This window comes from Marivirga sp. (assembly GCF_035704835.1).
Classification (GTDB): Bacteria; Bacteroidota; Bacteroidia; order Cytophagales; family Cyclobacteriaceae; genus Marivirga.
On sequence record NZ_DASSWQ010000006.1, the window covers coordinates 1 to 57,671 of the forward strand.

Consider the following 57,671-nt stretch of genomic DNA (forward strand, 5'->3'; position numbering starts at 1 on the left):
CTTCAAAAGGATGATGAACATATGGAAATCATCTCTTTGGCTCTATTTACAAAAGATGTATCAAAGCTGTTTCATCTGTTATCAAAATTTTTTACCATTAAAAGGGATATATTATGGGGTTTTTAAGGGCTGACTAATTAATATTAATCGAATATCGGAATGAAGAGAGGGATTGATAAAAACAAGGCTAATCCTTTAATAGGACAAACATTTTCAACATTACTGAGCTGTCAGCAGAAATTGTCCTATAATATCTCTAAGGAGATGAAGGTTTTTGGCATCACTCGCCAGCAATATGAGGTATTGGCAATTCTAAATGACAATTCCGATAAGGCAATGAACCTCAATAAAGTAAAAAGTCATTTAAGGGAAAATGTCCCCGATATTTCTCGTATCGTTCAAAGGCTGGTTGAAAAAAGACTGATTAATAGAACTCGACAAGCTAACGATAAGAGAAATTCCGCTATTTCCATTAATGATAAAGGGATAAGCTTAATAAAACAGATAGAGCCAGTTATAAAAGAAAAAATGAATGAATTTTTTGGAGTATTAACTTCAGAAGAGCTAGGTGAACTTTCCAGAATTATTGCGAAAGTCAACCAAAACAAAGACTAATTGATTGAGTTAGTCCTTAAATGGATTCACTTCTTAAATTTACTGACAAAGGAATATACTGCCCAGAAGGAAAATTTTATATTGACCCTTGGAGACCAGTTAAAAAAGCATTGATTACCCATGGTCATGCAGACCATTCCCGTCCAGGTCATCAGCATTATTTAGCCCATCATTATTCTGAATCGATTATGCGACAAAGATTGGGCGATGATATTCAAATTGAAACCATAGATTATAGCAAAAACATTAATATTAATGGAGTAAAAGTGAGCTTTCATCCAGCAGGCCATATCCCGGGTTCAGCCCAAATTCGCATGGAATATCAAGGCAAAATAGCGGTAGTTTCAGGTGATTATAAATTGGAAGACGATGGCTTATCCACTCCTTTTGAGTCTGTGAAATGTCATGAATTTGTAACGGAAACCACTTTTGGCTTGCCCATTTACCAATGGAAACCTCAAAATGAAACTTTTGATGAAATCAATCAATGGTGGAAACAAAATAAAGAAAATAGAAAAACATCTGTGATTTTTGCTTATGCCTTAGGTAAAGCCCAAAGAATCATGAAAAACGTAGATACAGGAATTGGAAAGATTTATACCCACGGAGCCGTTGAAAATGCAACGGAGGCATTAAGAAAAACCGGATTGCAATTACCAGAAACTATTAAAATCACCAACGACATTCCAAATAAAGATTATCAAGGAAATTTGGTCATTGCCACTCCCGCATCCATTGGCACTCCATGGATGAAAAAATTAGCGCCTTACAGTACTGGAATTGCCTCCGGCTGGATGATGCTGAGAGGAACCAGAAGAAGAAAAGCAGCTGACCGTGGTTTTGTACTTTCTGACCATGCGGATTGGAATGCTCTTTTAGAAGCCGTTAAATTATCTGAAGCGGAAACGGTTTATTCCACTCATGGTTATTCCACTGTGTTTACTAAATATCTTCAAGAACAGGGTTTAAATGCCATCAGTTTAGATACCCAATTTGAAGGAGAAAGTTTGGATAGTGAATTGTAAAATATGCCATAATTTAACTTACCACATAATTTGAGAATTATTCTAAGTTTAGAAGACTAATTCTATCAGAAATGACACTCGTTTTCATTTCCGCTTCGAGTAATTCAAAATTTCCTTTATTATAGTTTGGACTTGTCTGACCATCTTTCAGCCAAGATATTTCATCGCAAATATCCGTAAGACTTGAGAAAATATGCGATGAGATAATGACGATCTTTCCAAGTTCTTTTAGCTTCTTTAATAGTTCTGAAATGATCATATTACTTTGAATATCAACCCCATTAAATGGCTCGTCTAAAATAAAGAAATCATTTTTTTGCAAAAGAATTGCGAATAATGCCAGCTTCTTTTTCATTCCAGTTGAATATTGAGAAGCATATCTATCTAAAGGAAGTTCGAAAATATTTTGCCTATCAATTTCATCAGAGCTTACGTCTCTAGCATTGCACATTAAAATAACGTATTCTCTAGCGGTCATTTTCGCAATAAAATAAGGCTCTGCCAATAACAAGCCTGTATGATTTTTTAAGGAATCATAATCTGAAACTATACCACCTCTGAATTCTTCTAGGCCTGCTATACATTTAAAGAGTGTGGTTTTCCCACTTCCATTTTTGCCTACAAAACCATAAATCCTTCCTTTTTGCAATTCAAGATTGATATCATCTAAAATCAAAAAACTGCCAAATGATTTAGAAAGATTATGAACTTTTATCATTTTAAAACTTTGTTTAAACTCTTAATGGAATGATAATAAAAATATGGAAACGTTATGATTATTATAGGTGGAAAATACACTGGATATAGACATTACTATGCTTTCTTTTAATCCAATTCTATGAGGAAAAGCTGCGTATTTCATAAAAATAACTGCTATCATAAAAAAAACTCCTATCGCGTATAAAATCAAAATATGAACCATATTTTCAGGAAAGGAAAATAAAAGCATAACCATCAAAAGGAAATAAAGAATACTATTCATCATTACCCCAATCAATATTTTTTTCCATAAAAAACCATTTGGTTTATCTTTATGAGACCACACATAAAATTCATTTTCCATAAATGAATAGTAACTTATAGAGGTCAAAAAACTTAAAAGCAAGGTAAATAAACCCAGATTAAAATTATCGACTCTTATCGCTATAAATGATATGACGTAAATTAAAATTATAAGTAAAAAAGACCTTCGAAAACCTACAGTAAACTCAAATGGCCTCTTTTGAAACGGTGTAGGAATAATAATTTGTGATACGGATTTCCATCTAAATAAGGTAAGCAATGGTATAAATACTAATAAGAAAATAGAAATCAAATATTTTTGATGAATTAACAAAATGAGTAAGAAAGGAATTGAAATTATTAAATTCTCCAAAAATCTTATTAGATAAAACCTTCGATCCCCATAGCAGATTTTTAAAAATTCATTCCTTTTAATATCAGTAAGCCTCAATGAGAGGAATGTCGGAATTACAAGATAAATGTATTCTGTATATTCATATTTAGAAAACAGTACAATCGAAAGACCAATGAAACTAATTAACGCTAAAATCCAAGCCAAAATCATATTCAAACCAGCATCTTTTATATGTCGATTAATGATATTCCATTGAATCCGAAAATATATTTTCACCCTTGATAAATAATTATATAGTAAGCGTTCAAGTAACCTTTAAATAAAAAAAGCAACAAACCTCTCGATTTGTTGCTTCAAAATAAGCTTTATTAAATAATTAAGCAGTCTGACCGATTAATTTCAAATGTCGTGTATGAGAACCCATAGCTGCAAGCATAGAAGGAAACTCATTATATGCAACATTAAATTGTGCACATGTTTCCTTCACTAACTGATTGATTGCTGGATAATGAACGTGACTTATTCTTGGGAATAAATGGTGCTCGACTTGAAAATTTAATCCTCCAGTATACCAGTTTAAAATTTTGCTTTTTGTTCCAAAATTTGCAGTTGTTCTAATTTGGTGAATAGCCCATTCTGTTGGTATAATTTTCTCACCTTCAACTGGTGCATCATGAAAGTCGGTTGACTCTACAACATGCGCTAACTGGAAGACAACTCCAATTGTCCAACCTGTTACTACTGCCACAACCAAGTAGCCAACGACTGTAGCCACAACACCTTTCATTAATATAGGTAGCACAAAGAATGTAGCTACATAACCTAATTTTGTAGCCCAAAAAATGATATGTTCTTTTACACTCATTTTTGCTAGCTCAGTATTTGCTACTTTCCTAGTGAAATATTTTTTAAAGTCTTGAAAGAAAACCCAGAAAGTATATGATGTTGCATATAAAGGATATGCATAAACATGTTGAAATTTATGATACCATCGTTTTTTCTGGTGAGTAGAAACTCTTATAAATGGACCAATATTAATATCATCATCCATCCCTTCAATATTTGTAAATGAATGATGGTTTTTGTTATGCTTATTTTTCCAAATAAAAACTACTCCTCCCATAAGGTTTAAGGTTAGTCCCATCATGTAATTCACATGCTTATTATTTGAAAAGCTTCCGTGAGCTCCATCGTGCATTACATTAAAACCAATAGCGGCTAAGTTCAATCCGAAGATACCACATAAGGTTAGAGAAAGCCATGTTGGCATACTCGCAAATACAATTAAAGTGTAAAGGATAGCAAAAGAAACCAACAAAATAGTTGCTTTTGTATATAGTTTGCTGTTCCCCCAAGTTTTCAAATCATTTTGTTTGAAATAGGCGTCAACTTTTTTCTTCAATGTTGGAAAAAAGTTATTGTCATTGATTTTTGTTGCTGATACTTCTTGCATAATTTAATTAACTGTTATTTTGCTAAACGGGCAAAACCATTGTTTCGTTCATAAAATTAAAAGTAATTCACAAGCACTCATAAAATTTTTAAAATAATTCGATGAATGTGGAAAAATAAATCACTTTGTTAAGTATTTTATTCTGAATCCTCCACAATAATTAAACAAACACAAAACATTCGTAAATAAATTTACCATACACCCCAATAGAATCCACATCTTTTGTAATTTAAAATTGACATTTGTCTCTATCAAAATAAAATATTTTTAATTATCAGATTTTCAACTTGATAACTAAAAGCAACCATCAAAACATTTGTACATACTTCAGGTTTTCACAAATAACTTTTTAAAATTGAAATCCAATATTGCGGAAAAAGTCGTTAGTTTGAAAATCCAATTCTAACTGTAGGATCATCATTGTTAAAAATTGAAAAAGCAATTCAATATAGCGCTCATATTTTTTAGTCGTACTAAAGCTGACGAAGCCACTACAAAACAGTGGTTTTCAGGACATTCTAAAAATAAAGAATTTGCCCAGCTTTTAATTGAACGAGCTAATCAAGAGATTTCATACTCTGGCCTGCCTGTTTATCATTTCGATGAAAGAAACCAGAAAGGTGACTCTTTCGGTGAGCGTCTTGCTAATGCCTATCAAGAGGTTTTTAATCTCGGATATGATCAGGTAATTTCTGTTGGGAATGATTGTCCCGATTTGAAAAACATAAATTGGGAACGTATAACTCAGGAATTGGCTTCAGGCAAAAGCGTTTTAGGCCCAGACTTAAGAGGAGGAGCTTATTTGATAGGAATTCAGAAATCCTCTTTTGATAAAACAAAATTTGAAAACCTAAGCTGGCAACATAATAAATTATTTAGCGAGCTAACTCAATTCTGTTTAAAAACCTCTCTAATATCAAAGCTCCAAAAATATAGAGATATTAATTCGCTATATGACATCCGTATTTTAGCAACTGTTAAAAATTCAGGAGATAATTTTTTCAAAATACTTTCAAGATTTTTAAAGCCTGCAAAACCATTTATCATTGCTTTTCGGTCGGCTTATCACGATTTCAATATATTTAAGGACTCCCCTCTTAGAGCACCCCCTTTCTAAAAACAATTCATAATATCCAATCAACTTCATTGAAATACTGAATTAGGTCTCTTCCCTTAATTGCATTTCATTGAAGAGTTTCTTAATAACATTAATTCTAAATCTTAATCATTTAAGAATTTTCTATGTACAAACATTTATTCTTTTTGCTATCTATTTTGATATTAACGCTCATGAGTTGCGATAAACAAGAAGATACTAGAAATTGGAAAGAAGCCTCTTGGGACGAAATTGAAAAGCAAGCCAGTGGAACTACTGTAAATTTTATGATGTGGCAAGGTAGTCCTGTCATTAATGATTACATCAACAATTATGTTATCCCTACTTTAAAAGAAAAATATAATATCACCCTGAATATCAGTAGTGGTCAGGGCCCAGAAATTGTTCAGTTAATGATGGGAGAAAAACAAGCTGGTTCAGACAATGGACAAGTAGATATGGTTTGGATAAATGGGGAAACCTTTTTTCAATTACGGAAAATTGAAGCACTTTGGGGACCATTCACCGAAAAGCTCCCAAATTCTCAATTTATTAATTTTAAAGACCCTTTTATCAACATCGATTTTCAGCAAGAAATAAATGGAATGGAATGTCCATGGGGAATAAGCCAGTTTGCTTTAGTATATGATACAGCCAAAACGCAAAACCCACCTAAAAACCTTCAGGAATTAGAATATTTTATAAAAAAATATCCCGGGACTTTTACCATTTCCAATGACTTCTCCGGCATGACTTTATTGAAATGCTTTATGGCTGAATTAAGTGGTAGCCCTGATGGATTAGATGGTGAATTCAATCAGGAAAAATACGATACCCTTTCCACTCAATTATGGGATTATATCAATCGTAACAAAAAATATTTCTGGAAGGAAGGAAGAACATTTCCTAAAGAGCACAGCAAAATGGATCAAATGTTTTCTAGCGGTGAAATTTTGCTTTCAAACGGATTTAGTGAAGGCGGAATTGAAGATAAAGTACTTCAAGGATTATTTCCAAAAAGCACAAGAGGTTATGCTTGGGAAAACGGCACCATTCTGAATTCTAATTACCTAGGTATCACTTATAATGCACGAAACATAGCAGGTGCTATGCAGGTCATAAATTTCTTGATTTCACCAGAAGCTCAATTAAAAAAAGCTGATCCTTCTGGGATGAATGCCAATACCGTTTTGGATGTCTCAAAGCTTCCAAAGGACTATAAAAACCAGTTTAAAAAAATCACAGCAAGGAAATATGGCCCTTCACTTAACGAATTATCTAATAATGCGATTAGAGAGCCTGCACCGGAATACATGCTAAATATTTATGAGGATTTTAGAACATACGTAATTGAAGAATAAAGAAAAAAATATAGGATTTATACTTTTTGTAGTATTTGCAGTGCTGCCATTTACACTTGCATTTGGGTATGCCCTATTATATTCTTTTGGCATCATTGGAGTGGTTAATGAAGGCTTTACTTTAGAATTTTGGAAACAAATATTGACCTCCCCAACTTTAGGAGTTTCATTTTTATACAGTAGCATTATTGCTTCAATTGGAGTTTTGCTTTCAGTGAGTCTGGCACTTTGGGTGGTATTAAATTTCAAAGAAAGCTTCAATAATAAATACATATCATTCATTATATATATGCCTTTAGCAGTTCCAGGAATTGTATCTGCTTTTTTTACGTATCAACTTTTTGCAAAATCAGGTTTCTTTTCCAGAATAAGCTACAAATTTGGTTGGATAGATTCAATAAATCAATTTCCCAATTTAGTCAATGATAACTTGGCAATAGGAATCATCATCACCTTCGTAAGCCTTCTAACTCCTTTTTTCGTTTTGCTTTACCTTAATATTTATAAAGACGAAAGAATAGAGGAACTCAGTCAGTTATCCAAATCATTAGGTGCCAATAAAAATCAGATTGCTTTGAAGGTAAGCCTGCCTATTATGCTAAAGAAATCTTGGATACTCATTGTATTGTACTTCATCTTTCTTCTCGGAGCATACGAAGTGCCTTTAATTTTAGGACAGGAATCACCTCAAATGTTGTCCGTATTGATTTTAAGGGAATTAAAACAGTTCGATTTAACGAAAATTTCTGAAGGCTATGCAATGGCTGTGGTTTATACGGTGATTATCATGTTGGTCACAATTTTTATTTTCTCACGCAAAAAATTAAGAAGCAATGCCTATTAGCCTAAGACCTTTTTTCCTGTCGGCAATGGTATTGCTGATTCTATTTCCTTTCATTTACTTGATTTGGTTATCCCTATCGGCTGACTGGTCTTTTCCAAGTGTCTTACCAAATTATTTCGGATTAAAGAACTGGAAAGCTTTACTGATTTCAGAAACAGGTCTATTGTGGAGCTTCTTCCAATCAGTCATTATCTCCATTTCGGTTGGCTTAACTTCTACCTTAATAGGATTTGTGATCAGTAGAAATATAGCTTACCATCCAAGAAAAAATACGCTTACATTATTAAGTTATTTTCCATACATCATTTCACCTGTTGTTTTTGGAGCTTGTCTGAGTTATTTCTTTTTGAAAATGGGAATCTTCGGACAAATGACAGGAGTCATCATTGCGCAATTTATGATTAGCTTCCCCTATGCGCTGATATTTTTCAACAGTTTCTGGGGAGAAAAAACTAAGAATATGGAGGCTCTGGTTTCTACTTTAGGAGGAAACCGATTCTATAGCTTTACAAAAGTTTTATTGCCATTAGCAAAAGGAATGCTGCTGGTTTGTTTCTTTCAAACCTTTCTAATTTCCTGGTTTGAATATGGTTTAACTTCCGTAATCGGAGTTGGAAAAGTGCAAACTTTAACCATAAAGGTTTTCTTATTTATTCGAGAATCGAATTACTTCTATGGTGCTTTAAGCTGCTGTTTACTGATTTTACCGCCATTAGTGCTGATGTACATCAACAAAAAATATGTATTTAATAAACTGACTTAATGTTTTTAGAAATTCAAAATATTAACAAAAGCTTTGGAAATGAGAAAATAGTGAAAGATTTGAATTTTTCATTAGCTCCCCAAAAAACGCTTAGTGTCTTAGGAAAATCTGGCTGTGGCAAAACAAGTATGCTGAAAATCATTGGTGGACTTTTAAAAGCAGATAGCGGAAAAATTATGCTTGATGGCATTGACATTAGCTTTTTACAAGCAGAAAAACGAAATATTGTCTATCTCTATCAAGAAGATTTACTATTCCCTCATTTGAATGTGTTCGAGAATATCGCATTTGGTCTACGCATCAAAAAGCAAAAAGAAGAACATATTCAAAGCAAAGTAAAAGAAATGCTCGAACTTTTGGAGCTGGGAAATCAAGGGGAGAAAATGCCTCATCAGCTGTCTGGGGGACAAAGGCAACGCGTTTCTTTTGGTAGAGCTATCATTATAAACCCCTCACTCCTACTTTTGGATGAGCCTTTTGGAAGCCTGGATACAGGCACCCGACAAAGAATGCAACAACTCTTTAAAGACATTGCACACAAATTTAAAATCACCTCACTCTTCGTAACCCATGATTTGAAAGAAGCCATTCTAATGGGAGATGAAATTGCATTTATGCAAAATGGAAAATTGAAAGTTTATGAAAATAAGGAAGAATTTATAGCTGACCCCTCCACCGGAGTACAAAATGAGATTGGTTTTTGGGAAAGTTTAATTAGCAAAGAGCAAAAAATATCAACATTATAAATCATTATTAAATGGAGACTAAAAATATTTGGATAGATACAGACCTGTCAGTAGGCATGAAAAGACACATTCGAGAAGGTTACTGCGATGTGGATGATGGATTTGCTTTACTGCAACTCTTTAAAGCTGATAATATTGATATAAAAGGAATCAGTGCTGTATTTGGGAATACTCAAATTGATGATGCATACAGACTCTGTCAAAAAATGAGCAATGAATTTGCCAAAAAAGAGATTCCAGTTTATAGAGGAGCAGGTTCAGCAATCAATCTTCAAAAAGTAGAAAGTAATGAAGCAGTGGAAGCCATGGCTGCTGCTTTAAAAGGAAACCATCTCACCATAATGGCAATAGGTCCTGCCACTAATGTAGGCATTTTACTTTTGAAATATCCTGAGTTGAAAAAGCAGATAAAGGAGGTCGTTTTAGTGGCGGGAAGAAGAAAGCCAACTGATTATTTCAAAATCGGAAATCAGGGTAATCATGCACGTGATTTAAATTTTGACTTAGACAATATTGCTTTTAACCTTATGTTCGAAGCGGAAGTGCCTGTTACTTTATGTCCTTTTGAAATATCCAGCAAAGTATGGATAAATGCTAATGATTTAAAAACGCTCGAAAATGGAGAAACCGGAAATCAATGGTTGGCCGAGCATTCTCAGCCTTGGTTAGCACAGTGGGTCAATCAAGGTGCTGATGGCTTTAATCCTTTTGATGTTTTGGCCAGTCACTACATTATCGCTCCAGAAGATATTATAAGTGAAGATTTAAAAGCGAAACTGGAAATTCATCCAGATGACACGATAAAAGATAATGATAGAAATGTTTTCAAAAATTATCTCCTGTGCGACAAAGAAGGGTCTTATCCTGTCAAATACTGCTTTGATGTGGTAAACAACTATCACGAAAAATTAATGAATACTTTAACCAAAAAAAAGCTGACATCATGATTAAGCTCGACTCCCAACTAGAGAATATCAATAACTATTTAAGAGGTAAAAAATGGCTTTCAGAAAATGAAACAGTAGAAACTGTCGAAAAACCTGGTGAAGGAAATATGAATTTTACCTTAAGATGCAGGACTTCAAAAAATCGGTCATTTATTTTAAAACAAAGTCGTGACTTTGTAGAGAAGTTTCCGCAAGTACCTGCACCCGCAGAACGAGTATTGACAGAGGCTGAATTTTATGAAACCATTAAAAACGACTCTAATTTAAGCCGGAGAACTCCAACAATTTTCAAATTGGATAAAGAAAACCACATCATTATGATGGAGGATTTGGGAGAGAGCAGTGATTACAGTTTCTTATATCAAGAAGGCAAAACGCTGTCGGAAACAGAACTGAAAGAAATCATGCATTTCATAGCTGATTTACATGCTAATTTCACTACTGAAACTTGCTCTAATATTATACAGAATAAGGAAATGAGAAAGCTTAATCATGAGCATATTTTCCAATTTCCATTTTCAAAAAATAATGGTATGAACCTGGACGATGTGCTGCCAGGACTTGCTGAGGTGGGTGAAGACGTACAAAATAATGAGGCACTAAAAAAGGCACTCAAAGAATTAGGCGATTTATACTTGTCAGACGGTAAGCATTTACTCCATGGAGATTATTTCCCTGGTAGCTGGCTTAAAACCAAATCAGGTTTAAAAATCATAGATCCCGAGTTTTGCTTTTTTGGTCCAAAGGAATTTGAAATCGGAGTTTGCATGGCCCATTTATATTTGGCACAACAACCCCATGTCTTCATCCAAAAAGCAATGGATTTTTATAAAGATAGATCGCCATTTGATGATATGCTCATGATGAAATTCATGGCGGTGGAAATGCTGAGAAGAATATTAGGATTGGCTCAACTTCCAATTAATCATACTTTAGAAGAAAGAAAAGCGCTGATTGAAAGAGGCGTAATGATGCTTACAAAATACTGATATCATGGAAAATAAATTTAATCAGTACGACCAAATCTATTGGGCATTTACGCAATTATGTAATGATAGCTGCTTGCATTGTTACAATAACTCAGGACCCCAAGGCACCAGAATCAGTGAGGAAGAATGTCTGGCTATAGTAAATAACTTGCCAGATGGACTAAAAAAGCTAATTCTTAGCGGTGGAGAACCTCTTGCAGAAAAACAAAAATTATACAGCATTCTTAATCGACTTAAAGAAAAATATGACGGCAATCTCGATATAGCTTTACAATTCAATGGTGACTTACTGAATGAAAAAATCCTACAAAAATTAATTACCCTAGGTGTCAATCATTTTTCTATTGCAAGCATTGATCGATACCATAAAAAACAGGGAGCAAGAAAAGAGACTTTGTCTGAATTATTTGAATCACAGGGAATTGTATTAAAGGCTGGTCAGCCAGAACTTTCCCGGGCAGAGAGAATGAAAAAGAAAAAACAGCTTACCTACGGATTTTTTGGCGCAACAGAAGATATGTGGCTTGGAGGGAATTGGGCTAGAGGTAGAGCTATGAAAGAAGATATTTGGATGAAAGACGGCACTCATAATTTCTGCTCAATTCACTCTGGAGCTATTGGGTTTATGGATAATAAGGAAGCTGATGTTACACAAGAATTATCCATTCAATTATGGAAAGTGAATCCTTGTTGCCCAGGTACAGTGGCGCCTATGGGAGATGCTCGAACTGAAAAAATTGCAGATATAGTCAATAGAATGAGTAAACATGAGGTAATGAAGAAACTCAATAAAGGCAATATTTTCGCGATAGGTGAAAGCATTGGCATTCCTGAGGATTATGGTCGAAAAAGAGCAAAAGAATTAAAAAATGTATGTCTTTGGTGTGATGAATTCTTCACAAGATACTATGACATTAAAACACAAAAAGCAAAAGAAAAACAACCCAACTAAAAATGAAGAAACTAATACTTATATTATGTTATTTATTAAGTTTTAACCTGATAGCTCAAAATAGCACTACTTACTCATCCCGTGTAGTTGATGAAAAAGGAGAAGCCATTCCAGGAGCGGTAATCAATGAAGTAGGAACTGAAAGATTTGCTGTGACGCTAAAAGATGGAAGCTTTGAATTAAAAACTCCTTCAGAAAATTTTACGATAAGCGTACGATCATTAGGATTTAAAAATTACAGCACAAAAATTCAAAATGGTCAAATGCCAGAAAAAATTATTCTTTCTACAGATTTAGAACAACTCGATGAGGTAGTGGTAACGGCCTTAGGTATCGAAAGAGAGAAACAATCATTAGGTTCTTCTATAACCAAAGTAGACAGCAAAGCACTAAGTGATGTTCCTTTGACTAATATAGTCAATAGCTTGGCAGGCCAGGTAGCCGGTGTTCAGATTACCAATGGTTCTTCTGGTGTGGGTTCTTCCTCTAGAATAATTATCAGAGGTGAAAACTCTTTAAGTGGAAGAAATGAACCACTTTTTGTGGTTGATGGAGTGCCGATTAGCAACAGACAAATCACAAGCGACTTGGTAAATGATGGGGCTTTACAAGAAGTAGATTATGGAAATGGTGCTGCAGAAATCAATCCTGATGATATTGCATCTATTTCCATTTTAAAAGGTGCGGGTTCTGCTGCACTTTATGGCGCTAGAGCTGCGAATGGCGTAGTTTTAATTACTACCAAAAGAGGGCAGGATAAAGAGGGTTTTGGTGTAAGTACCAGTAGTTTACTTACTTTCGAAACACTTCTGACTTTACCTGATTATCAAAACGAATATGGTGGCGGTTCTAATGGAGAATACGCTTTTCAAAATGGGATTGGAGCTGGTATAAACGATGGCGGAATAAGTAGCTACGGTCCAAGATTGGATATTGGATTATTAATTCCACAATTTGATAGTCCATCAGTAGATGTAAATGGCAACCCAGTAAGAGCTGGTGATGTAATCGCTAGAACAAGAGCAGATGGTACTTTTACTGATATTATGGCTACACCCTGGATTTCACGGCCAGATAATGTGAGAAACTTCTTTCAAACTGGAATTACCTCTCAGCAAAACATTGCTATTCACTCAAGCAGTGAAAAAAGTAAAATCAGACTGGCTTACAGCAATTTAAGAAATGAAGGGATTTTACCCAACACCGGCCTAGAGCGTGATGGAATTTCATTGAGTCTAGATCAACAACTGACCAACAGAATTAGCTTAAATTCTTTTGTTAATTATATTAATTCAAGAAGCGAAAATAGACCAAATTTAGGCTATGGATATGAAAACGTAATGTATGGCTTCAACTGGACTGGTAGAAATTTCAACATTGCTTCCATGAAAGATTATTGGCAAGCCGGTCAGGAAGGGACTCAACACTATGATTTTAATTATCTATGGCTTACAAATCCCTATTTAACACTATTTGAAAACACTAATAGTTTTGATAAAAATCGATTATTAGGAAACACATCTCTAAATTTTGATATCACGGATAAATTGAGTTTAAATCTTCGTACAGGAGTTGATCGATATAATGATGAAAGAGAATTTAGAAGAGCAGTCAGTACCAATAGAAATCCTTTCGGAAGCTACAGAGAAGACAATGTGATCTATAATGAGATGAATTCTGATTTGTTATTGACTTATAGAGATCGCATCAATAATGATTTTAAATATAGTATTTCAGCTGGTGCAAATCGATTTGACCAACATATTTCTTACAGTTTTGCAGAAGCTTCTCAGCTTGCACTCCCAGGTATTTATTCTTTGGCCAATTCAAGAACACCATTAGTGGGTAATAGTCAGGAGTTTAATAAACGAATCAACAGTATTTATGGAATCGGTAATATAAGCTATAAATCCAAAGTATATCTTGATTTAACCGCGAGAAATGACTGGAGTAGTACTTTGCCAGATGATTTCGCCTATTATTCTGCTGGTTTAAGTTTTGTTTTAGATGGATTAATGGAGACAGCAGACAACATTTCTTTTGCAAATGTTCGTTTAAGCGCAGCCAGTGTTGGAAACGATACAGATCCTTACCAAACGCGTCAAACTTATGTTTTTAACCAGAATTATGGCTCGCTATTTAGAGTAACCAATGAAACATTATTGAAAAATCCTGACTTAAAACCAGAACGATTAAATGCTTTAGAAGCTGGTGCCGAAATTCGATTATTCAACGACAGACTGCAGTTTGATTTCGCAGGATATCAAAACACAAGTATTGACCAAATCATCTCAAGACCAATTTCAAATGCTTCTGGCTTTCAAAATAAAAATGAAAATGGAGGAACAGTAAGAACCCGAGGCTTGGAAGTTTTAGTCAGTGGAAGAGTGATTAATAATGACAATATTAAATGGAACAGTTCTGTGAATTTTAATACTTACAATAGCGTAGTAACCGAACTTCCTGATGATGTTAGTCAGTATGTAACCGGTGTTGCTAATGTATTTGGTGGCTCAGGTGGGTCAAATACTGTATTTTATATCGCCCGAGAAAATGGCCGTGTTGGCGATATGTACGGAAGCGGTTTTGTAGAAATTGAAGGGGAAACAGTTTACGAAAATGGCTTGCCAGTTCAGGATGGCAATTTAAGATTATTGGGAAATTATAATCCTGATTTCATGATGGGATGGAACAATCAAGTGAATTTCGGAAACTTTGTATTTTCTATGCTTTGGGATTGGCGCCAGGGAGGTACTATAGTTTCCAGAACAAAAGCCTTGGGAAGTACATCTGGAGTTTTGCAAGAAACTTTAGTAGGAAGAGAAACTGGAATTATTGGCGAAGGCGTAATGAATATTGGCACAGCTGAAAATCCTCAGTTTGTAGCCAATACAGTAAATATTCCTGCTAGTAGATTTTACAATAATTTCTTTGACAGAGGAAATGAAGCTAGTGCTCTATATGACGCTTCTTACATTAAATTAAGACAGTTAAGTCTTTACTATACGCTGAGCAACTCTTTTGCAGAAAGAATAGGCTTTCAGGATATTAAAATCGGATTCATTGGAAGTAATTTATTACTATTTACTGAAAATCCACATTTCGACCCCGAGCTTAATGCATTACAAGAAACCAGTATTACTTACGGGGTGGAGGATATGTCTTATCCTTCTGCAAGAAGCTTTGGGTTCAGTATAAAAACCAATTTTTAATCTCTTTCAACGATACGAAAAATGAAAAATATAGGAATTGCAATAATGGCTATTTTGATGTTAGCCTGCACCGATAACTTTGACGAAATAAATGAAAACCCAAATCTGCCTGAAACTGTTGCACCACAGTTTTTACTCTCAAATATTATTTCAGTCGCAGCAGACCGAAATACTTATGAACAGGGATTTAATTTATCCAATTACTTGGCACAATTCTCGGCTAGTGTCGAATTTGAAAGAATTGACCGTTATGAAATGGGATCCAACAGCGATTATTGGAACATTATTTTCCGCTTGCAATCAGATATTAGATCAATGCAGGAAATGGAAGGTTCTAATGAAGCCTATGTAGCAGTTGGAAATATTATGAGAAGTTATCTTTTCTCGCAATTGACTGATTTGTACGGAGATGTTCCATATACCGATGCTGTTAATGCCTTGGATGGAAATTTTAGCCCAGCTTATGATACTCAGGAAAGCATTTATATGGATCCTGAAACAGGTATCTTGGCCGTTTTAGCCAATTCAGTGGAAACTTTAAAATCTACCAATTCTACTATTCAAGGTGATATGATGTTCAATAATGATTTGAACCAATGGATCAGATTTGCTAATTCTTTGAGAGTAAGATATTATTTGAGAGTGAGCAATAAAATCACTGATTTTTCAACCTTACAATCCATAGTAGCCAATGAAGATTTAATGCAGTCCAATGCTGATAATGCAGTAGTGCCTTATTTGTCCTCGGCTCCAAACCAATGGCCCATGTCTTTTGCTGGTTTAGGGCTTTATCAGGAGCACCGGATGACACAAACGGTAGATTCTGTACTAAGCTTGTGGAATGATCCAAGGGTAGAAATTTTATACAAACCTTCTGAACAGAGTCTGCAGGAAGGAAATCCACAGTTTGTTGGATTACAGAATGGTCAAAGTCGTGAAACGATAGCAAGTAAGGGGATCAACTTGAGTAATATTTCATTATTTGGATCCATATTTCGTGATGTGCCGAATGGAGTAGATGGTCAGTTTATGCAATATGCAGAACTTCAATTTGCTTTGGCGGAAGCTTCCTTAAGAAATTTAATTCAAGGAAATGCCACGGAATATTACCAAGCTGGAATTCGAGCAAGTTTCGATTATTGGGGAGCAAACTTACCAGCCGATTATTTTAGCCGACCTGCAATTGCACTTACTGGTAATATACAAGAAGATTTAGTGAAAATCATGACGCAAAAATGGTTGAGTTTAATTAATAATGGTCATGAAGCTTGGTTCAATGTGAGAAGAACCGGGATTCCTAACTTACAGCCAGGTCCTGATAATTTGAACGGAGGAAGATATCCTGTAAGATATTTATACCCAGAATCTGAGCAAGCTACTAATGCAGAAAACTTTCAAGCCGCAGCTGAAAGAATAGGTGGCAATACTATCAATAGCAAAGGCTGGTGGGAAAGCGAGTAATTAATAATTGGCTAGCCAGACGCAATATATTTTTGTAATAATATGTTGCGACTGGCAAGTCTTCAATCTTGATTTTTGACTATTAAATCTTTTTAAATGGAACTAATATTTGTATATAATGCCAATTCCGGAAAATGGAATGGCTACATGGACATCATGCATAAAATCTTTTCTCCAAAAACCTATCCGTGCAGTTTATGTGCTATAACTTATGGCACTTTTAAAATCAGGGAGGAATGGGCTGAATTTAAAGAAACCCTTGATGTCCCGCTGACTTTCCTTCATAAAGACGAGTGGCTTGAACAGTATGGAATTCAGGAAAAATTGCCTGCAATATTTATGAAAGAAGGAGAAAACATCAAAAACTGGATAACAGCCGAAACACTAGATCAGCAAGATTTGGGTTCACTGAAGAACCTGATTCGGGAGAAATTGGAGGGAATTAAGCAATAAAATTTCATCTAGTGGTTACACAGCCATAGATTAAAAACAGAGAAGCCTTCGAAATTTCTTTCGAAGGCTTCTGAATTATTAATTGTCTTGATTTTTGACTCTAAAAGTTAGAATCTATTAACCCATAAAAGGATATTTGTAATCAGTTGGTGTTACGAAAGTTTCTTTCACCATTCTGGCAGAACACCAACGCAATAAGTTCAATTTAGAACCTGCTTTGTCATTAGTTCCTGATTTCCTGGCACCTCCAAATGGGTTTTGATTTACCACAGCTCCAGTCGGTTTATCGTTAATGTAGAAATTACCAGCCGATTGACTTAAGCGTGTTGAAGCGCGCTCAATGATATATCTATCATTACTGAAAATAGCTCCAGTTAATGCATAAGGAGAAGTTTCGTCTACCAATGTTAAGGTTTCTTCAAAATTCTCTGCATCGTAAACGTAAATCGTAACTACTGGACCGAAGATTTCTTCCTGCATAGTTACATACTGAGGATCTTTGGTCACGATTACAGTTGGCTGAATAAAATAACCTTTAGAATCATCACATTCTCCGCCTGCAATTACTTCAGCTACATTACTCTCCTTAGCTTTATCAATATAGCTTTTGATTTTATCATAAGCTTTTCTATCAATCACAGCATTAAAGAAGTTTTCAAAATCTTCAGGACCACCCATTTTGATATCTTTAATATCAGCAAGCAAGTTTTCTTTTACATCATCCCAAATATTATTAGCAATATAAACTCTTGAAGCTGCAGAACATTTCTGTCCTTGAAATTCAAAAGCACCTCTAGTGATAGCCGTAGCAACTTGCTTAGGATCAGCTGTTTTATGTGCTAAAATAAAATCTTTTCCACCAGTTTCCCCTACTATTCTAGGGTATGATTTGTATTTTTCAATGTTTTCTCCAATTGTTTTCCATATAGTTTGGAATACACCTGTGCTACCAGTGAAATGAATTCCTGCAAAATCTGGATGCTTGAAAATTTTATCACCAGTAGTTGGTCCATCTACATAAATTAAATTTATGACACCATCAGGAACCCCAGCTTTCTTGAAAACTTCCATTACAACGTTAGCAGAATAAATTTGGGAATAAGCAGGTTTCCAAACTACTGTATTACCCATTAATGCCGCACTAGAAGGTAAATTACCCGCAATTGCCGTAAAATTGAATGGAGTTAATGCAAATACAAATCCTTCTAGAGGTCTGTATTCCATTTGGTTCCAAACACCATCAGGAGAGAAAGGCTGCTCTTCATAGATTTCTGTCATGTATTTTACATTGAATCTTAAGAAATCTGCAAGTTCACAAGCAGAATCTATTTCAGCTTGATATGCACTTTTGGACTGCCCTAGCATAGTAGCAGCATTAATTTTATCTCTGTAAGGGCCTGAAATTAAATCAGCTGCCTTAAGAAAAACGGAAGCTCTTTGTTGCCAATGTAAATCTGCCCACTCTTGTTTAGCGGCCAACGCTGCTTTAATAGCTTGTTCTACATGGCTGCCATCACCTTCATGAAATTGACCTAATTTATGCTGATGATCATGAGGAGGATTTAAAGGAAGTGTTTTTCCTGTTCTTACCTCTTCTGCACCAATATACATAGGCACATCAACTTCTTGAGATCTTAATTCTTTGATTTTTGCTTGTAGTGATGCTCTTTCAGGAGACCCCGGTGCATAATCTTTAACTGGTTCATTCTTCGGAATTGGTACCTTATAAATTGCTGTTGGCATAATCTGTATTAATTTTTTGCTTTAAAATAAAAATCTAAAATTAGGCAAAAATTTCAGTTTGCCTTATCAATTGCTGTGAAATTTCAACCCTTCCCCCTTCCTTACGATTTTAAGAAAAATTGTTTTGGATGTGAGGAAATTTCTAAAAAGAAGAATTTTTAAATCTTGTGTATTAAAAAACATAATCCTCTGAATTTCTGGAAGCTGGAAGCAAAAATCTTCCAATTGAGAGAAAAATGCTATTTCTTCTAAAACTAAAAAAGGAAGCCGATTCCTCAGCTTCCTTATATTTATTTAAAAGCTTTAAGTCTATCTTAAAATAGTTTGAGTTCTATCAGGACCAACTGAGACTAAATTAATTGGTACCCCTAATTTCTCTTCTATATACTGAATGTAATTTTTCAAAGGTGTTGGCATGTCTTCAAAAGAATTAATATTATCCAGACTGCAATTCCAACCTTCTAATTCTTCATAAATAGGTTTTACCTCTGAGTCCACTATATCATAAGGAAATTCATCAGTGATGGTACCATCTTCCAATTCATATTGAGTACAAACTTTTATTTTTTTGAAGCCTGATAAAACATCAGCTTTCATCATAAATAGTTCTGTCACTCCGTTAATCATAATTACATATTGCAAAGCTGGGATATCTAACCAACCACATCTTCTTGGACGGCCTGTTGTGGCCCCAAACTCATTGCCGACTTTTTGTAATTCTTTACCGTCTTCATCGAAAAGCTCTGTTGGAAATGGCCCACTCCCTACTCTGGTGCAGTAAGCTTTGAAAATACCATATACTTTTTGAATGCTATTTGGTGCTACACCTAAACCTGTGCAAACCCCAGCCGTCATGGTGTTAGAACTGGTAACGAATGGATAACTACCAAAATCTACATCTAATAAAGAGCCTTGAGCACCCTCTGCCAATACAGATTTTCCAGCTTTCAATTCATTATTTATTAAATATTCGGTTGAGCTTACGTTGAAAGTTTTTAAGTATTCAACGGCTTCAAAGAATGTCTTTTCAGCTTCTTCCAAATCATAATCATGTTGGTAGAATTCAAGAATAGTTTTATGAGCATCAACCAATTTTTGATATTTCTCCTTAAAATTGGCGTAAAAAATATCTCCTACTCTTAATCCTAGTCTAGCAATTTTATCCTGATAAGTAGGTCCAATACCTTTTAAAGTTGAACCAATTTTTTTATTGCCTTTTGACTTTTCATAAGCAGCATCTAACAGGCGATGTGTGGGCAAAATCAATTGTGCTTTGTTGGAAATCCACAAGTTATCTTTGAAATTTATATTGAAGGGATCTAACTTTTTAATTTCATTTCTAAAAATGACAGGATCCAGCACCACTCCATTTCCTATCACATTTTTTATAGAATTTCGGAAAATACCACTTGGTATTTGATGTAAAACGTGCTTATTCCCATCAAATTCTAAAGTATGCCCAGCATTAGGCCCTCCTTGAAATCTTGCTACAATATTGTAGTTGGGAGCTAGCACATCTACTACTTTTCCTTTTCCTTCATCTCCCCATTGCAGACCCAACAATACATCCATTTTCATTTTTTATGATTTTTAAGTTATTACAGCCTTTAAGGATAAAAGCTTAAACTGATAAATTAATGATTTAAAAATTTTTGCTTAATTACTTCAAGCTCGAAATTGCTTCCTCTTTGGTATTGTAGATGGTAAAAATATTATTAAGCTTTGTAATCAATAATAATTTTTTTACTTGATCGGATGGATTTACCAATACCACTTCCCCTTCTTTATTTCTTAATTTGGTTAAAATGGTGATTAACACCCCTATTCCACTACTGTTCATATACCGAACTTCCGATATATCAATGATACATTTTGTGATTCCTTTATTAATATAATCATTCAATAACTCAACCAGGCCTGAACCATTATTTTCTCCAATAAGGTCTCCGGAGATTTTCAGACTTAAAATATTGTTGATAACTTCTTTTTTGTAATCCATCTTATTTTATTGATTAAAAAATTATTCTTGCTCCTCGGCTTTTAATTTTGCTTGGCAGTCTCCACAAATTCCGTATAGATTTAATGAGTGATGCATGATTTTGAAGTTCAACAAATCACCAATCATCGTTTTAATGTTTTGAATTCTTGGATCGCAAAATTCCACCACCTTATGACATTCTGCACAAATTACATGGTCGTGTTGTTTGTAGCCATATGACTTTTCGTATTGAGCCAAATTTCTACCAAACTGATGTTTGCTTACTAAATCACATTCTACTAATAAATCCAAGGTGTTGTAAACAGTAGCTCGGCTTACTCTGTAGTTTTTATTTTTCATGCTGATGTAGAGCGATTCCACATCAAAATGACCTGTACGCGTGTAAATTTCTTCAAGAATTGCATATCGCTCGGGCGTTTTTCGCAATCCTTTATTCTCTAAATAAGCCGTGAAAATTTGTTTTACTTCTTTATAAACCTTCTCGTTCAATGCCATAATTTATTCATCTCCCTTCTTCGGCCCCAAATATAGGAAATCTACAATTAATCATAGCGATTCACCTTCACTATCCCACGAACGGCTTTCAATTTTCCGATCAATTGCTCTAAATGCTTAGTATTCTGCACAAAAAGATGAATTTTCCCTTCAAATATTCCGTCTTTAGTATCAACGGAAATGGATTGCATGTTCACTTCCAATTCGCTAGAGATAATTTGAGTGACATCACTGATTAAACCAACTCTATCAGTTCCAATAATTTGCAATCCTGCTAAAAAAGCAATCTCCTGTTGAGAAGTCCATCTTGCCTTAATCACTCTATTTCCATGATTAGAAAGTAATTCCGGTGCATTTGGACAAGAAGTTCTATGAATTTTAATTCCTTCATTAACAGTAACAAACCCAAAAACTTCATCTCCTGGAATAGGATTACAACAGACTGCAATAACGTAATCCACGACATCCATGTCCTCGCCAATCAATAACATATCTTCCCCTTTGGCTTTTTTCAGTGCCTGCTCAAAGGATGACGCATCTTTTGAAGATCTAATGCGCTGATTATTTTTCTGAGGACCTTCCAACACTTCATCTTGAAATTTTTTAATGTTTTTGGGGTCGTGTTTACCAGTCGCTATTCCATAGTATAAATCAAGCGGAGTTTTCTCTTCAAAATAGGCTCTAATTTTATTAATCACCTCATCTGAAGGTGTAATCTTCATTTGCTTTAGCTTTCTGTATACAATTTCTTTGCCTTCAACAGCTGCATATTTTTTATCTTCTTTAAGGACATCTTTAATTTTTGCTTTTGCCTTTGAACTTACCACGAATCGCAGCCAATCTTCACTAGGTTTTTGCTTGTTGGAAGTCAAAATCTCCACCTGGTCACCATTCTTTAACTCATAATTGAGTGGCACCAATTTATTGTTAACCTTTGCTCCCAGACATTTCGCTCCAATTTCTGTATGAATATCAAAAGCAAAATCTAGGGCTGTTGCACCATTAGGCAAGGTTTTTAATTCTCCTTTAGGTGTAAATACAAATACCTCATCTGAAAATAAATTCGAACGAAAATCATCCAGAAATTCGATAGCATTTGTATCATTCGATTCCAGCATTTCCCGAACTCTTGCAATCCATTGCTCTAATCGGGTTTCCTCTGGTTTAGTATAATAGTCTTTGTATTTCCAATGTGCTGCATATCCTTTTTCTGCTATTTCATCCATACGGCTGGTTCTTATTTGCACTTCCACCCAACTACCATTATCACTCATGACGGTAGTATGTAATGACTCATAACCATTCGCTTTCGGAGTTGAAATCCAATCGCGAAGTCTATCAGGATTGGGTTTATAGAAATCGGTAACTATAGAATAGACTTCCCAGCAAGCTGCTTTTTCGTGTTCATCGGGAGCATCGATAATAATTCGAATGGCAAACAAATCATATACCTGTTCGAAAGGTATATTTTGCTTTTTCATTTTATTCCAAATTGAAAAAATCGATTTAGGTCTCCCTTTAATGTAGTAATTCCATTTTAACTTGTCCAATTCACTTTCAACTGGCGCTATAAAATTGCTAATAAATCTTTTTCTGGCAGTTCGAGTATCATTAATTTTATTTGCTATTTCTCGATAAACTTCAGATTCTGTATACTTTAAATGTAAGTCCTCCAATTCTGATTTGATGGCATAAAGTCCTAATCGATGAGCCAAAGGAGCATAAAGATAAATGGTTTCAGACGCTATCTTTAACTGTTTATTTCTAGGCATGCTTTCCAATGTGCGCATGTTGTGCAGTCGGTCAGCCAATTTTATTAGGATAACCCTTACATCTTTAGAAAGTGTTAAAAGCATTTTACGGAAATTTTCCGCTTGCTGAGAGGTGCCATAATCAAATACACCAGAAATTTTAGTTAAGCCATCGATTATAGGAGATACTTTTGGTCCGAATTCTCTTTCTATATCTTCTAATTCCCAGTCAGTGTCTTCCACTACATCGTGCAACAGTGCTGAAATGATAGACGTTGTACCCAAACCAATTTCTTCTACGCAGATGGTGGCTACTGCAATGGGATGTAGAATATATGGTTCCCCTGATTTCCGCCTCATTTCTTTGTGGGCTTCCATGGAGGTAGTAAAAGCTTTTTTAATCAATTTCGCATCTCCATCTTTTAGAAATGGTTTCGATTTCCTTAACAACTTTCGGTATTCTCTAAGGATTACTTTACGTTCTTCTTCTATATCTATATTTTGCATAAATGCTTTAAAAACTGAAATTCAAAATAACCAATAAAAAAACATTTCTGCGACTTGCAGCGAAAATATTTTTGCGTACCTTTGCCCTTCAAATTAATGAATGCGGATGTGGCGAAATTGGTAGACGCACTAGACTTAGGATCTAGCGCCTCACGGCATGGGGGTTCGAGTCCCTTCATCCGCACACTATTCAAACCCTTAGTTCCGGTAAAGTAATACAGGAGTGAAGGGTTTTTTTGTATATCGATAACACTATAAAATTTAATTGTTTTGGACATTACACTCAACAAAAAGGACAACACCAATGCTTCTATTAAAATTATATTAAATGAAGCTGATTATCAACCTAATGTTGAACAAAAAATCAAAGAGTACAGGAAAAATGCCAATATTAAAGGTTTTCGCCCTGGAAAAGTGCCTGCTTCCTACATTAAAAAACTATATGGGAAGAGCGTTTTGGTTGAAGAAATCAACAGTTTGTTATCAAAATCATTAACTGATTATATAAAAGAGAATGATTTGAAGATTTTAGGTGAGCCAATTCCTAATCAGGAAGATGCTGCTAAAATTGATTGGGATACCCAAAAAGATTTTGAGTTTGAATATACGTTAGGTTTGGTAGATGAGTTTGACATCAAATTAGATGATAAATTCAAAGTAGAAAAGCATGTTATCGAAGTTACTGATAAGGTAATGAAAGAAACCATGGACAACTTAACCAAGCAACATGGTGATACCGAATCAGTAGAAGAAAGCAAAACCGAAGATACTTTAGAAGGTAAATTAAGCACTGCCGATGGTGAGGTTCAGGAGAAAGTGGTGTTGCCAATTGAAGACGCTGAGAAAAAAGAGCAGAAACAATTTATTGGTGCTAAGAAAGGTGATGAAATAAAATTTGACATCGAAAAAACTTTTAAATCCGCAGAAGCAAAGTCAAGATTATTAGGTCAAAATGAAACGGATGCTGAAGCTGCTACTGGTGAGTATATTTTAACTGTTTCTGATATTAAAAGAACTAAGCCTGCCGAAATTAATCAGGATTTGTTTGATAAAGTATTCGGAAAAGATGCAGTAAAAACAAGAGAGGAATTTGATAAAAAGGTTAAAGAAACTATCGCAGAAAACTACGATAGAGAAACTGAAAATCTTTTAAGTAGAGATTTAGTGGATAGTTTGGTAGAAAAAACCAAATTTGAATTACCAGATGAGTTCTTGAAAAACTGGTTGCTGTTGAGCAACGAAGGAAAAATTACTAAAGAACAAATCGATAAAGAGTATGATTTATATACTAAGGATTTGCGTTGGAATTTGATTAAAAACAAAGTAGCTGAAGCAAATCAGGAAGATATAAAAGTAGAGCATACTGATGTGATGGATTACACCAAAAAAATGATTGCTGAGCAATTTGGTGCTTATGGAATGGCTGACCAATTAGGTGAAAATATGGACAGTTTCGCTCAGAATTATCTTCAAGGAGAAAAAGGTGAAAACTACCGTAAAGTCTATGAAGAAATGCTTAACAAAAGAGTTTTAGACTTTATAAAGGATAAAATCTCTATCAAAGAAAAGAAAGTTGATTTAGACGGCTTTAAAAAGGCCGTAGATAAGAACTAAAAGCTATTTATACCGTTAATTGAAAAGTCCTTTTATAGAAGGACTTTTTTTTTAAATTTGTACTTATAAAAAAATATTTAAATGATTAATAAAGAGGAATTTAGGAAATTTGCCGTTAAAGGCGAAGGCTTATCAGGTAGTATGGTGGATTCATATGTACAGCGGGTTGAAAACATGACCAGAGCTGTAATTGAAGAACGCCCCACCAATTTCAGGGAAATAGATGTTTTTTCCCGCTTAATCATGGATAGAATTATTTTCTTGGGAATGCAAGTAGATGATAATATCGCCAATGTAATTACCGCTCAACTATTATTCTTACAGTCAGTAGATGCAAAGAAGGACATCAGCCTTTATATCAATAGCCCAGGAGGTTCAGTTTATGCTGGTCTGGGGATTTATGACACTATGCACTTCATCTCTCCTGACGTAGCAACTATCTGTACTGGATTGGCTGCAAGTATGGGGGCTGTATTACTTGCTGGTGGGGCTGAAAAGAAAAGGTCAGCATTGCCACACTCAAGAATCATGATTCACCAACCAATGAGTGGAATGCAAGGACAAGCTTCAGATATGGAGATATCCTTAAAACAAACGCTATCAGTTAAAGAAGATTTATATAATATCTTAGCTAAACATAGTGGAAAAACTTATAAGCAAGTTGAAAAAGATTCTGACAGGGACTTCTGGATGAGAGCAGAAGAAGCTAAGGAATATGGATTGATTGATGAAGTATTAGCGAAAAAATAATGGCTGAAGACAAAACACAAGTAACCTGTTCCTTTTGTGGACGAAACAAGAAAGATGTTGATTTGATGATATCAGGCATTCATGCGCATATTTGCGATAAATGTATTGCTCAGGCGCAGCAAATTTTGCAAGAGGAAGTTAAAACAAAATCATCTTCAAAAGACCCGAAATTCAATCTTATTCGACCAATTGAAATGAAAAATCATTTGGACCAGTATGTTGTAGGGCAAGATGAAGCCAAAAAAGTAATGTCAGTTGCTGTTTACAATCACTATAAAAGATTGATGCAAAAATCTACTAAAGACGATGTTACGATTGAAAAATCGAATATCATTATGGTAGGAGAAACAGGGACTGGTAAAACTTACTTAGCTAAAACGTTAGCAAAAATTTTACAGGTTCCGTTTTGTATTGCAGACGCTACTGTTTTAACTGAAGCAGGTTATGTAGGTGAAGATGTCGAAAGTATTCTAACCAGATTATTACAATCTGCAGACTATAACGTTGAAGCAGCTCAAAGAGGGATTGTTTACATTGATGAAATAGATAAAATCGCTCGTAAATCAGACAATCCATCTATAACAAGAGATGTGAGTGGCGAAGGAGTTCAGCAAGCTATGTTGAAATTATTGGAAGGCACATCAGTAAATGTTCCACCACAAGGAGGAAGAAAGCATCCTGACCAAAAAATGATTAATGTAGATACTGAAAACATCCTTTTCATTTGCGGTGGTGCTTTTGATGGTATCAGTAGAAGTATAGCTTCCAGATTAAATACAACTCCTTTAGGATTTGCTAAAGCAGATACGAGAGAAGAAGAAATTGATAAAGAAAATCTTCTTCAATATATCACAGCTCAGGATTTGAAAAATTTTGGTTTAATTCCTGAACTGATTGGCAGATTACCTGTGCTAACACATTTGGACCCATTAAGTAAAGATACTTTAAAATCAATTTTGACAGACCCAAAAAATGCTTTGGTAAAACAGTACACCAAATTATTTGACATGGAAGGTATAAAATTAGTTTTAGATGAATCTGCATTAGATTACATTGTTCAAAAAGCAGTTGAATTTAAATTAGGCGCTAGAGGTTTAAGATCTATTTGCGAAGTAATTATGACAGATGCTATGTTTGAATTTGATGGTGAGTCTTCAGGAACTGAGCTGATTATTGATGAAAAATACGCGGCTACTAAATTTGAGAAATCGAAATACAAAAACTTAAGAGTAGCTTAAGAGATTCTAGAACCTAGATATTAGATTGTAGACTAAACAAAAAGAGGATTTATCGAACGATAAATCCTCTTTTTGTTTGATGATAAAAATGTAAGCTAAAATTTAGGTTCACAACTTGAATTCAATATTTTTAAAAAATCTATTGAAAACTATCATTTTATAGGATAGAATTTAACTTTGTAAATCATTTAAGAACAAGACCTTATTTTTTAACCATGACATATATATCACCGATCGAAACCAAAAGCTGGGCGAAACTTCAGCAGCATTACCAGAATACAAAAAATAATCATCTAAAATCACTTTTTGAAGAGCATAAAAGCAGGTTTGAAAAATTCAGTCTAAATACTGAATCACTTTTCATAGATTTCTCCAAAAATAAAATTACAGAAGAAACGCTCAGTTTACTTTTAGAATTTGCAGTTGAAATGGAACTGCCCGAGGCCATTGAATCTATGTTTCAGGGTGATAAAATCAATCAAACTGAAGATCGAGCTGTTTTGCACACCGCTTTACGGAATTTTTCTGATAAACCAGTAATGGAATCAGGACAGGACGTGATGCCATTGGTGAATAAAGTCAGAAAACAAATGAAAACTTTTAGCCAAAATGTACACTCAGGTGAATGGAAAGGCTATTCAGGGAAGCAAATCAAATATATTGTTAATATTGGAATTGGTGGTTCTGATTTAGGACCTGTGATGGTAACAGAAGCTTTAAAACCTTATAAAGTAAAAGGAATTGAAAGTCATTTTGTATCAAATGTAGATGCTACCCAGATTGCCGAGGTATTGCAAAAAATCGAGCCGGAAACCACTTTATTTTTAATTGCTTCCAAAACGTTTACCACTCAAGAAACCATGACCAATGCCCACACGGCAAGAAAATGGTTTTTAGAAAATGGAGGCTCTGAACATTCCATTAAAAAGCATTTTATAGCACTCAGTACCAATAAATCAGGAGTTGAAAAATTTGGTATTGATCCTGCCAATATGTTTGAGTTTTGGGATTGGGTAGGCGGTAGATATTCTCTTTGGTCTGCTATTGGTTTGTCCATTGCCTTAAACATTGGATATGATAATTTTGAAGAATTATTGAAGGGTGCGCATGAAATGGATAATCATTTTAAAGAGTCTCCACTTTCCGATAATGCTCCTGTGCTTTTAGGTTTGATTGGACTTTGGTATACTAGTTTTTACAATGCCGAAACAGAAGCTATTTTACCTTATGATCAATATTTACATCGTTTTGCAGCTTATTTCCAGCAAGGAAATATGGAAAGCAATGGGAAATCAGTGGATAGAAATGGAAATCCTGTAACCTATCAAACAGGCCCTATCGTTTGGGGAGAACCTGGTACAAATGGACAGCATGCTTTTTATCAGTTAATACATCAGGGAACCAAATTGATTCCTTGCGATTTTATAGCTCCTGCTGTCTCTCATAATCCTATTGGCGACCATCATCAAAAGCTATTGGCTAACTTTTTTGCACAAACTGAAGCTTTAATGAATGGGAAATCCGAAAAAGAAGCAAGACAGGAATTAGAACAAAAAAAATTGAGTTTAGATGAAATTGAGAAATTAGTGCCTTTCAAAGTATTTGAAGGTGATAATCCAACAAATTCTATCTTGATGAAGAAAATCACTCCTCGAAGTCTTGGTAGCTTAATTGCACTTTATGAGCATAAGATTTACGTTCAAGGAATTCTGTGGAACATTTTCAGCTTTGATCAATGGGGAGTAGAATTAGGTAAGCAATTAGCAGGTTTAATTCTTCCAGAATTGGAGCATGACAATCCAGTAATTGGACATGATGCTTCCACTAATGGTTTGATTAATGAATATAAGAGGTTAAGGAAGGATTAAAGTAAAGATTGAGCAAAATAATAATCATAGGAGCTGGTGCTGCGGGCATTTTTGCAGCAATTAACATTGCGTCTAAAAATCATGATGCCAAGGTAGTAGTTTTAGAAAAATCTTCTAAGCTTTTATCTAAAGTGAAGATATCAGGTGGCGGAAGATGCAATGTCACCAATGTTTGTAGTGAGCCAAAAGAGCTTATCAAAAACTACCCGAGAGGCAATAAAAAACTTAAAAAAGCATTTGAGCAATTTGGCACTTTAGATACTGTCACTTGGTTTGAAAGCAGAGGTGTAAAGCTCAAAGCAGAACTCGATGGAAGAATGTTTCCCGTTACAGATGATTCACAAACTATTATTGATTGTCTTTTAAATGAGTGTAAAAAGCACAAAGTTGATATCAAAACAAAAGTTTCTGTGGAATCTATTGAGAAAACTAAAGATGGATTTTCACTAAGTATTAAAGGATCTGAAAATATTGAATGCCAAAAAATCCTGATAGCCACAGGAGGTCACAATAAATTAGATGGCTTCCAATGGCTGGCAAATTTAGGGCATAGCATTTCTGAGCCTGTCCCCTCTCTATTTACTTTCAATTTACCAACATCAACTATTACCGAATTATCTGGTGTTAGCGTTCAAGATGTGGAAGTTAAAATAGCAGGCACTAAATTAGCGCATCAAGGACCATTATTGATAACACATTGGGGCTTAAGTGGTCCTGCAGTACTCAAACTTTCAGCCTGGGGAGCCAGAATTTTACAAGAAAAGAATTATGAATATTCTGTGCTAGTAAACTGGCTCAAATCTGCTAATGAGGAAGAAACTCGTCAAAATTTAACTGAATTTCAAGTGCTAAATCCTAAAAAGATGCTATTCAACAGTAATCCTTTCCAACTACCGAAAAGATTGTGGGAATATTTACTAACCAAAAGCGAAATAGATGAAGAACTGCGCTGGAATAATTTTTCTGGTAAGAAATTTAATAAGCTAATCAATAATCTCATCGCAGATTTATATGAAGCTTCTGGCAAAACCACATTCAAAGAAGAATTTGTTACAGCTGGCGGAGTTAAATTAGGCGATGTAAACATGCAATCGATGGAAAGTAGAAAATGTCCCGGGCTCTTTTTTGCAGGCGAGGTTTTAGATATTGATGGAGTAACGGGCGGCTTCAACTTTCAAGCTGCTTGGACTACAGCTTGGTTGGTTGCACAGGGAATGTAGTAAAAGCAAAAAAACCTTTCAAATTCATTTTGAAAGGTTTTTTATTAAACAAATAATGAAAATAAATTATCCCGCCTGATGCTCTTCTCTTAATAAATCATTCACCGTCTTAACAGGATTAAAGGTTGATAATGGAACTTCCACAAAAAGCGTAATCCAATCAGACATAGCGCCATTCCATAATCCTGGCAGTTCTAAAGCTTTTAATTCTTTCCCATCTTTTGATTTGCTAGTAATAAATCCCGTTTCAGGATTTCTGTATTTTATCAAATCATATTTCCTTCCGTGCAAATCTTTCATACCGCAAACTAAATCTACCGGATTGAAATGAGTGGCGTTTCGTAATGCTTCTTGGGTTTCCTTATCATCAGGATCTATTTGAGAAGTTTCTGCAATTTGAAGACTCAAGGAACCATCCTCTTCACTCACCCAAAAAGGACCTCCTCCTGGCTCTCCAGTATTTTTTACCATACCGCAAATTCGAATCGGACGATGCAATAAGTATTGTAAATAGCCTACTTTCTCTGAAAATTCTAATTGATCGTAGTCCTCTTTAAATACTAAAAACAAATCTTTTCGCGCGAAATTCTCAATTTCCAAAAGCTCCAGTTCATTGATATTTCTCTCCAATTGATTCTGATAGCCAAATAATTTACTTTGAACGCTCATTAATAATCCCGCCAAAGCCTTTTTATAATGAATAGTGTTCAACTTTAAATGGTCTGGAACAACATTATCTATATTTTTGATGAATACAATATCATGCTCCAAATCATTCAAATTTTCAATTAAAGCTCCATGTCCTGCAGGTCTGAATAAGATGCTTCCATCTTCATTATAAAAAGGAGTATTATCAGGATTAACCGCTATAGTATCCGTTTCTGGCTTTTGCTGAGAAAAGGTAATATCAAAATCATTAAATCCTTTTCTTACATTTTCAGCATGCTCTTCAAAAAGCTTCTGGTGCTCAGGAGACACTGTGAAATGCAATCTTACTTTTCCTTCTGTGCCTCTTGCATAGTTTTCACCTTCGGTAAAATGTTCTGCCATGGGGGTTTTTATACCCGATTTATAATCATGAAAATCTAATAAACCTTTCGGTAAACTACCATAATTCAAGCCATCTTCTAATAGTAAAGCTTTTACAATGGTTTGATATTCTTTCTTTTTTAAAGCATCATCAATTCCATTGCTTCTTTCTATCATTTTTTCATTTAATGCTTTAGAAAAGGCAAAATTATGGATATTATCAAAGAATGTTTTTAAAAATTCATCCTTTTCCGCTTGAGATTCATCTTCCTCCAAAAAAGTATATAACCTTTTGAACATGCGGCTTGCAGCTCCACTTGCAGGCACAAACTTTATCATATTGTAGTCTCCGCTTTGCTGTTCAAAAAATGCTATGAATTCATCTTTACTCTTCTCTGATAATTGAATTAAACCGTCTCCTATAGTGGCGGGTCTGTCTATAGCCAAATATGGAAATCCCGTCTTAAATCTGTCTAGTTGTTGTTCTACTAACTCCAATGATTTTCCAGCATTTCTAATATCTTCTTTCAGTTTATCGTCCATAAATTTAGGTTGTTAGGTTTAAAAATAAGTTTCTAAAGCCATCTTATAACTATTTTCATAGGCTTTATATAAATTCTTCCAATCAAAAACTTCTGACAAGTCTTCTGACATATTACGCATATCAATTCTTTCTCTGCTTGTGATTTGAGTGAATTCCCACATCACATTTGTTAATTCTTCAGCCGCTTCATCAAAGCTTTTATTGGCTCTTTTGACTATAAACATTCCGTGTTTTTGATCACCGATGCTTACATTCTTCATATAATCACCAAATCCTGACAAGTCGGAAGTTACCGAGGCAACTCCTCTTGCTAATGACTCTAACGGAGTATATCCCCAAGGTTCGTAATAACTTGGAAAAACTCCCAAATGACAGGCCCTCACAAAATCATCGTACTCCATTCCGAATAAAGGATTCGTGGATGAAATAAAATCAGGATGATAGACTATTTTAACTTTATCGGATTCATTGTTGATAAGGTTGGCGCTTCTTAAAAAATTTAAAATTTCGTCATTGGTATCATCCACTAGATTATGGGTGACAACGGGTGGCAATTCTTTTGACTTCCAAGCCTGGATTGTCCTTCTGTGCCTCAATCTCCAATAATCATCTACCATGTCATTTAAATTGGGTAGTTTATGATCACCCTTACTGGAAGCAGCTTGTCTATATAATCTATTTTTAATCTGCTCTACAATGGCATTGGAGTTGGTATTGATTTTATCCAACATTGCCCTCGCATTTAATACATCAGGATTAATTGAATGAACTGGCTGGCGAGTGATAAAAAACATCACTACAGTCAATGGTGATTTAGCTTCTTTCAGCCTATGATTTAAGCGAGCTAAAGCCTCCAGCGTTAAATCATAGCCCTTATTCGAATACTCAAACCTACCTGAAGTAAAAAAGTAAAGCGTTTTATTCAAATCGAAAGAATAGCTCTTGAAAAAATGACCCATGATAAAATTTTCAAGTAACATCTTATATTTATGATGCAGATTTTGAACTTCATGCAAAACAGAAAATCGTTCAATATTTAAGCCATTAGGAAGTATCTTATCTGGACTTCTTCCCAACAAATGAAAACATTCTTTTCCCGTTACTTCACTAACAGTTGTAAAAACATGAGAACCATGAACACAGGCACGTTCTAATTTAACATTTGCCTCCACATTAAAATGAACTGCTTCTTTATGCCAATCCATAAAAGGAAGATGGTCATAAAATTGCGGATCATTCATGGCTAAATATCTACCTAAAAGTGTGGCATGAGTAGTGAAAACCGTCTGTAACGGCACTTGGTCTCTTCTTAAATTGGGAATTGCAGAACCTGCCATCCACTCATGGAAATGAGCTAACGGTTTAATTTTCTGAGCCATGGCTACCCGAGTCATTTCGGAAAGGAAAATATGCACCATATAACCAAAAGCTAACACTTCATCCATCAGAGGGTCTTGATTTTTAAAATCAATGCCATGATTCTGCCAGTAGTAATATTTAATATTTCCTAATTCTTGAAAAGACGACTTATGATCAAACAAAAGGGTTTGCGGTCTTCCTGAAACCAACCAATATCCAGATTTAATATGTAAACCCTTTTGTCTGCAAATTCTTAATGTTTCATCAATAATAGAATGACCAAATTCGGCTTCCTCAAAATCAGTGGCTGCTTCTTTGGGTGCGTAAGGACCTATCAGAAAGTAATTTTTATCCCACTTTTTAACCATTGTGGGAACTTTAGAGCGAATTACCGTATAAATCCCCCCTACCTGATTGCAAACTTCCCAGGCAATTTCTGTTAAAATGTGTTTCTGATTATCAATATTATTATCTTCATTCATATCAGTGCGTTTCTAAGTAATTGGAATTAAATGTTAAAAAGGAATTCTACTATTAGAATTGAAAAATATAGTCAATTACTTCTAATTTTCAGGCGATTATTCTATTCTTTCTCATAATTTCATAAAAGCTCTATTTAATTTATGAGAAAATTCTCCGTTTTTAATGGAATATAGAAAAAATACTGTATTTAGATTACAATAAAATGACGTTCTCATAATAAACCTTAAATTAAAAAAAATAAAGAACTACTTAGTGTATTCATTACAATAAGTAGTTAATTTGTATAAGAAATAGCGTTATATCGCCAATTATTAATGTTTTAGTATGGAAGAGAATAAAGGCAGTACTCAGGAACCTGAAAAGGATTTTGAAGGTAATTACATAGAAAAATTTAAAGAGCAAAAGGAAGAAGAATTTTACCCTGGAGGAATCATCAGCTGGAAACAAAAGAAAGGCAGGGTAAAGATATATGCCCAGCATTCTACCATGGAATTGCGAATAATCAATGAGAAAATTTTAAAATTCCGGTATGCCAATGATGGTTATTTTGAAGAAGATTTTTCTTATGCCATTGACCCTGAATTTGAACTTGGAAACACCCAATACCAGTTTGAAGCACTACAAGATTCGTTAATCATCAAGACGGAATTATTGCAATGCATTATAAAAAAATCAAATGCCACTATAAAAATTCTAGATAAAAATGGAAAGGTTTTAATTGAAGATGAAAAAGGATATCACTGGAAAGATGAAAAACGATTTGGTGGGCATGTGGTGATTTCTACTTTAAAATCCTCAAAATCAAATAAATACTATGGCCTAGGTGATAAAACTGGCAGATTGAACCTGAACGGAACCCGTAGGGAGTTATGGGGAACAGATTGTTATGGATATGGCAATGAAACTGACCCTGTTTATAAAAACATTCCATTTTTCATGGGATTAAATGATGGCGAAGGTTATGGGATTTTCTTAGACAATTCTTTTAGAACCTTCTTTGATTTCGGGCATGAAAGAAAAGAAGCTTTAAGCTTCTGGGCTCAAGGAGGAGAAATGCGCTATTATTTTATCTATGGTCCGCACTTGGAAAATGTAGTGCAGGATTACACAGAACTCACAGGGAAATCTCCAATGCCACCAAAGTGGTCACTGGGTTATCATCAAAGTAAGTGGAGTTATTACCCAGAGAGCACTGTTCGAGAACTTGCCAAAACTTTTCGGGAGAAAAAAATTCCTTGCGATGTCATCCATTTGGATATAGATTATATGGATGGCTATCGCTGTTTTACATGGAATAACGAAAGATTCCCGAATCCTAAAAAGATGATTGCAGATTTGAAAACTGAGGGTTTTAAAACCATTGTCATCATTGACCCAGGAATTAAAATCGACCCGCTTTATACGGTGTTCCAACAAGGTGTTTATCACGATTATTTCTGTCAAAGAATGGATGGCGCAAGATTTAAAGGCAGTGTTTGGCCTGGTCCTTGCCATTTCCCTGATTTCACTAATCCTGCTGCCAGAAAATGGTGGTCTGGCTTGTTTGGTGGACTTTCGCAAGATGGAGTAGCTGGCGTATGGAATGACATGAACGAACCTGCTGTATTTGAGGAAGGCACTTTTCCGAGAGATGTAAGGCATGATTATGACGGCCATCCATGCAGCCATAGAAAAGGGCATAATGTTTACGGTATGCAAATGGCAAGAGCAACTTATGAAGGTCTGGAGCAATTTGCAGGAAATAATAGAAGCTTTACCATCACCCGTTCTGCTTATGCTGGAATTCAACGATTCAGTTCAGTTTGGACAGGAGATAACCTTGCTACTTGGGAGCATTTAAAAATTGCCAATGTGCAATGCCAAAGGTTAAGTGCATCAGGAGTTTCATTTGCTGGCTCAGATGTAGGCGGATTTATTGGTGCTCCGGATGGGGAATTATACACGCGCTGGATTCAAATGGCTACTTTCCATCCATTTTTCAGAACACATTCATCAGGAGACCATGGAAATAAAGAGCCTTGGCAGTTTGAAGATAAATACTTGAACATTGTTAGAAAATTTATTGAATTGAGATATGAAATCATGCCGTATCTCTACACTACTTTCTGGCAATATGCAGAATATGCCAAACCTATGTTGAGGTCTATTTCACTGGCTTATCAGGATGATATAGAAACTTTGGACCGGGAAGAAGAATTTTTATTGGGACAGCAGTTATTGATTTGCCCAGTTTCCTCACCTAAAGTGAATGAGCGAATGATGTATTTACCTCAAGGCGAATGGTATAACTACTGGACGAATGAGCTGGTTTCAGGTAAAAGAGAAATCATTGTGGAGACACCATTAGAACAAATCCCAATGTTTGTAAAAGCTGGTGCTATAATTCCTATGCAAGACAAGATGCAGTATATGGATGAGTTTGTACCTGAAAACATCAAATTGCATATTTATAAAGCATCAAATGAGACGGTTAGTGAATTGTATGAAGATGATGGAATTTCAAAAGATTTTGAAATGGGCATCAGCACTTTGCACACATTTACACAGAAAGCCATAGATAAACTTATTGTCATTCAACATAATATGGAATCAGAATATGAATCGGGTTCCAAAGGATTCGAAATTCATTTACATGGTTTTGGATATGTTGAAAAATTAACCGTAGATGGGAATACAATTAGCGCTAATAATGAATCGAAAATCATAATCGATAGAGATTTTAGCACGTTAGAAATTAATGAACAGTAAACCTTAAAAATTATTGCTTATGGAGGTATTGATGATTGGACCCGGAAATCCAAATCCGCAAAACAGTGGATTGGGAATTGCTTGTTATCATATTGCTCAGCATTTGGCTAAAAATGTGCACTTAAAACTATTTTCAGTGGAGAGCGCAAATGAATTAGCTGAGCAGGAGGTGGAAACCACCAGAACAGAAACAATGACCCGACAAAAATTAACCAACCAGAAGCAATTAAATGCAGATTTGGTCCACCTTACTGTTAAAAGTGAGCTGAATCCTTATTTTTATGCAGGCAGCGTTGAAATAGAACACCATCAAAATGACAATATAGAATTCTCAGTCCGAGAAGCATTGGAGGATTTCAGCCAAAATATCATTTCTAAAAGTAGAAATCTAGATTTTGATATTATTTATGCCCACGATTGGACTGCAATTCCTGCTTCAAATAAATTGAAGGAACTGAGCGGTAAACCATTTGTACTGCATGTCCATGCTTTAGATTATGACAGAAGCGGCAAAAAAAGCAATTCATGGCTATTCGATTTGGAAAAAGAAGGCATGCAAATAGCTGATTTAGTAATTGCGGTAAGCGAATACCATAAAAAAATAATGGTAAAAGAATACGGCATCAAAGCATCAAAAATCAAAGTGATTCACCATGGTATTGATGAATTGCAAGCTTCAGCTTACAAAGCTCCATTTGAGGAAGATATCATTTTGTTTTGCGGAAGATTGAGCCTTCAAAAAGGAGCTTCAACATTTATTGAAATTGCCGAAGCTTTATTGAAAAAGGAGCAAAATCTTCGTTTTGTGGTTACAGGTCAAGGAGAATTATTAGAAGAAATGATTGCCACTTGCACTGAAAAAGCGATTTTAGATAAAATTCATTTTACTGGTCATTTGCCACAAGAAGATGTTTTCGCCATTATGAAAGCTTCTCAAGTGATGGTAATGCCTTCCTTATCAGAACCATTTGGGTTGTCAGCATTGGAAGCAGCTAGTCTAGAATTACCCATTGTTTTATCTAAAAATTGTGGTGTTGCAGAAGTATTGAAGGATGTCCCCACTTTAAAACCAACTGATGTAAAAGGTTATGTAAGTGCTGTAAGAGAGATTTTAACCAATAAACAGCAAGCATTGAAAATTGCAAAAGATAATGCAGAGTCCTTAAAGAAAAGAAATTGGAAGACGGTTTCAGATGAAATATTTTCAGCTTTAAAGCAAGAATTGAAAAATGGATAATTATCAAATCATACATTTTAATCACCCACTGGAGGTGAAAAAATTGTCTTTTTTAGATATTGGCAAAAATCTGCCGGCTATTGATGAAGCTAAAAGTCAGAAAGATTTTGCTGATAATTTCACCAACACCATTCTTCCAAAACTACAAACTGTTTTGAAAATGGCGGAGGAAAATAAATCGCCATTGGTTTATTTCAGTATTCCTTTTTTAGGCTTCCTAAATCTACAGGACAAAAGTCTAGTACTTGAAATCAAAAAACTAGTCAATGCAGGGAAAATTCAATTGGTAGGTTCATGTGCTTTTCACTCTTTCAGTTATTTGTGCTCTCCCATTCTTTTCAAGAAAGAAGCAGACCTATATTTGGAAGGTTTGAGCGAATATTTTGACAAAAAACCAGGCATGTTCATAAATACAGCTTGTTTGTATGATGACCAAATTGCTGAAATCGTGAAATCTTTGGGCTATCAAGGCATTATAGCTACAGCAAACACATGGCATTTGGCAGGAAAGCATTCTGGTCAGGTTTATAAATCGAACACTGCACAACCTTTCAATATTTTACTCTCAAATGGGGATGGCCCTGATAACTTTCAAATCAGCTTGGTAAATGGATATGGAAGTGCCTATACATCAGATTTTATAGATAAGGATATATCAAATGAAAAGCAGATTCAGGAATTATTTTTGATGGATAATGAAGATGAACACTCCGTTTATGCAGTGAGCTTACCATTAAGTTCGCCTTCTTGGGAACATAAAATCCAAGATTACACCAATAATCCATTGCAAAAAGCTTTATTGAAGCAAAGTTCTGCTTTAGTCGCCCAATTTCATAATAAATTATCTATTGATGATTTAAAGCTTTTAATGTTGCTCTGCCAACCTGACCACCTCTTACAAATTAACCAAACAAGTAAAGAAGAAGGTTACGATCATTTTATTAGTAGCATGAATCATTTGACTGATATAAGCCTTAGGTACAAATAATTATGAATTGAATATCGGTTTTAAGTTTTAAGTATTAAGTTTTAAGTAAAACTCTAGTTCAGACAAATAGTTAGTTGGTTAAATTATCTTTCTTGGCTGCCTCCGGTCTGACCTGTGGTACTGACCTAATCACCTATTCAATCAGCTCCTTGCGTCTTCCCCCTTTGGGGGTTAGGGGGCTTTATAAACCCCCATCAAATCCCCAGCTATTTTCTCAGATGAAAATTTTGCCAAATGAGCGTCTATATTCTTAATCAGATGTTCATTAAAATCATTGTCATCAGCTAATTTCACCATTTGTGCTGCTAATTCTTCATGATTTTTAGGGTCGGCATATAGCGCATGCTCCCCTCCTGCCTCTTTCATGGCAGATTGATTTCCTGTCACTACTGAAGTGCCCACAGAAAGTGATTCCAGAACAGGGATGCCGAAGCCTTCAAAACTAGATGGATAAACCGAAGCTACTGCACCTTTATAGAGATAAGGTAAATCAGTGAATGGGATATTATTATAGATTCGAACACTTTGCTCAAGCCTTAGAGCGTTAATTTCTCTCTCTACCTCTCGCTGATAGTCCGTCTTCTTACCTACTATCAATAGCAACAAATCATGCTTTACTTGGTCCAAAACTAGTTTAAAAGCCTGCACCAAATCCTTGGCATTTTTCCTATCCTCGATAGAGCCTACATATAAAAAATATGGTTGATGTAAACTGTATTGGTCTAATAAATACAATAAGCGTCTGGTTTTCAAATCTTGTTTATAGATAGGATGCACCCCTTGATAGACCACATTGATTTTAGTAGCATCAATATCAAAAAATTCAATTATATCGTTTTTGGTCTGCTCACTTATAGCGATTATTTCATCCGCCTTTTTACAAGCTGACTTAAATTTTTTCGAGTATATCTTTCTATCAATAACTGGATAAAAATCAGGATAGCGCAGAAAAATCAAATCATGAATTGTCACAATCTTCTTGGTGCTGGATTTCAATCCGCTAGGCAATTCATTACTCAATCCGTGGAAAACAGTAGCATTTTGATTTTCAGCCAATTTTCCAATCCTTTTTGAACGCCAGACACTTTTCAATGAACCAGTTTTCCACAAGCCTGATGGCAAAACAGTAATTGCTTTATTTACCTTATAAAAACTCGCAGCCTCCTCTCGTTTTGAAACTTTGGGAGTATAAAGTGAATATTGCTCCTCAGGATGGTGCTCCTTCAAAGCAGAAATCACAAATCGGCTATAATTACCTAAACCAGTAAAATTGTTGAAAGCACGTTTGGCTTCAAAAGCTATATGCATAAAAAATTAATTCTTAAAATATGAATCTAAACAAAACTAAATAAATTTCCTTTGTCGTGCTCATTACTTCTTTAAAAAGAAAGATAATTTGTAGTTTTGCACCTAAGCGGGGAATGAATGATTCAATATAAAATAAAGACTTTAGAAAACGGAATTAGAGTTATCCACCAGCCGGTTAGCAACTCAAAAATAGTGCATTGCGGATTCGCTTTGGACATCGGGAGCCGTGATGAGAAACCACATCAAGTGGGAATAGCCCATTTTTGGGAACACATGGCTTTTAAAGGCACTAAAAAGCGAAAAACCTTCCATATTCTCAATAGATTAGATTCCGTAGGTGGCGAATTAAATGCCTACACGACCAAAGAAAAGATATTTTTCCATGCATCAGTTTTAGAGCAGTATCTGGATAAGGCAATGGATTTATTGGTAGACATCACTTTCCAATCCATATTTCCTGAAAAGCAAATCGAGAAAGAGAGGCAAGTCATTTTGGAAGAAATGGCGATGTATAAAGATTCCCCAGAGGATGATATTCAAGACCAATTTGATGAGGTGATTTTCTCCGGACATCCATTAGGGAATAATATTTTAGGGACTGAAGAAAGTCTGAAAAGCTTTACCCGTCAGCACTTCTTGGAATTTATTGAGGAAAATTTAGATACTGAGCGCACTGTTTTTTCAATAGTAGGTGATATTTCAGAGAAAAAATTAGAGCGTTATACTAAAAAATATTTAGAGCCAATTGCGCACCATAAAAGAAAAAGAGAAAGAGTTCCTTTTGAACTTTATCAACCCAATGCTTTAAATTACGATAAAGAAATCTCACAATCTCAATGTGCCATTGGTTCTACAGCTTATCCTATTCATCATCCAAAAAGATTGGCTTTCTTTATGTTGGTCAATATTTTAGGTGGCCCTGGAATGAACAGCCGATTAAATATGGCTTTGCGGGAAAAACATGGATTTGTTTATGCCATCGATGCTGGTTATCATCCATTTACAGACACCGCACTTTTTAGTATATTTTTTGGAACTGACCCAGGTCAACTGCCTAAAAGTATAAAGCTGGTAAAAAAAGAATTGAAAATATTGCAGGAAAAACCTTTGGGAAGTTTGCAATTGCATGTAGCTAAGCAGCAACTTATGGGCCAGTTAGCCATGGCTGAAGAAAACAATATGAGTTATATGCTGATGATGGGCAGAAGTTTACTTGACAAAGACAAAATTGAATCTTTGGATGAACTTTTCGAGCAAATCAAGCAGGTTTCAGCAAAGGATTTACAAGATACTGCCCATGAGATTTTCGCAGAGGACCGCTTAAGCATCTTAACTTACAAAGCCAAAAGAAGATAATTATGGAGTTTTTAGACCCAGATTTAGACAACTATATCGAAGCTCATACAGAGCCAGAAAATGAGTTGCTTTACATAATCAATAGAGAGACTCATACCGAAGTGCTAAAACCAAGAATGTTGAGTGGTCATTTGCAAGGACGGGTTTTATCCATGCTTTCTCATATGATTCAGCCTGAAAATATTTTGGAAATTGGAACCTACACTGGCTATTCCGCACTTTGTATGGCCGAAGGTTTAAAAGAAAATGGCAAACTCATTACCATCGATGTAAATGAAGAATTGGCAGAAAGGGTAGAAGAATATTTTCAATCATCGGAATTTTCAGATAAAATTGAAATGAAAATTGGAAAAGCATTGGAAATCATGCCAACACTCAATAAAACTTGGGATATGGTGTTTATAGATGCAGATAAATCAAATTATTTGAACTACTATAAACTTTGTTTTAACCAAGTCAGAAAAGGTGGATATATTTTGGTGGATAATGTGTTGTGGAGCGGAAAAGTGCTGGAGAAAAACAGAAAAAAATTAGATAAAGACACTGAAAGTATGCTGGAATTCAACGAATTTGTGCATCAAGATGACAGGGTTCAAAACGTATTATTCCCAATCCGTGATGGATTAATGATTTTAAGAAAAAAATGAATAGTAAACTTCCCATTCTATTAACCGCAATTTTCATTCTTTCCACAAAGCTGTGGGCCCAGCAAGTTCCTTCCCGAATGGAATTTGCCAATATGGATTTAAGATTGACTGCTGGGGCTATAAAAGATATTCAGGCTGATGTAGATGCACTTACCAGAAGCGAAAAATATTTCCAAAAGAAATTGGAACGTGTTGATATGTACATGCCCATTATTGAAAGGATTTTTAAGGAAGAGGGCTTGCCAGATGATTTTAAATATTTGGTAATTCAAGAAAGCGCTTTAGTTTCTGATGCAGTTTCCAGCAGCAATGCTGTAGGATTTTGGCAATTTAAAGAAATCTCTGGCTTAGAGAATAATTTAAGAATTGACCGACAAGTGGACGAAAGAATGAATATAGTTTCATCGAGTCGGGCAGCAGCAGCTTATTTAAAAGACCACAACAAATATTTCGATAACTGGGCCTATGCACTAATTGCCTACCAAAGAGGCCGAGGTGGTGCTGCAGATGTAATTGACGAGGATAATTTTGGTAAAAGCAGCTTAAAAATTACAAGTGATACGTATTGGTATTTAAAGAAATTCCTTGCACATAAAGTTGCTTTTGAAAATACACTGGGTACTTCAAACCCACCATATTATTTACGAGAAATAGATAATGTAAAAGGAAGTTCACTGAAAAAAATTTCCAAAGAAGAAAATGTTTCCATTGAACTGTTAGAAGAGTATAATAAATGGCTCAAAAGAGGAGATATTCCAGAAGACAAGAATTATACGGTTATTGTCCCTCTAAAAAATTTAGAGAAAATTGAAAAACTACAAAAGCAACAAAAAACAACGGTAAAGGAATTACCAGGAAACCTTAGCGACAGCGAACAACAAAAATTTCCCTTAGTAGAGAACTATCCTAATAAATCAGACCGCTCCATACCTCATGAGGTTGAGATTAACGGTTTAGATGGTATTTATGCTCCTGAAGGGTATACTGTTAAAAAATTGGCTGAAATAGCAGATGTTGATGAATATAAATTTAGAAAATGGAACGATCTTAAAATTAGAGAGGAACTTGAAACTGGAAGAATCTACTACTTAAGGCGAAAAAGAAATCGTGCAAAGTTTTATTATCACACAGTAGCCCAAAATGAAAATATGTGGGGAATCAGTCAAAAATATGGACTTAAGCTTAAAAAACTTTACCGTAAAAATAGAATGGAGCCTCCTCAAGAACCGAAAGAAGGAAGGGTTTTATGGTTACGTCATAATAGACCTGCCAATGTAGAAATTGAATATAGAGAAGCACCAAAAAACAAACAAAAAACTGGCGTAAAGGTGACTCAAAACAATGAAAATTCACTGATTCAAGCTACACCAGAGGTAAAAAAAGAACCTTCGGATACTACAGCTTTAATTAAGAAAAGCTCCTCATTAGAATCGGAAGAATTAAAGCTTAATTCTGAACCAGATAGTTCAAATGCCACTATAATTAAAAAAGAAATTAATGATAGCATTCTTTCCAGAGATTCGATTGCAGCTCTATCATTTGATTCAACGGAGCACTCGTCAAAGGTAGTTCAGCTAGAAAAAAGCTTGGAAACAGAGCAAGAAGTTTTACAATCTTCAGATGTAATAGAAGAAATGGAAGAAGATGAACCTGAATTAATGAATTATTCTATCCGGAAAGGTGATACATTCTTTGCCATAGCAAATCGCTTTGATATGAAAATATCAAGACTTCTCAGTGTAAACTCACTTCAAATAAGAGATACATTATCAATCGGACAAGTTATTAGAGTGAACAAAATGGATATAGAAAATCCAGAAAATGAACCAATATTATCACAAAAAAAACAAGCTGAGAAAACCATAGCTACATCAGAGATTCAGCATAAAGTTTCTCCTGGCGAAACGATGTATGCATTAGCAAGAAAGTATAATGTCAGTTTGAAAGAAATTATGGAATGGAATAATAAGGAAGATTATAATTTAAGAGACGGTGAATTGATATTAATTAAAAAGAAATAAATAACGCATTACATAAATTCTTGGCTACAATATCTTACATTTGTGGCGTCTATCGAAAAAATATCGGATTTCGAAAGATTTATGTTTTAATTAAAAAAAACTTTACTTATGTTTAGAGATAACTCTAAATAGAGAAAGTTAATCAAGAGATTACAAGGGTAAATTACATGGTAACAGCTACAAAAACTGTTGATTTAGTGATGCTTGTTGATGATAATGATACTGATAATTTCATTAGCAAGCGTATCATAGAAATAACTGAGTTCGCAAAACACGTTGAAATCAAAAATTCAGGCAAGAGCGCCTTGGAATATTTGGAAGAGCATAAGGAAGATCCTGATAAGCTTCCCAATATTATATTTTTGGACATTAACATGCCTATTGTTGATGGATTTGTATTTTTATACGAATTTGAAAAATTCACAGATACTGTTAAAGACAAATGCAAAGTCATCATTTTATCAAGTTCTGATAACAAAAGAGACATTGATAAAATCGTCAATAATGATCATGTGATCAAATTCATCACAAAACCTCTTACTGAAAATGCCTTGAACGAAATTCGTTCACTTGATTTATACTGAGAAATTTCGCTACCCATAAACAGTACTTTTTAATGATGAGGTTATCCGCAATAATACTCCTTTTTTTATTTACTTGTTTAGAAGCATTTGCTCAAAACGACAGTATTCCATCAGACACCACATATTGGGATAAAGAAACTGTCTTAAATTTAAACTTTTCTCAAGTTGACTTAACTAATTGGAATGGTGGGGGTCAAAGCTCTATTTCTGTTGGAGGCCTTACTAATTTCAATATCAGTTATATTAAAGGAAAAAATGCTTGGGACAATAGATTAGATATGGCCTATGGCTTATTAAGGCAAGGTGGTCCCGATAGTAGATTTTTCAAAACAGATGATAATATAATTCTAACTTCAAAATACAGCCGTCAACTAAAAAACAGGATTTATATTTCTGCTATGATAGACTTCAGAACTCAATTTGATGAAGGTCTGAATGATGAAATGGTAGTGATTTCTCGTTTCTTGGCTCCAGGATTTCTATTAGCCAATGTGGGCTTAACTTACAGATACAAAAAAATATTTAAAGTAACATTCTCTCCCTTATCATCCAAAACTACTATTGTCAATGATGATAGCTTATCTGCAGCTGGAGCTTATGGAGTCTTTCCTGATGATACTTACAGATTTCAAGGTGGTATAAACGTTTCGTCATCTTATCAAAAAGACATTTGGGAAAATGTTAATCTCACAACCAACCTTAACCTATTCGCTGATTATGAAAAACTTGGGAATGTTGATATCAATTGGGAAACAGCACTTAATTTTAAAATAAATAAATTTCTTTCCGCTAGTTATAGTACGCAATTCATCTATGATGATGATATTAAATCTAAGGAACTCATTATTAATGAAGTAACTGGAGAAACTAGAAATGTTGCGGGTATTCAATTCAAAAGTGTGATGAATATTGGACTTATAATAAAAATTTAACAGACTATTAAACCAAAACCTAATTGCTCAACCTTATCAAAACCAATTTTCAGGATTATTTAATTTTTCTAAAAAAACCCAATCCTCACCCACGGCACCATAAATTAAGTAGCAGCGAAAAATGGAAGTCATTATTGATTTTCATTCTAATAGACTTTTTGTTGGTTATTCCGGCTGTAGTCATCATTTATATCATACAAGAATTCAGTGGGCTAGATATTGATAACCACGCGATATCGGACTTTTCCAATAGTTACGGTATTGCTTTGATTATTATTTCTGGTGGTATTATTAGCCCTTTTATTGAAGAAATTATCTTTCGATTACCACTTAACTATAAAAGAAATTATCTATTCAAGTTAGTAGGTCTTGTAATTGGGAAAGAAACAGTTAGAAATTTCTGGTTCAGATATTACACCATTTTCTTTTATCTATTTGTAGTTGCTTTTGGTGCAGTCCATATTTCCAACTATAAAGATGAATCAATAGGAATTATTTTGTTATCTCCTCTTTTGGTTTTACCACAAATAATTGGGGGGACTGTAATAGCGTATTTAAGAATGAACTTAGGATTTTTCTGGGGCTTTTTACAACATGCACTTTTTAATTCTGCGTTAATGATATTCGCCTTTTATTTTAATGTAGAAGAAAAGGTGATGATTAATAATGATGATTATAAACTCAAAATAGAAGTTGCACAAAATCGATTCGGTAATGATAAAACTATCAAAATAAATAAGGAAATTGATTTAACAACCGAAATTAAGACACAATACGCAACCTTCAATCAAGTTGCTCGAGAGTTCAATTGGGAAATAATAGAACAGAAAGAAAACTATAAGCATTTCAATATTGATTTCGAAGTGAAAAACACTAACACTAATATCAATAGCGATTCAGTGCTTCAACATCATTTGAGAGGAATTATAGAAGAGGATTAGTAATCTGTATCCAAGCCAAATGTATCTCTAAGCTTTCCTAACAAAGGATTTTCTTTTAGCATAGCTTCAAATTTATCTTTTGCAGTATAAGGTCTGTCCGCTACCTTTTCTTTATTCACTTTATGCTCCAACTGAATTGATGAATTCTGAAATTTAGTTCTAATAGAATTTAAAAGATCTGATTTTATTCTCTCTAACCCATCTACCTCCACTGGATTCGTTAATTCCACCACAATCATTTCTCCATCAAGCTTAACAGAGTTTTTAAGGGAATTTTCCACGACTGGACCAACTTTATTTTTCTTTATGAACTCCAAAATTGCCAGCTTCAAATCTGCCTCATTAAAATCTTTTTTCTCCTCACTTAACGCATTTTCTAAAGAGTCTCTCTCAGACTCTACTTCCAACACTTCAGGTTTGGCTTCAGTCTTCGTTAGATGAAGTTTTTCACCAGGCTTAGGAATAGAGGGTGATGACTTTAAGGGTTTACTTTCTGTTGCTTTTGCAGCAATCTGATCGGCAAGTGACTTACTTTTTACTGCAGACTTTGGAGCATCGTTATTTTCGGACTGACTTAACTCACTTTTTTTTTTAAAACGGCATCTTGTTGCCTAGCCAAATCAATAGCATTATTAATTTTTGCTAACTTCATTAAAGCCAATTCAACCACTAAACGCTGGTTCTTACTGGCTTTGTATGCTTGATCAGTCTGATTTAAAATCTGAAGTCCAGAAAGAATAAATGAAGACGAAACTTCAGTAGCTTGTTTTTTATATTGCTCTTTTACCTGTTCCGAAACTTCTAAAAGCTGAAGCGTTGACGCATCTTTACAAACTAACAAATCCCTAAAATGAGCAGCTAAACCATTAATGAAATTATGACCATCAAAGCCTTTTTTCAAAATCTCATCGAACAGTAATAAAGCATTTGGTATTTTTTCTTGATTTAAAGCATCAGTCACTTTAAAATAATAATCATAATCTAATATATGAAGATTATCAATCGTAGCCTGATAAGTGATTTTATTATCAGGGGAGAAAGTAACAATCAAATCGAAAATGGAAAGTGCATCACGTAAAGCACCATCTGCTTTTTGAGCAATAAGATGCAATGCAGCTTCTTCCGCTTCAATCCCTTCTCTCACAGCAATATCTTTCAAATGATCGGATATATCAGAAACTTTAATTCTGTTGAAATCATAAATCTGACATCTTGAAAGGATAGTTGGAATAACTTTATGCTTTTCAGTAGTTGCTAAAATAAATATAGCGTAGGATGGTGGCTCCTCTAATGTTTTTAAGAAAGCATTAAAGGCCGCGTTAGAAAGCATGTGGACCTCATCTATAATATAGACTTTATACTTACCGTGCTGAGGCGGTACCCTTACCTTATCAATAAGATTACGTACATCATCAACTGAATTATTTGAAGCAGCATCCAGCTCATAAATATTTAGAGAGGATGAACCTTCCATATTATCTACCTCAAAATCGTTGATCAGTCTTGCCAAAATCCTAGCACAAGTGGTTTTACCAACTCCTCTGGGACCGCAAAATAAAAGCGATTGTGCTAAATGATCATTATCAATTGCGTTTTTTAAAGTAGTCGTGATATGGCTCTGCCCTACTACCTCATCAAAACCCTTTGGTCTATATTTCCTTGCTGATACAACAAAATTTTCCATTAGCGCAATTTATAAATACCGTTTTGATTTTGAGATATGATTTAAGGATAATTAAGTTTTTTTATAAAATTTTATTCAAAAATGTCATAACAGAATATTAGCCGTAATACTCCACAAAATTTCGTGGTGTTTCATAAAGTGTTAATTTGTGTAGACTGGAACCAGCCTGTAGTTTTTTCACTGAAGGCTCTAGAATTTTCCAAAATTCAGCAATTATCACTTCACAACTTGCCATTTTACCTTCTAGGAAGGGAACATCCATGTTAAGATTTTTATGATCCACCTTATCAATAATTTCTGATTTAATTAAAGTACTTAACTTTTTTAAATCCACTACAAATCCAGTATCAGGATCAGGATCGCCCTTTACAGTCACAATTAGTTCAAAATTATGACCATGCCAATTTTCATTGGCACAAGGACCAAAAACTTCCTCGTTTCTCTCTCTACTCCAGTTCGGATTAAAAAGTTTGTGCGCTGCGTTAAAATGTTCTTTACGATTAACGTAAACCATGTCAATCTTAATTTTTAGGCTGCAAATATACGTTTATTCATTTATAATAAATAGTTTTGCTTAAAGAGCTTATTACAAAAACATAAATCGCATGATAATAGTTACGGGAGCCGCTGGATTTATTGCATCTAATCTTATTAAAAAACTTAATTCAGATGGTTTTAACCACATTATTGCTGTAGACAAATTCGATAATGCTGAAAAAAATAAAAATCTGGAGGATTTAAAAATTCAAGAAAAAGTTGAACGAGAAGTGTTTTTTGAATGGCTCGACAAACAAAATGATAAAGAAATTGAATTTATATTTCATTTAGGTGCTAGAACAGATACTACCGAATTTGATACTGCTCTTTTAAATAAACTTAACACAGATTACACAAAAGAGGTCTGGAAAAGGTGCGTTTCAAAGCAGATTCCTCTGATTTATGCAAGTTCTGCTGCAACTTACGGTCTTGGCGAATTAGGTTATGATGATGATGAAAACAAAATACCTGAATTGAAACCACTGAATCCGTACGGAATATCAAAAAATGAATTTGACAAATGGGCACTTCAGCAAGAAAAAAAGCCTTTTTACTGGGCAGGATTAAAGTTTTTTAATGTTTACGGTGCACGAGAATATCATAAAGGCAGAATGGCAAGTGTGATTCTCCACGCTTATAAGCAGATTTCTGAAACAGGTAAAATGAAATTATTCCGATCTCACAATCCTGATTTTAATGACGGAGAGCAAATGAGAGACTTTGTTTTTGTGGATGATGTAGTAAATGTGATGATTTGGTTGATGCATCACCGAAAAAATTCAGGAATCTACAATCTGGGTAGCGGAAAAGCTCGTACTTTTTTAGATTTAGTAAAAGCTGTTTTCAAATCTATGGGTAAAAAAGAGGAAATCAGTTTTATAGATACACCAGAAGATATCCGTGACAAATATCAATATTTCACCGAAGCAAAAATGGAAAAATTAAAAACAATAGGATACCCTTATCAATTTACTGATTTGGAAAGTGGTGTAGATGCTTATATCAAGGAAATGAAACCATAAACGGATTAATCCGATAAAATAATGTATGTCAGTACATTTAACTCAAAAATAAACTAAAACTTACCAAACCATATTAAAATGTTTGAACAATTAGATCCAGAATTATTAGATAAAATTTATACTTATGCTATTGAAATAGGAATAGCATTAATCAAGGTGATTCTCATATTTATTGTTGGTAGAATTACTATTGGTTACCTCATGAAGGGAATCAATAAAGCCTTCAAAAAATCCGAATTAGATGTTTCTCTTGTGGCTTTTTTAGGCTCATTTTTTCGCTTTGTATTTTATATCGCTTTAGTATTAGTAATAGCACAGAGCATTGATATAAAAATTGCCGCAATTCTCGGAGTATTAGGTGCAGCAGGCTTAGCTATAGGCTTAGCCCTGCAGGGAAGTTTATCGAACTTTGCAGGTGGTATTTTAATTTTAGTTACGAAACCATTCCGCGTAGATGACATCATTGAAGCTAAGGGTTATTTTGGGGTAGTAGAGAAAATCGACATTCTTCATACCTATATAAGAACATTTGATAATCAGGTAATTGTGATGCCAAATGGGGCATTAGCTAACGCAGATGTCACTAATACCACCATCAAAGACACTCGAAGAGCAGAGCTTAAAGTTGGTGTAGCTTATGGCTCCGACATTGCTAAGGTCAGAGAAATCATTCTGGATACAGTATCAAAAGATGAAAGAATTCATACTGATCCGGCACCGGTAGTAAAATTTACCAACTTTGGAGAGAGCTCATTAGACTTAAGTGTTAGGGTTTGGACAGATACAGATAATTTGTGGCCAGTATATTGGGATAATATGGAAGCTATTAACAATGAATTTGTTAAGCAGAATATTGAAGTTCCATTTCCGCAAAGAGACATACATATGCGAACTAAATAATTATAGAAATTTATATTAAAGGAATAGCCTTCGAATTTTTTCGAGGGCTTTTTCATTTTTAAAAGAAAAAATAAAGTAATTTAACAACTAATAAATCAATCAACGTTCTTCTGAAAACAATATAAAATAACATTTGTGCGTAAAGTTTTTATTTCAAACCTGAAACCATTATTTCTGGTACTCTTTCTCCTGGGTAGTCACCTCTCCTACTCCCAAAACTTTGTTAAAAAATACTTCAATAATCTTATCAATGACACAAGTGATATTTCAAAGCCACAATTTCTAATTTACCCCACACTTGCCTATTCCCCTGAAACAAGCTGGGAAATAGGGCTAAGTTCTTTATTGGTTTATTATGCCAAACAAGATACTTCGAATCGATTAAGTGAAATCAATGGCTTTACATTTTTCACCTTAGAAAATCAATACGGACTCTGGTTTGACCATGCTATTTATTCCGATCAAGATAAATGGTTTTTCTTAGGGAGATTACGTTTTCAAAGTTTCCCATTATTTTATCATGGCATTGGAAACGATACTCCTGAAGATTATATAGCAAGAGTTGATGCTAACCAAATATTTATAAAGGAAAGAGTTTTAAGAAAAGTTAAGAAAGACGTTTTTATTGGATTAGAAATGGATTATCAGCGCTTAAGCTCAGTAAATTTTGTCCCTGCTGAAGGTGCGAATGGAATTCAAGAATTACCTCTGGGAAGTCAAGGTTCTACCAATTTAGGTTTTGGGGTTGGTTTGGTGCACGATAATAGACATAATGTTTTAAATGTTAGAAAAGGGCTTTTCTCAGAACTAGCTTTACTTCATTACAATCCTTCCTGGGGAAGTACCTTTGAATTTACTACTATCATAACTGACACAAGAATTTACCGACCCATTGGTGAAAAAAATGTATTTGCCGCCCAACTTTTAGGGCAATTTAATTCTGGTGATGTTCCTTTCAATCAGCTAGCACTTATGGGTGGAGAAAGTATTATGAGAGGCTATTATTATGGTAGATATAGAGACAGAAATCAAGTAGCAGCACAAATTGAATACAGATTTTTACCAATTCCATTTAGCTTTACTGACAGAATAGGGGCTGCTGTTTTTGCTGGAGCAGGAAAAGTATTTCCCGAGTTAAATAATTTTGATTTATCAAATATTGTAGTTTCTGGTGGAGCCGGAATTCGATTCTTATTATTTCCTAAAAAAGATATTTACACCAGATTTGATGTTGCTTTCACTCAAGAAGGACCAGGTTTTTATCTATTTATTGGAGAGGCTTTTTAAGATCTAATTGCTCTGCTAGTTTATGTGCCTCCTCAATAATAATTTTAGGATACTGATTTATATCTAATATTCTAATCGCATTTCGGGTTCTAAGTTTTCCTTCTTTTAACTTGTAATCAAAATCCACTTCCTCATCATTTATCATTTCACTAAAATGATATAATGTGTATTCTTCTTTTAGTAAATCTGCAAGTTCAATATCATGAGTGGATACAAAAACCAAATTATTATGGTTTACTAAATAGGACAATACCGCCTTCCCAGCTGATATTCTTTCAACAGTATTAGTACCTTTAAATATTTCATCCAAAAGAAATAAATGATAATAAGCACTTTCTGAACACCTAATCATTTCTTTTATGGTGGATACTTCCTCAAAATAATAGCTTTTCTCATTCAGAAGATCATCACTAATTCTGATAGCAGACATTAATCTGATTTTTGGCAATTGAAAAGCATTTGCAAAGCTTGTGTTTAGAGCCATAGCAGTTAGCACATTCACCGCAATGGTTCTAATGAAAGTCGTTTTACCAGACATATTTGAGCCTGTGAGTAAAATGGATCTACCTGAAGTATCAATATCATTTAATACACAATTTTCAATTAAGGGATGGTAAATCCCTTTGGCTTTGATCCCGTCTTTTGGGCTTGAGAAATTTGGTAAACAATAATTTTCAAGACCATTTCTTAAGGAACTAATAGAATATAGCATATCAATTCTACTTACAAAAATGAATAAATTACTGATGTGATGCTGATTATTCTTAATTTGGTTCAATGCCTTAAAAAACATGATGGGCTCTAAAACCAGCAGAATTTTAATAATTTCCACCAGCCCCCATGATAAGTTCGATACATCACTCTGAAGTTTGCTTTCCATTTGGAATAAATAGAAGTGTTTCTTCATTTTCTCTATTGCAGCAATCGATTTTCTTACTTTTTCACTTGCCAAAGTATCCGATTCTAAAATATTTTTAGCTATGAATTGTAATTTTATGAGCTCTGGTAATGAAGAAATGTAATGATCTAAGTTGTTTTTATTTCTGTAGTGAATGCTCATATTGAGGATTACAAGTGCAGGAACTACATAAACCATTACAGTACTAAATAATAGACTAATTATAGAAAGTAGTGAGATAACAGAAAGAAGAGGAAGCCACTTAAACCACTTAGGAGCTTCAATTGGTTTATCCTGAAATAATTTTGCAATATAAAAGCTTTCTGTCTGGTCGAGTTTTGATAAGTGCTTTTCTAAAAATAACCTAAACTGATGATCCTTGGGAATCTTCTTAATCAAATTTTCTTCCTCTTGACTTATTATATCATCCTCATCATGTGTTCTTAATTGATTATAAAGATATTGCTGACCAATTTTAGAATTGGTTCGATCTAAAAACATAAATAATTCTTCGAAATCTAAATCATTACAGACTTTGTCAGATAGTGAATGAGATGATTCCAGCTTAGGTAATTTAGAATAAAACTCTGTTATCCAATCGAATAGAAATGGCTCACTCTTTGGTTCTCCAAATTGAAGTTTTGCTTTCTTTTCTCGTTTAATCTTAAAAATATTCAATTGAAGAGTAATTTTAAAGTATGCCCCAACTATGGATGTCTAAATTAACTGAATTTTTAATTTAAAACTAAAAAACCACCAGTCTTCCGACTGGTGGTTTTCCTGATATGATGAATTTTGACCTTAGCTTTTAATGGATTCTAAAATCTCATTTAAGGTCTTGCTTGGTCTCATTTGTTTATTTAGAACGCTTTCATCAGGCATGTAATAGCCACCCATATCAACGGCCTTTCCTTGTGCAGCTATTAATTCTTCATTAATTAGTGCTTCTTTAACGCTCATGCTTTCAGCAACCTGACTAAAAATCTTTTTCAAATCGGAATTTTCAGTCTGACTTGCAAGAGCTTCTGCCCAATACATTGCTAAATAAAAATGACTACCTCTATTATCGATTTCATTTACTTTTCTGGAAGGAGATTTATTTTCATCCAAAAATTTAGAAGTTGCATTATCCAAAGCAGCTCCTAATATTTTGGCTTTTTCATTTCCAAAAGTTTTACCCAAATGTTCTAATGACACTGCCAAAGCTAAAAACTCACCTAAAGAATCCCATCGAAGATGACCTTCTTCCATAAATTGTTGTACATGCTTCGGAGCAGAACCACCTGCACCTGTCTCAAATAAACCTCCACCGTTCATCAGTGGCACAATAGACAACATTTTAGCACTAGTTCCAACCTCTAAAATGGGGAAAAGATCGGTTAAATAATCTCTTAAAACATTTCCTGTAACAGAAATAGTATCTTTTCCTTCTACGATTCTTTCCAATGAAAAACGAGTAGCCTCCACAGGATTCATAATTCTGATATCTAAACCATTTGTATCGTGGTCCTTCAAGTATGCATTGACTTTTTTAATCAATTCAGAATCGTGCGAGCGATTGCTATCCAACCAGAATACAGCAGGATCTCCAGTGTCTTTTGCTCTATTAACCCCTAATTTTACCCAGTCTTTGATTGGTGCGTCTTTCACTTGGCACATTCTCCAGATGTCACCTTCAGCAACTTCATGACTTAATAAAACATTCCCTTCCACATCTGTAACTTCCACAGTTCCTGCTTGAGAGATTTCAAAAGTTTTATCGTGTGAACCGTATTCTTCAGCTTTTTGTGCCATCAATCCCACATTGGAAACGCTTCCCATCGTAGCTGGATCTAAAGCACCATTCTGCTTACAGAAATCTATTGTTTCTTGATAAACACCAGCATAACTTCTATCTGGAATAATAGCTTTTGTATCCTGCAGTTTATTATTTTTATTCCACATTTGCCCGGAAGTTCTAATCATTGCTGGCATTGAAGCATCGATAATTACATCACTAGGCACGTGCAAATTAGTAATTCCTTTATCTGAATTTACCATCGCTAAATCTGGACTGTTTTGATAGCAAGCTTCAATATCTGATTCTATCTCTGATCTTTTATCTTCAGGTAATTCTTCAATCTGAGAAAGTAAAGAAGCAAATCCATTATTCACATCTACTCCAATTTTGTCGAAAGTTGCTTGATGCTTATCAAATACCGGCTGGAAGAAAGCTTTAACCGCATGACCAAAGATGATTGGATCAGATATTTTCATCATGGTGGCTTTCATATGAATCGAGAATAATACACCTGCTTTTTTTGCTTCTTCCTTTTGTTCTTTCAGAAAAGCGCGCAAAACAGCAGCACTCATCACGGCAGCATCAATAATTTCACCTTCTTGAAGCTTTAAACCACTTTTCAAACTTTTAACCTCTCCAGATTTAGTTTTTAAGTCAATCTTCACTTCAGTTGCAGATGGTAAAGTGATTGACTTTTCACTTCCATAAAAATCTCCTTCACTCATACTGGCTACGTGAGTTTTAGAATCTTTGCTCCAAGCGCCCATGCTGTGTGGATGCTTTTGAGCAAATTCTTTGACTGCTTTTGGTGCTCGTCTATCGGAATTTCCTTCTCTTAATACTGGATTTACGGCACTTCCTTTTACATTATCATACTTCGCTTGTACTTTCTTTTCTGCATCATTCTTAGGCTCATCAGGATAATCAGGCAAATCATAACCCAGTGATTGCAATTCCTTAATTGCAGCTTTTAGCTGAGGAACTGAGGCACTTATATTGGGTAATTTTACAATATTAGCTTCAGGAGATTTTGCAATTTCACCTAATTCCGCTAAATCATCATTGATTTGTTGTTCTGGTTTTAACCTTTCAGGAAACTGGGAAATTATCCTCCCGGCTAATGAAATATCTCTAGTTTCAACCACTATTCCAGCTGAATCAGTAAAGGCTTTAACAATAGGTAGAAAAGAATAGGTAGCTAAAGCTGGAGCTTCATCTGTTTTGGTATATAAAATCTTTGCAGTTTTAGACATGGTTAGTGTATTTGATTTAAAATTTAATAAACATCAATTGGTAACGGTCATTCAGAATCCTTGTTCCGAATTATAAAATGTGAATTTAAATAAAAGTAAGAGCAGATAAAATTATTTTTTGTTGCATTATACCGCTTCGGTTAAACAATATTTTAAACAGCCTGTTTTCAAGCAAAAAATCATGGAATTTGTAATAGCCGGAGGTACCGTTTTAATCGCAATAGGTGTAGTTTATTTTTCTTTGAAAAGGGTTTTTAGAGACCAATAAAAACATTCAATACAGCTATTTAATAAATTATTGACCGGAAAGAAGAGTAATGTATTACACTCTTCACTTTCTAATACATCTCATCTTCATTAGGGAAATCAACATTCTTGACATCTCCAACGTATTTTCCAATAGCTTCTGTAATGATAGTATCCAATTTAGCATAATGGCGCAAAAATCTAGGCTTAAATTCTGTAGTAATACCTAATAAGTCATGTAATACCAAAACTTGACCATCAACATAAGGGCCTGCTCCAATTCCAATGATCGGGATATTCACCTCTTTCGCAACTCTCTTCGCTAATTGAGCGGGGATTTTTTCTAGAACAATACTAAAACAACCGCATTCCTCTAAGATTTTAGCATCTTCAATTAACTTCTCTGCTTCTGCCTCTTCCTTCGCTCTAACAGTATATGTACCAAATTTATAAATAGATTGAGGTGTTAAACCTAAATGTCCCATAACAGGTATTCCAGCACTCAAAATTCTTTTTACAGATTCTTGAATTTCAGCTCCACCTTCCATTTTTACAGCATGTCCTCCAGATTCCTTCATAATCCTAATGGATGACCTAAGCGCCTCTGAAGAATTCCCTTGATAAGAACCAAAAGGAATATCTACCACCACCAAAGCTCTTTCTACAGCTCTTACTACCGCTGCAGCATGATAAATCATTTGGTCAAGGGTAATGGGTAAGGTTGTTTCATGTCCAGCCATCACATTTGAAGCAGAATCACCTACTAAAATAACATCAACTCCTGCAGCATCCACTAGTTTTGCCATAGAAAAATCATAGGCCGTCAGCATCGAGATTTTCTCTCCTCGATTCTTCATTTCCTGCAGTTGATGCGTAGTGATTTTTTTTATAGACTTTTTATGAACAGACATGAATTGGTTTATTTTTAATTTTCAATTTTATATTGATTAGGAACATGTATTAAAAATTTTGTCCCCTCTCCTTCTTCTGATTGAACATCAATTTTTGCGTTCAACTTTTTGATTACATTTTTTACGATATACATTCCTAATCCACTTCCTTCACTGTTTTCAGAAGCACGATAAAACATTTCAAATATTTTCTCCAGTTTATCTTTTGGAATACCCTCTCCGTTATCTTCAATCAAAATGATTGCTTCTTTCTCGTTGGTTTGAATATCGATGTTAATATACGAAAATTCAACCTCTAAATTCTTCCTGTATTTGATAGAATTTGAAATTAGGTTATTGAGAATAATACGAATTTTAGTTAAATCAGAATAAAAAGGATACCATTGAATAATTTTAGTTCTGATTTCTAGATTTTTGGTGGTGTATACATGATGAAAGTTTGTGATACTATTGTTTACCTCCACCATGAAATTAACTGGAACTGCCTCTGTTTCCACCATCCTATCATCTCTTGACA

At 34.6% G+C, this 57,671-nt stretch carries 48 protein-coding genes and 1 tRNA gene (1 of these 49 running past the window's edge); 31 read left to right on the plus strand and 18 right to left on the minus strand.

The features are described from left to right. Positions 1–159: 159 nt before the first annotated feature. Together VFM92_RS00475 and VFM92_RS00480 are read left to right on the plus strand one after the other, a co-directional pair. On the plus strand, positions 160–615 hold the full coding sequence (locus VFM92_RS00475) for a MarR family winged helix-turn-helix transcriptional regulator (RefSeq protein ID WP_325120225.1): 456 nt from the start codon (positions 160–162) through the stop codon (positions 613–615). Positions 616–635: 20 nt separating this feature from the next. Further along, positions 636–1,640 (plus strand): ligase-associated DNA damage response exonuclease, encoded by a 1,005-nt coding sequence (locus VFM92_RS00480; RefSeq protein ID WP_325120226.1) that lies wholly within the window; start codon positions 636–638, stop codon positions 1,638–1,640. 37 nt (positions 1,641–1,677) lie between these two features. On the opposite strand, the gene VFM92_RS00485 is transcribed toward VFM92_RS00480, so the two are convergent. From VFM92_RS00485 to VFM92_RS00495, 3 genes are all read right to left on the minus strand, one after another. Then, positions 1,678–2,358 carry an ABC transporter ATP-binding protein gene (locus tag VFM92_RS00485; protein ID WP_325120227.1) on the minus strand — a complete coding sequence of 227 codons (681 nt, stop codon included), beginning with the start codon at positions 2,356–2,358 and terminating at the stop codon, positions 1,678–1,680. 21 nt (positions 2,359–2,379) lie between these two features. Continuing rightward, positions 2,380–2,703, minus strand: a complete 324-nt coding sequence (locus tag VFM92_RS00490) for a hypothetical protein (protein ID WP_325120228.1) — start codon at positions 2,701–2,703, stop codon at positions 2,380–2,382. Positions 2,704–3,373: 670 nt separating this feature from the next. Continuing rightward, positions 3,374–4,450, minus strand: coding sequence for an acyl-CoA desaturase (locus VFM92_RS00495; RefSeq protein ID WP_325120229.1), 1,077 nt, complete (start codon positions 4,448–4,450; stop codon positions 3,374–3,376). Positions 4,451–4,880: 430 nt separating this feature from the next. On the opposite strand from VFM92_RS00495, the gene VFM92_RS00500 reads away from it, so the two are divergent. The 11 genes from VFM92_RS00500 (at position 4,881) to VFM92_RS00550 (ending at position 17,274) form a co-directional block, all read left to right on the plus strand. Further along, positions 4,881–5,567: a DUF2064 domain-containing protein gene (locus tag VFM92_RS00500; protein ID WP_325120230.1), complete on the plus strand. Its 687-nt coding sequence runs from the start codon at positions 4,881–4,883 to the stop codon at positions 5,565–5,567. 125 nt (positions 5,568–5,692) lie between these two features. After that, entirely contained in the window at positions 5,693–6,907 is a 1,215-nt protein-coding gene (locus VFM92_RS00505) for an ABC transporter substrate-binding protein (RefSeq protein WP_325120231.1), read from the plus strand. Then, a complete protein-coding gene (locus VFM92_RS00510) occupies positions 6,897–7,751 on the plus strand; it encodes an ABC transporter permease (RefSeq protein ID WP_325120232.1) in 855 nt (284 codons plus the stop codon). Before VFM92_RS00505 ends, VFM92_RS00510 begins: the two co-directional genes overlap by 11 nt. Beyond that, entirely contained in the window at positions 7,741–8,514 is a 774-nt protein-coding gene (locus tag VFM92_RS00515) for an ABC transporter permease (RefSeq protein WP_325120233.1), read from the plus strand. Before VFM92_RS00510 ends, VFM92_RS00515 begins: the two co-directional genes overlap by 11 nt. Then, the gene (locus VFM92_RS00520) at positions 8,514–9,260 is read left to right on the plus strand and encodes an ABC transporter ATP-binding protein (RefSeq protein WP_325120234.1); all 747 of its coding nucleotides are present in this window, start codon (positions 8,514–8,516) and stop codon (positions 9,258–9,260) included. Before VFM92_RS00515 ends, VFM92_RS00520 begins: the two co-directional genes overlap by 1 nt. A gap of 11 nt (positions 9,261–9,271) precedes the next feature. Further along, a complete protein-coding gene (locus VFM92_RS00525; RefSeq protein WP_325120235.1) occupies positions 9,272–10,207 on the plus strand; it encodes a nucleoside hydrolase in 936 nt (311 codons plus the stop codon). Continuing rightward, positions 10,204–11,196 carry a phosphotransferase gene (locus tag VFM92_RS00530; RefSeq protein WP_325120236.1) on the plus strand — a complete coding sequence of 331 codons (993 nt, stop codon included), beginning with the start codon at positions 10,204–10,206 and terminating at the stop codon, positions 11,194–11,196. Before VFM92_RS00525 ends, VFM92_RS00530 begins: the two co-directional genes overlap by 4 nt. Positions 11,197–11,200: 4 nt before the next feature. After that, a complete protein-coding gene (locus VFM92_RS00535; protein WP_325120237.1) occupies positions 11,201–12,148 on the plus strand; it encodes a radical SAM protein in 948 nt (315 codons plus the stop codon). A 2-nt stretch (positions 12,149–12,150) separates the two neighbouring features. Then, entirely contained in the window at positions 12,151–15,360 is a 3,210-nt protein-coding gene (locus tag VFM92_RS00540; protein WP_325120238.1) for a SusC/RagA family TonB-linked outer membrane protein, read from the plus strand. A 21-nt stretch (positions 15,361–15,381) separates the two neighbouring features. Then, positions 15,382–16,821 carry a SusD/RagB family nutrient-binding outer membrane lipoprotein gene (locus tag VFM92_RS00545; RefSeq protein ID WP_325120239.1) on the plus strand — a complete coding sequence of 480 codons (1,440 nt, stop codon included), beginning with the start codon at positions 15,382–15,384 and terminating at the stop codon, positions 16,819–16,821. Between the two features lie 96 nt (positions 16,822–16,917). After that, complete coding sequence (locus VFM92_RS00550) at positions 16,918–17,274, plus strand: hypothetical protein (RefSeq protein WP_325120240.1); 357 nt, start codon at positions 16,918–16,920, stop codon at positions 17,272–17,274. Between the two features lie 117 nt (positions 17,275–17,391). Here VFM92_RS00550 and pruA read toward each other — a convergent pair whose 3' ends face one another. The 5 genes from pruA to VFM92_RS00575 form a co-directional block, all read right to left on the minus strand. Next, positions 17,392–19,017, minus strand: coding sequence for an L-glutamate gamma-semialdehyde dehydrogenase (pruA, locus tag VFM92_RS00555; protein WP_325120241.1), 1,626 nt, complete (start codon positions 19,015–19,017; stop codon positions 17,392–17,394). Between the two features lie 309 nt (positions 19,018–19,326). After that, on the minus strand, positions 19,327–20,595 hold the full coding sequence (locus tag VFM92_RS00560) for an adenylosuccinate synthase (RefSeq protein WP_325120242.1): 1,269 nt from the start codon (positions 20,593–20,595) through the stop codon (positions 19,327–19,329). An 82-nt stretch (positions 20,596–20,677) separates the two neighbouring features. Further along, positions 20,678–21,016: an STAS domain-containing protein gene (locus tag VFM92_RS00565; RefSeq protein WP_325120243.1), complete on the minus strand. Its 339-nt coding sequence runs from the start codon at positions 21,014–21,016 to the stop codon at positions 20,678–20,680. 21 nt (positions 21,017–21,037) lie between these two features. Further along, positions 21,038–21,511 carry a transcriptional repressor gene (locus tag VFM92_RS00570; protein WP_325120244.1) on the minus strand — a complete coding sequence of 158 codons (474 nt, stop codon included), beginning with the start codon at positions 21,509–21,511 and terminating at the stop codon, positions 21,038–21,040. A 47-nt stretch (positions 21,512–21,558) separates the two neighbouring features. Beyond that, positions 21,559–23,769 carry a bifunctional (p)ppGpp synthetase/guanosine-3',5'-bis(diphosphate) 3'-pyrophosphohydrolase gene (locus VFM92_RS00575; protein ID WP_325120245.1) on the minus strand — a complete coding sequence of 737 codons (2,211 nt, stop codon included), beginning with the start codon at positions 23,767–23,769 and terminating at the stop codon, positions 21,559–21,561. 102 nt (positions 23,770–23,871) lie between these two features. On the opposite strand from VFM92_RS00575, the gene VFM92_RS00580 reads away from it, so the two are divergent. The 6 genes from VFM92_RS00580 (at position 23,872) to VFM92_RS00605 (ending at position 30,459) form a co-directional block, all read left to right on the plus strand. Then, positions 23,872–23,953: transfer RNA gene (locus tag VFM92_RS00580), tRNA-Leu, on the plus strand. 86 nt (positions 23,954–24,039) lie between these two features. Then, the gene (tig, locus tag VFM92_RS00585) at positions 24,040–25,383 is read left to right on the plus strand and encodes a trigger factor (protein WP_325120246.1); all 1,344 of its coding nucleotides are present in this window, start codon (positions 24,040–24,042) and stop codon (positions 25,381–25,383) included. 81 nt (positions 25,384–25,464) lie between these two features. After that, a complete protein-coding gene (locus VFM92_RS00590; protein WP_325120247.1) occupies positions 25,465–26,133 on the plus strand; it encodes an ATP-dependent Clp protease proteolytic subunit in 669 nt (222 codons plus the stop codon). Then, positions 26,133–27,371, plus strand: coding sequence for an ATP-dependent Clp protease ATP-binding subunit ClpX (clpX, locus tag VFM92_RS00595; protein ID WP_325120248.1), 1,239 nt, complete (start codon positions 26,133–26,135; stop codon positions 27,369–27,371). The genes VFM92_RS00590 and clpX overlap by 1 nt, the downstream gene beginning before the upstream one ends. 215 nt (positions 27,372–27,586) lie before the next feature. Next, the gene (gene pgi, locus VFM92_RS00600) at positions 27,587–29,239 is read left to right on the plus strand and encodes a glucose-6-phosphate isomerase (protein WP_325120249.1); all 1,653 of its coding nucleotides are present in this window, start codon (positions 27,587–27,589) and stop codon (positions 29,237–29,239) included. 8 nt (positions 29,240–29,247) lie between these two features. Next, positions 29,248–30,459: an NAD(P)/FAD-dependent oxidoreductase gene (locus tag VFM92_RS00605; protein WP_325120250.1), complete on the plus strand. Its 1,212-nt coding sequence runs from the start codon at positions 29,248–29,250 to the stop codon at positions 30,457–30,459. A gap of 66 nt (positions 30,460–30,525) precedes the next feature. Here VFM92_RS00605 and VFM92_RS00610 read toward each other — a convergent pair whose 3' ends face one another. Beyond that, complete coding sequence (locus VFM92_RS00610; RefSeq protein WP_325120251.1) at positions 30,526–32,031, minus strand: DUF4301 family protein; 1,506 nt, start codon at positions 32,029–32,031, stop codon at positions 30,526–30,528. Between the two features lie 18 nt (positions 32,032–32,049). After that, positions 32,050–33,873 carry a glycosyltransferase gene (locus tag VFM92_RS00615; protein WP_325120252.1) on the minus strand — a complete coding sequence of 608 codons (1,824 nt, stop codon included), beginning with the start codon at positions 33,871–33,873 and terminating at the stop codon, positions 32,050–32,052. Between the two features lie 325 nt (positions 33,874–34,198). Here VFM92_RS00615 and VFM92_RS00620 point away from each other — a divergent pair, with 325 nt between their 5' ends. The 3 genes from VFM92_RS00620 to VFM92_RS00630 are packed head-to-tail and all read left to right on the plus strand — an operon-like array spanning position 34,199 to position 38,847. Then, the gene (locus tag VFM92_RS00620) at positions 34,199–36,622 is read left to right on the plus strand and encodes a glycoside hydrolase family 31 protein (RefSeq protein WP_325120253.1); all 2,424 of its coding nucleotides are present in this window, start codon (positions 34,199–34,201) and stop codon (positions 36,620–36,622) included. A 19-nt stretch (positions 36,623–36,641) separates the two neighbouring features. Then, positions 36,642–37,859 carry a glycosyltransferase family 4 protein gene (locus tag VFM92_RS00625; RefSeq protein ID WP_325120254.1) on the plus strand — a complete coding sequence of 406 codons (1,218 nt, stop codon included), beginning with the start codon at positions 36,642–36,644 and terminating at the stop codon, positions 37,857–37,859. After that, entirely contained in the window at positions 37,852–38,847 is a 996-nt protein-coding gene (locus VFM92_RS00630; RefSeq protein ID WP_325120255.1) for a hypothetical protein, read from the plus strand. The genes VFM92_RS00625 and VFM92_RS00630 overlap by 8 nt, the downstream gene beginning before the upstream one ends. Before the next feature lie 171 nt (positions 38,848–39,018). Here VFM92_RS00630 and VFM92_RS00635 read toward each other — a convergent pair whose 3' ends face one another. Beyond that, the gene (locus VFM92_RS00635; RefSeq protein ID WP_325120256.1) at positions 39,019–40,155 is read right to left on the minus strand and encodes a glycosyltransferase family 1 protein; all 1,137 of its coding nucleotides are present in this window, start codon (positions 40,153–40,155) and stop codon (positions 39,019–39,021) included. A 117-nt stretch (positions 40,156–40,272) separates the two neighbouring features. Between VFM92_RS00635 and VFM92_RS00640 the strand changes: the two genes are divergently transcribed. From VFM92_RS00640 to VFM92_RS00665, 6 genes are all read left to right on the plus strand, one after another. Next, on the plus strand, positions 40,273–41,511 hold the full coding sequence (locus VFM92_RS00640; RefSeq protein ID WP_325120257.1) for a pitrilysin family protein: 1,239 nt from the start codon (positions 40,273–40,275) through the stop codon (positions 41,509–41,511). A 2-nt stretch (positions 41,512–41,513) separates the two neighbouring features. Then, the gene (locus tag VFM92_RS00645) at positions 41,514–42,158 is read left to right on the plus strand and encodes an O-methyltransferase (RefSeq protein WP_325120258.1); all 645 of its coding nucleotides are present in this window, start codon (positions 41,514–41,516) and stop codon (positions 42,156–42,158) included. Then, positions 42,155–44,179 (plus strand): LysM peptidoglycan-binding domain-containing protein, encoded by a 2,025-nt coding sequence (locus VFM92_RS00650; protein ID WP_325120259.1) that lies wholly within the window; start codon positions 42,155–42,157, stop codon positions 44,177–44,179. The genes VFM92_RS00645 and VFM92_RS00650 overlap by 4 nt, the downstream gene beginning before the upstream one ends. A 167-nt stretch (positions 44,180–44,346) precedes the next feature. Further along, entirely contained in the window at positions 44,347–44,763 is a 417-nt protein-coding gene (locus VFM92_RS00655) for a response regulator (RefSeq protein ID WP_325120260.1), read from the plus strand. A gap of 32 nt (positions 44,764–44,795) precedes the next feature. Further along, complete coding sequence (locus VFM92_RS00660) at positions 44,796–45,695, plus strand: DUF3078 domain-containing protein (protein ID WP_325120261.1); 900 nt, start codon at positions 44,796–44,798, stop codon at positions 45,693–45,695. Positions 45,696–45,718: 23 nt separating this feature from the next. After that, positions 45,719–46,636, plus strand: a complete 918-nt coding sequence (locus VFM92_RS00665; RefSeq protein WP_325120262.1) for a hypothetical protein — start codon at positions 45,719–45,721, stop codon at positions 46,634–46,636. On the opposite strand, the gene VFM92_RS00670 is transcribed toward VFM92_RS00665, so the two are convergent. The 3 genes from VFM92_RS00670 to VFM92_RS00680 all read right to left on the minus strand — a co-directional run bounded on the left by VFM92_RS00670 (position 46,633) and on the right by VFM92_RS00680 (position 48,834). Continuing rightward, the gene (locus VFM92_RS00670) at positions 46,633–47,043 is read right to left on the minus strand and encodes a hypothetical protein (protein WP_325120263.1); all 411 of its coding nucleotides are present in this window, start codon (positions 47,041–47,043) and stop codon (positions 46,633–46,635) included. The two genes, VFM92_RS00665 and VFM92_RS00670, sit on opposite strands and share 4 nt — an antisense overlap. A gap of 167 nt (positions 47,044–47,210) precedes the next feature. Further along, positions 47,211–48,320: a DNA polymerase III subunit gamma/tau gene (dnaX, locus tag VFM92_RS00675; RefSeq protein WP_325120264.1), complete on the minus strand. Its 1,110-nt coding sequence runs from the start codon at positions 48,318–48,320 to the stop codon at positions 47,211–47,213. Positions 48,321–48,417: 97 nt separating this feature from the next. Then, entirely contained in the window at positions 48,418–48,834 is a 417-nt protein-coding gene (locus tag VFM92_RS00680; protein ID WP_325120265.1) for a 6-carboxytetrahydropterin synthase, read from the minus strand. A 91-nt stretch (positions 48,835–48,925) separates the two neighbouring features. Between VFM92_RS00680 and rfaD the strand changes: the two genes are divergently transcribed. The 3 genes from rfaD (at position 48,926) to VFM92_RS00695 (ending at position 52,066) form a co-directional block, all read left to right on the plus strand. Beyond that, entirely contained in the window at positions 48,926–49,879 is a 954-nt protein-coding gene (gene rfaD / locus VFM92_RS00685; RefSeq protein WP_325120266.1) for an ADP-glyceromanno-heptose 6-epimerase, read from the plus strand. A gap of 78 nt (positions 49,880–49,957) precedes the next feature. Next, complete coding sequence (locus tag VFM92_RS00690; RefSeq protein WP_325120267.1) at positions 49,958–50,779, plus strand: mechanosensitive ion channel family protein; 822 nt, start codon at positions 49,958–49,960, stop codon at positions 50,777–50,779. Between the two features lie 135 nt (positions 50,780–50,914). After that, positions 50,915–52,066, plus strand: coding sequence for a BamA/TamA family outer membrane protein (locus VFM92_RS00695; protein ID WP_414675554.1), 1,152 nt, complete (start codon positions 50,915–50,917; stop codon positions 52,064–52,066). Here the strand turns inward: VFM92_RS00695 and VFM92_RS00700 are convergent. From VFM92_RS00700 to VFM92_RS00715, 4 genes are all read right to left on the minus strand, one after another. Continuing rightward, positions 52,047–53,642 (minus strand): MutS-related protein, encoded by a 1,596-nt coding sequence (locus VFM92_RS00700; RefSeq protein ID WP_325120268.1) that lies wholly within the window; start codon positions 53,640–53,642, stop codon positions 52,047–52,049. The two genes, VFM92_RS00695 and VFM92_RS00700, sit on opposite strands and share 20 nt — an antisense overlap. Positions 53,643–53,765: 123 nt before the next feature. Beyond that, positions 53,766–55,997 carry an NADP-dependent isocitrate dehydrogenase gene (locus VFM92_RS00705; RefSeq protein ID WP_325120269.1) on the minus strand — a complete coding sequence of 744 codons (2,232 nt, stop codon included), beginning with the start codon at positions 55,995–55,997 and terminating at the stop codon, positions 53,766–53,768. 338 nt (positions 55,998–56,335) lie between these two features. Then, positions 56,336–57,154, minus strand: a complete 819-nt coding sequence (panB, locus tag VFM92_RS00710) for a 3-methyl-2-oxobutanoate hydroxymethyltransferase (protein WP_325120270.1) — start codon at positions 57,152–57,154, stop codon at positions 56,336–56,338. 14 nt (positions 57,155–57,168) lie between these two features. Further along, positions 57,169–57,671, minus strand: the final stretch of a protein-coding gene (locus VFM92_RS00715) for a PAS domain-containing sensor histidine kinase (RefSeq protein WP_325120271.1). The gene runs 991 nt beyond the window's last position; the window shows 503 of its 1,494 coding nt (coding positions 992–1,494); the start codon falls outside the window, past its right edge — the gene reads right to left on this strand; the stop codon is at positions 57,169–57,171.

Coding starts and splice junctions, on each gene's coding strand:
- VFM92_RS00475 (WP_325120225.1), top strand. CDS start 160: ATGAAGAGAGGGATTGATAAAAACAAGGCTAATCCTTTAATAGGACAA.
- VFM92_RS00480 (WP_325120226.1), top strand. CDS start 636: ATGGATTCACTTCTTAAATTTACTGACAAAGGAATATACTGCCCAGAA.
- VFM92_RS00485 (WP_325120227.1), bottom strand. CDS start 2,358: ATGATAAAAGTTCATAATCTTTCTAAATCATTTGGCAGTTTTTTGATT.
- VFM92_RS00490 (WP_325120228.1), bottom strand. CDS start 2,703: ATGGAAAATGAATTTTATGTGTGGTCTCATAAAGATAAACCAAATGGT.
- VFM92_RS00495 (WP_325120229.1), bottom strand. CDS start 4,450: ATGCAAGAAGTATCAGCAACAAAAATCAATGACAATAACTTTTTTCCA.
- VFM92_RS00505 (WP_325120231.1), top strand. CDS start 5,693: ATGTACAAACATTTATTCTTTTTGCTATCTATTTTGATATTAACGCTC.
- VFM92_RS00515 (WP_325120233.1), top strand. CDS start 7,741: ATGCCTATTAGCCTAAGACCTTTTTTCCTGTCGGCAATGGTATTGCTG.
- VFM92_RS00520 (WP_325120234.1), top strand. CDS start 8,514: ATGTTTTTAGAAATTCAAAATATTAACAAAAGCTTTGGAAATGAGAAA.
- VFM92_RS00525 (WP_325120235.1), top strand. CDS start 9,272: ATGGAGACTAAAAATATTTGGATAGATACAGACCTGTCAGTAGGCATG.
- VFM92_RS00530 (WP_325120236.1), top strand. CDS start 10,204: ATGATTAAGCTCGACTCCCAACTAGAGAATATCAATAACTATTTAAGA.
- VFM92_RS00535 (WP_325120237.1), top strand. CDS start 11,201: ATGGAAAATAAATTTAATCAGTACGACCAAATCTATTGGGCATTTACG.
- VFM92_RS00540 (WP_325120238.1), top strand. CDS start 12,151: ATGAAGAAACTAATACTTATATTATGTTATTTATTAAGTTTTAACCTG.
- VFM92_RS00545 (WP_325120239.1), top strand. CDS start 15,382: ATGAAAAATATAGGAATTGCAATAATGGCTATTTTGATGTTAGCCTGC.
- VFM92_RS00550 (WP_325120240.1), top strand. CDS start 16,918: ATGGAACTAATATTTGTATATAATGCCAATTCCGGAAAATGGAATGGC.
- pruA (WP_325120241.1), bottom strand. CDS start 19,017: ATGCCAACAGCAATTTATAAGGTACCAATTCCGAAGAATGAACCAGTT.
- VFM92_RS00560 (WP_325120242.1), bottom strand. CDS start 20,595: ATGAAAATGGATGTATTGTTGGGTCTGCAATGGGGAGATGAAGGAAAA.
- VFM92_RS00565 (WP_325120243.1), bottom strand. CDS start 21,016: ATGGATTACAAAAAAGAAGTTATCAACAATATTTTAAGTCTGAAAATC.
- VFM92_RS00570 (WP_325120244.1), bottom strand. CDS start 21,511: ATGGCATTGAACGAGAAGGTTTATAAAGAAGTAAAACAAATTTTCACG.
- VFM92_RS00575 (WP_325120245.1), bottom strand. CDS start 23,769: ATGCAAAATATAGATATAGAAGAAGAACGTAAAGTAATCCTTAGAGAA.
- VFM92_RS00590 (WP_325120247.1), top strand. CDS start 25,465: ATGATTAATAAAGAGGAATTTAGGAAATTTGCCGTTAAAGGCGAAGGC.
- clpX (WP_325120248.1), top strand. CDS start 26,133: ATGGCTGAAGACAAAACACAAGTAACCTGTTCCTTTTGTGGACGAAAC.
- pgi (WP_325120249.1), top strand. CDS start 27,587: ATGACATATATATCACCGATCGAAACCAAAAGCTGGGCGAAACTTCAG.
- VFM92_RS00610 (WP_325120251.1), bottom strand. CDS start 32,031: ATGGACGATAAACTGAAAGAAGATATTAGAAATGCTGGAAAATCATTG.
- VFM92_RS00615 (WP_325120252.1), bottom strand. CDS start 33,873: ATGAATGAAGATAATAATATTGATAATCAGAAACACATTTTAACAGAA.
- VFM92_RS00620 (WP_325120253.1), top strand. CDS start 34,199: ATGGAAGAGAATAAAGGCAGTACTCAGGAACCTGAAAAGGATTTTGAA.
- VFM92_RS00625 (WP_325120254.1), top strand. CDS start 36,642: ATGGAGGTATTGATGATTGGACCCGGAAATCCAAATCCGCAAAACAGT.
- VFM92_RS00630 (WP_325120255.1), top strand. CDS start 37,852: ATGGATAATTATCAAATCATACATTTTAATCACCCACTGGAGGTGAAA.
- VFM92_RS00635 (WP_325120256.1), bottom strand. CDS start 40,155: ATGCATATAGCTTTTGAAGCCAAACGTGCTTTCAACAATTTTACTGGT.
- VFM92_RS00640 (WP_325120257.1), top strand. CDS start 40,273: ATGATTCAATATAAAATAAAGACTTTAGAAAACGGAATTAGAGTTATC.
- VFM92_RS00645 (WP_325120258.1), top strand. CDS start 41,514: ATGGAGTTTTTAGACCCAGATTTAGACAACTATATCGAAGCTCATACA.
- VFM92_RS00650 (WP_325120259.1), top strand. CDS start 42,155: ATGAATAGTAAACTTCCCATTCTATTAACCGCAATTTTCATTCTTTCC.
- VFM92_RS00655 (WP_325120260.1), top strand. CDS start 44,347: ATGGTAACAGCTACAAAAACTGTTGATTTAGTGATGCTTGTTGATGAT.
- VFM92_RS00660 (WP_325120261.1), top strand. CDS start 44,796: ATGATGAGGTTATCCGCAATAATACTCCTTTTTTTATTTACTTGTTTA.
- dnaX (WP_325120264.1), bottom strand. CDS start 48,320: ATGGAAAATTTTGTTGTATCAGCAAGGAAATATAGACCAAAGGGTTTT.
- VFM92_RS00680 (WP_325120265.1), bottom strand. CDS start 48,834: ATGGTTTACGTTAATCGTAAAGAACATTTTAACGCAGCGCACAAACTT.
- rfaD (WP_325120266.1), top strand. CDS start 48,926: ATGATAATAGTTACGGGAGCCGCTGGATTTATTGCATCTAATCTTATT.
- VFM92_RS00690 (WP_325120267.1), top strand. CDS start 49,958: ATGTTTGAACAATTAGATCCAGAATTATTAGATAAAATTTATACTTAT.
- VFM92_RS00705 (WP_325120269.1), bottom strand. CDS start 55,997: ATGTCTAAAACTGCAAAGATTTTATATACCAAAACAGATGAAGCTCCA.
- panB (WP_325120270.1), bottom strand. CDS start 57,154: ATGTCTGTTCATAAAAAGTCTATAAAAAAAATCACTACGCATCAACTG.